General features: G+C 34.4%; 60 protein-coding genes (1 of these 60 only partly in view). 45 read left to right on the top strand and 15 right to left on the bottom strand.

The features are described from left to right. The 12 genes from HAW63_04045 to HAW63_04100 form a co-directional block, all read left to right on the top strand. Positions 1-273: hypothetical protein (locus tag HAW63_04045; GenBank protein MBE8163138.1), on the top strand; the 273-nt coding region annotated here is incomplete at its 5' end. 305 nt (positions 274-578) lie between these two features. Next, positions 579-3437: a hypothetical protein gene (locus HAW63_04050; GenBank protein ID MBE8163139.1), complete on the top strand. Its 2859-nt coding sequence runs from the start codon at positions 579-581 to the stop codon at positions 3435-3437. Positions 3438-3452: 15 nt separating this feature from the next. Next, complete coding sequence (locus HAW63_04055; protein MBE8163140.1) at positions 3453-7082, top strand: hypothetical protein; 3630 nt, start codon at positions 3453-3455, stop codon at positions 7080-7082. A 145-nt stretch (positions 7083-7227) separates the two neighbouring features. Further along, the gene (locus HAW63_04060; GenBank protein MBE8163141.1) at positions 7228-8265 is read left to right on the top strand and encodes a hypothetical protein; all 1038 of its coding nucleotides are present in this window, start codon (positions 7228-7230) and stop codon (positions 8263-8265) included. Positions 8266-8322: 57 nt separating this feature from the next. Continuing rightward, positions 8323-9396 (top strand): phospho-N-acetylmuramoyl-pentapeptide-transferase, encoded by a 1074-nt coding sequence (locus HAW63_04065; protein ID MBE8163142.1) that lies wholly within the window; start codon positions 8323-8325, stop codon positions 9394-9396. 69 nt (positions 9397-9465) lie between these two features. Further along, on the top strand, positions 9466-10848 hold the full coding sequence (gene murD, locus HAW63_04070) for a UDP-N-acetylmuramoyl-L-alanine--D-glutamate ligase (GenBank protein MBE8163143.1): 1383 nt from the start codon (positions 9466-9468) through the stop codon (positions 10846-10848). Positions 10849-10862: 14 nt separating this feature from the next. After that, on the top strand, positions 10863-11984 hold the full coding sequence (ftsW, locus tag HAW63_04075) for a putative lipid II flippase FtsW (GenBank protein ID MBE8163144.1): 1122 nt from the start codon (positions 10863-10865) through the stop codon (positions 11982-11984). Positions 11985-11987: 3 nt separating this feature from the next. Continuing rightward, the gene (locus HAW63_04080; GenBank protein MBE8163145.1) at positions 11988-13109 is read left to right on the top strand and encodes a UDP-N-acetylglucosamine--N-acetylmuramyl-(pentapeptide) pyrophosphoryl-undecaprenol N-acetylglucosamine transferase; all 1122 of its coding nucleotides are present in this window, start codon (positions 11988-11990) and stop codon (positions 13107-13109) included. A 174-nt stretch (positions 13110-13283) separates the two neighbouring features. Then, on the top strand, positions 13284-14744 hold the full coding sequence (locus HAW63_04085; protein ID MBE8163146.1) for a UDP-N-acetylmuramate--L-alanine ligase: 1461 nt from the start codon (positions 13284-13286) through the stop codon (positions 14742-14744). Further along, complete coding sequence (murB, locus tag HAW63_04090) at positions 14705-15682, top strand: UDP-N-acetylmuramate dehydrogenase (GenBank protein ID MBE8163147.1); 978 nt, start codon at positions 14705-14707, stop codon at positions 15680-15682. Before HAW63_04085 ends, murB begins: the two co-directional genes overlap by 40 nt. 33 nt (positions 15683-15715) lie before the next feature. Continuing rightward, entirely contained in the window at positions 15716-16681 is a 966-nt protein-coding gene (locus HAW63_04095; protein MBE8163148.1) for a D-alanine--D-alanine ligase, read from the top strand. A gap of 173 nt (positions 16682-16854) precedes the next feature. Then, positions 16855-17208 (top strand): hypothetical protein, encoded by a 354-nt coding sequence (locus HAW63_04100; GenBank protein ID MBE8163149.1) that lies wholly within the window; start codon positions 16855-16857, stop codon positions 17206-17208. A 93-nt stretch (positions 17209-17301) separates the two neighbouring features. Here HAW63_04100 and HAW63_04105 read toward each other — a convergent pair whose 3' ends face one another. From HAW63_04105 to HAW63_04125, 5 genes are all read right to left on the bottom strand, one after another. Continuing rightward, positions 17302-18798, bottom strand: a complete 1497-nt coding sequence (locus HAW63_04105) for an energy transducer TonB (GenBank protein ID MBE8163150.1) — start codon at positions 18796-18798, stop codon at positions 17302-17304. A 251-nt stretch (positions 18799-19049) separates the two neighbouring features. Further along, positions 19050-20123 (bottom strand): beta-N-acetylhexosaminidase, encoded by a 1074-nt coding sequence (gene nagZ / locus HAW63_04110; GenBank protein ID MBE8163151.1) that lies wholly within the window; start codon positions 20121-20123, stop codon positions 19050-19052. A gap of 27 nt (positions 20124-20150) precedes the next feature. Further along, positions 20151-20972 (bottom strand): ABC transporter permease, encoded by an 822-nt coding sequence (locus HAW63_04115; GenBank protein ID MBE8163152.1) that lies wholly within the window; start codon positions 20970-20972, stop codon positions 20151-20153. Next, positions 20969-21883 carry an ABC transporter permease gene (locus HAW63_04120; GenBank protein ID MBE8163153.1) on the bottom strand — a complete coding sequence of 305 codons (915 nt, stop codon included), beginning with the start codon at positions 21881-21883 and terminating at the stop codon, positions 20969-20971. Before HAW63_04120 ends, HAW63_04115 begins: the two co-directional genes overlap by 4 nt. Positions 21884-21945: 62 nt before the next feature. Beyond that, complete coding sequence (locus HAW63_04125; protein ID MBE8163154.1) at positions 21946-22818, bottom strand: hypothetical protein; 873 nt, start codon at positions 22816-22818, stop codon at positions 21946-21948. Between the two features lie 170 nt (positions 22819-22988). On the opposite strand from HAW63_04125, the gene HAW63_04130 reads away from it, so the two are divergent. Beyond that, a complete protein-coding gene (locus HAW63_04130; GenBank protein ID MBE8163155.1) occupies positions 22989-25127 on the top strand; it encodes a hypothetical protein in 2139 nt (712 codons plus the stop codon). A 56-nt stretch (positions 25128-25183) separates the two neighbouring features. On the opposite strand, the gene mgtE is transcribed toward HAW63_04130, so the two are convergent. Further along, on the bottom strand, positions 25184-26539 hold the full coding sequence (gene mgtE, locus HAW63_04135) for a magnesium transporter (protein ID MBE8163156.1): 1356 nt from the start codon (positions 26537-26539) through the stop codon (positions 25184-25186). A gap of 95 nt (positions 26540-26634) precedes the next feature. Here mgtE and greA point away from each other — a divergent pair, with 95 nt between their 5' ends. Both greA and HAW63_04145 read left to right on the top strand, forming a co-directional pair. Continuing rightward, positions 26635-27114 carry a transcription elongation factor GreA gene (gene greA, locus HAW63_04140; GenBank protein ID MBE8163157.1) on the top strand — a complete coding sequence of 160 codons (480 nt, stop codon included), beginning with the start codon at positions 26635-26637 and terminating at the stop codon, positions 27112-27114. Between the two features lie 52 nt (positions 27115-27166). Further along, on the top strand, positions 27167-28687 hold the full coding sequence (locus tag HAW63_04145; GenBank protein MBE8163158.1) for a hypothetical protein: 1521 nt from the start codon (positions 27167-27169) through the stop codon (positions 28685-28687). Position 28688: 1 nt separating this feature from the next. Here the strand turns inward: HAW63_04145 and HAW63_04150 are convergent, their stop codons facing one another. Beyond that, positions 28689-29414, bottom strand: a complete 726-nt coding sequence (locus tag HAW63_04150; GenBank protein MBE8163159.1) for a hypothetical protein — start codon at positions 29412-29414, stop codon at positions 28689-28691. Between the two features lie 45 nt (positions 29415-29459). Further along, a complete protein-coding gene (locus HAW63_04155) occupies positions 29460-30524 on the bottom strand; it encodes a hypothetical protein (GenBank protein ID MBE8163160.1) in 1065 nt (354 codons plus the stop codon). Positions 30525-30773: 249 nt separating this feature from the next. On the opposite strand from HAW63_04155, the gene HAW63_04160 reads away from it, so the two are divergent. Together HAW63_04160 and HAW63_04165 are read left to right on the top strand one after the other, a co-directional pair. Continuing rightward, the gene (locus HAW63_04160) at positions 30774-31664 is read left to right on the top strand and encodes a hypothetical protein (protein ID MBE8163161.1); all 891 of its coding nucleotides are present in this window, start codon (positions 30774-30776) and stop codon (positions 31662-31664) included. A gap of 39 nt (positions 31665-31703) precedes the next feature. Beyond that, on the top strand, positions 31704-32726 hold the full coding sequence (locus HAW63_04165) for a hypothetical protein (protein ID MBE8163162.1): 1023 nt from the start codon (positions 31704-31706) through the stop codon (positions 32724-32726). Here the strand turns inward: HAW63_04165 and HAW63_04170 are convergent. Continuing rightward, positions 32719-33882, bottom strand: coding sequence for an acyl-CoA dehydrogenase (locus tag HAW63_04170; protein ID MBE8163163.1), 1164 nt, complete (start codon positions 33880-33882; stop codon positions 32719-32721). The genes HAW63_04165 and HAW63_04170 overlap by 8 nt on opposite strands. An 84-nt stretch (positions 33883-33966) precedes the next feature. Between HAW63_04170 and cmk the strand changes: the two genes are divergently transcribed. The 4 genes from cmk to HAW63_04190 all read left to right on the top strand — a co-directional run bounded on the left by cmk (position 33967) and on the right by HAW63_04190 (position 37586). Continuing rightward, complete coding sequence (cmk, locus tag HAW63_04175) at positions 33967-34638, top strand: (d)CMP kinase (protein ID MBE8163164.1); 672 nt, start codon at positions 33967-33969, stop codon at positions 34636-34638. 76 nt (positions 34639-34714) lie between these two features. Then, positions 34715-36529, top strand: coding sequence for a 30S ribosomal protein S1 (locus HAW63_04180; protein ID MBE8163165.1), 1815 nt, complete (start codon positions 34715-34717; stop codon positions 36527-36529). A 44-nt stretch (positions 36530-36573) separates the two neighbouring features. Continuing rightward, positions 36574-37260, top strand: a complete 687-nt coding sequence (locus HAW63_04185) for a rhomboid family intramembrane serine protease (protein ID MBE8163166.1) — start codon at positions 36574-36576, stop codon at positions 37258-37260. A gap of 107 nt (positions 37261-37367) precedes the next feature. Continuing rightward, complete coding sequence (locus HAW63_04190; protein ID MBE8163167.1) at positions 37368-37586, top strand: hypothetical protein; 219 nt, start codon at positions 37368-37370, stop codon at positions 37584-37586. Here the strand turns inward: HAW63_04190 and HAW63_04195 are convergent. The 6 genes from HAW63_04195 to HAW63_04220 are packed head-to-tail and all read right to left on the bottom strand — an operon-like array spanning position 37583 to position 43975. Then, entirely contained in the window at positions 37583-38257 is a 675-nt protein-coding gene (locus HAW63_04195) for a hypothetical protein (protein ID MBE8163168.1), read from the bottom strand. The genes HAW63_04190 and HAW63_04195 overlap by 4 nt on opposite strands. Before the next feature lie 11 nt (positions 38258-38268). Next, positions 38269-40182 carry an FHA domain-containing protein gene (locus HAW63_04200; protein MBE8163169.1) on the bottom strand — a complete coding sequence of 638 codons (1914 nt, stop codon included), beginning with the start codon at positions 40180-40182 and terminating at the stop codon, positions 38269-38271. Positions 40183-40185: 3 nt separating this feature from the next. Continuing rightward, a complete protein-coding gene (locus HAW63_04205; GenBank protein MBE8163170.1) occupies positions 40186-41112 on the bottom strand; it encodes an FHA domain-containing protein in 927 nt (308 codons plus the stop codon). A gap of 52 nt (positions 41113-41164) precedes the next feature. Continuing rightward, positions 41165-42667: an FHA domain-containing protein gene (locus HAW63_04210; protein MBE8163171.1), complete on the bottom strand. Its 1503-nt coding sequence runs from the start codon at positions 42665-42667 to the stop codon at positions 41165-41167. Positions 42668-42676: 9 nt separating this feature from the next. Continuing rightward, entirely contained in the window at positions 42677-43015 is a 339-nt protein-coding gene (locus tag HAW63_04215) for a DUF192 domain-containing protein (GenBank protein ID MBE8163172.1), read from the bottom strand. 57 nt (positions 43016-43072) lie between these two features. Beyond that, positions 43073-43975: a type II secretion system F family protein gene (locus HAW63_04220; protein MBE8163173.1), complete on the bottom strand. Its 903-nt coding sequence runs from the start codon at positions 43973-43975 to the stop codon at positions 43073-43075. A gap of 1 nt (position 43976) precedes the next feature. Here HAW63_04220 and maf point away from each other — a divergent pair, with 1 nt between their 5' ends. The 24 genes from maf to HAW63_04340 form a co-directional block, all read left to right on the top strand. Further along, on the top strand, positions 43977-44567 hold the full coding sequence (gene maf / locus HAW63_04225) for a septum formation protein Maf (protein ID MBE8163174.1): 591 nt from the start codon (positions 43977-43979) through the stop codon (positions 44565-44567). After that, on the top strand, positions 44561-45310 hold the full coding sequence (locus HAW63_04230; GenBank protein MBE8163175.1) for a YggS family pyridoxal phosphate-dependent enzyme: 750 nt from the start codon (positions 44561-44563) through the stop codon (positions 45308-45310). The genes maf and HAW63_04230 overlap by 7 nt, the downstream gene beginning before the upstream one ends. A gap of 21 nt (positions 45311-45331) precedes the next feature. Then, positions 45332-46195, top strand: a complete 864-nt coding sequence (locus tag HAW63_04235) for an NAD(P)-binding domain-containing protein (protein MBE8163176.1) — start codon at positions 45332-45334, stop codon at positions 46193-46195. Positions 46196-46502: 307 nt separating this feature from the next. After that, positions 46503-46823 carry a 30S ribosomal protein S10 gene (rpsJ, locus tag HAW63_04240; protein ID MBE8163177.1) on the top strand — a complete coding sequence of 107 codons (321 nt, stop codon included), beginning with the start codon at positions 46503-46505 and terminating at the stop codon, positions 46821-46823. A 335-nt stretch (positions 46824-47158) separates the two neighbouring features. Beyond that, on the top strand, positions 47159-47746 hold the full coding sequence (rplC, locus tag HAW63_04245) for a 50S ribosomal protein L3 (protein ID MBE8163178.1): 588 nt from the start codon (positions 47159-47161) through the stop codon (positions 47744-47746). A 3-nt stretch (positions 47747-47749) separates the two neighbouring features. Continuing rightward, positions 47750-48379, top strand: a complete 630-nt coding sequence (rplD, locus tag HAW63_04250) for a 50S ribosomal protein L4 (protein ID MBE8163179.1) — start codon at positions 47750-47752, stop codon at positions 48377-48379. Further along, a complete protein-coding gene (rplW, locus tag HAW63_04255) occupies positions 48376-48660 on the top strand; it encodes a 50S ribosomal protein L23 (GenBank protein ID MBE8163180.1) in 285 nt (94 codons plus the stop codon). Before rplD ends, rplW begins: the two co-directional genes overlap by 4 nt. Positions 48661-48662: 2 nt before the next feature. Next, positions 48663-49496, top strand: coding sequence for a 50S ribosomal protein L2 (rplB, locus tag HAW63_04260; GenBank protein ID MBE8163181.1), 834 nt, complete (start codon positions 48663-48665; stop codon positions 49494-49496). Positions 49497-49504: 8 nt separating this feature from the next. Continuing rightward, complete coding sequence (gene rpsS / locus HAW63_04265; GenBank protein MBE8163182.1) at positions 49505-49768, top strand: 30S ribosomal protein S19; 264 nt, start codon at positions 49505-49507, stop codon at positions 49766-49768. A 9-nt stretch (positions 49769-49777) separates the two neighbouring features. Then, on the top strand, positions 49778-50110 hold the full coding sequence (gene rplV / locus HAW63_04270) for a 50S ribosomal protein L22 (protein ID MBE8163183.1): 333 nt from the start codon (positions 49778-49780) through the stop codon (positions 50108-50110). 2 nt (positions 50111-50112) lie between these two features. Beyond that, the gene (gene rpsC, locus HAW63_04275; protein MBE8163184.1) at positions 50113-50772 is read left to right on the top strand and encodes a 30S ribosomal protein S3; all 660 of its coding nucleotides are present in this window, start codon (positions 50113-50115) and stop codon (positions 50770-50772) included. Next, a complete protein-coding gene (rplP, locus tag HAW63_04280; protein ID MBE8163185.1) occupies positions 50765-51172 on the top strand; it encodes a 50S ribosomal protein L16 in 408 nt (135 codons plus the stop codon). Before rpsC ends, rplP begins: the two co-directional genes overlap by 8 nt. 15 nt (positions 51173-51187) lie before the next feature. Further along, positions 51188-51373, top strand: coding sequence for a 50S ribosomal protein L29 (gene rpmC / locus HAW63_04285; GenBank protein MBE8163186.1), 186 nt, complete (start codon positions 51188-51190; stop codon positions 51371-51373). Positions 51374-51447: 74 nt separating this feature from the next. Further along, positions 51448-51678, top strand: a complete 231-nt coding sequence (gene rpsQ / locus HAW63_04290) for a 30S ribosomal protein S17 (GenBank protein MBE8163187.1) — start codon at positions 51448-51450, stop codon at positions 51676-51678. A 21-nt stretch (positions 51679-51699) separates the two neighbouring features. After that, a complete protein-coding gene (rplN, locus tag HAW63_04295; GenBank protein ID MBE8163188.1) occupies positions 51700-52068 on the top strand; it encodes a 50S ribosomal protein L14 in 369 nt (122 codons plus the stop codon). 18 nt (positions 52069-52086) lie between these two features. Further along, on the top strand, positions 52087-52629 hold the full coding sequence (gene rplE, locus HAW63_04300; protein ID MBE8163189.1) for a 50S ribosomal protein L5: 543 nt from the start codon (positions 52087-52089) through the stop codon (positions 52627-52629). A 32-nt stretch (positions 52630-52661) separates the two neighbouring features. Continuing rightward, a complete protein-coding gene (gene rpsH / locus HAW63_04305; GenBank protein ID MBE8163190.1) occupies positions 52662-53051 on the top strand; it encodes a 30S ribosomal protein S8 in 390 nt (129 codons plus the stop codon). A 42-nt stretch (positions 53052-53093) separates the two neighbouring features. Further along, positions 53094-53639 (top strand): 50S ribosomal protein L6, encoded by a 546-nt coding sequence (rplF, locus tag HAW63_04310; GenBank protein ID MBE8163191.1) that lies wholly within the window; start codon positions 53094-53096, stop codon positions 53637-53639. A gap of 31 nt (positions 53640-53670) precedes the next feature. After that, on the top strand, positions 53671-54045 hold the full coding sequence (locus tag HAW63_04315) for a 50S ribosomal protein L18 (protein MBE8163192.1): 375 nt from the start codon (positions 53671-53673) through the stop codon (positions 54043-54045). 18 nt (positions 54046-54063) lie between these two features. Beyond that, on the top strand, positions 54064-54525 hold the full coding sequence (gene rpsE, locus HAW63_04320; protein ID MBE8163193.1) for a 30S ribosomal protein S5: 462 nt from the start codon (positions 54064-54066) through the stop codon (positions 54523-54525). A 12-nt stretch (positions 54526-54537) separates the two neighbouring features. Then, entirely contained in the window at positions 54538-54729 is a 192-nt protein-coding gene (rpmD, locus tag HAW63_04325) for a 50S ribosomal protein L30 (GenBank protein ID MBE8163194.1), read from the top strand. A gap of 1 nt (position 54730) precedes the next feature. After that, on the top strand, positions 54731-55168 hold the full coding sequence (gene rplO, locus HAW63_04330; GenBank protein MBE8163195.1) for a 50S ribosomal protein L15: 438 nt from the start codon (positions 54731-54733) through the stop codon (positions 55166-55168). A gap of 79 nt (positions 55169-55247) precedes the next feature. Then, positions 55248-56555, top strand: coding sequence for a preprotein translocase subunit SecY (gene secY / locus HAW63_04335; protein MBE8163196.1), 1308 nt, complete (start codon positions 55248-55250; stop codon positions 56553-56555). After that, on the top strand, positions 56503-56970 hold the 5' portion of the coding sequence (locus HAW63_04340) for a nucleoside monophosphate kinase (GenBank protein MBE8163197.1). The gene runs 234 nt beyond the window's last position; only the first 468 of its 702 coding nucleotides appear in the window; the start codon lies at positions 56503-56505; its stop codon lies off the right edge, out of view. Before secY ends, HAW63_04340 begins: the two co-directional genes overlap by 53 nt.

Genomic DNA, 56970 nt, shown 5'->3' on the forward strand with positions numbered 1-56970 from the left:
CGAGAACTAAACTTACTGCGCTACAAAGAAGAGGCTTTAAAACAGGTGGGTGTTATTAAAAAGGTTTTGCCTTTGCACAAAGGGGAGCGGTTTATTGCCACCGACTATTGGCACATTCAATTAGAAAACACCAACACCACAGGTTTGCAGCAGCAGCAACAAAAGCAAAAGCAGCAGCAGCAGCAGCGAAAGCCCTTAGAGTTAATAGAAGTTACAGGCGTAAATACAGGCGATAATTTTTTTTCGACCCCCTTGTTAGGCCGTCTCGTATAAAGGGGTAAAAACCGCTTTAAAAAGCGAAAAACCCTTAGTTTAAAAAGTGCAAAACAGCACAAATTTTTTTACATCATTAAAAAAAGTTATTGTTAACAGCTTGTGTTTCGAAATGAAACAGTATTGTTTTATAAAAAACAAAATTTGTTAAGGCTGTATAAAATATAGTGCTTTTACTAACTAGATTTAAGTAGAGAGCAATAAATACCACTTATATATTAAGCCTATAAGCTAAAAATGGCCCAGCATTTGCATTAAAAAAACAATATAAGAATTAAGTAATTAACTTAAAAAAGGAAGACCTTATGAAGTTTTTGTTATTAAATGTGTTTTTTATTTTTAGTGTTATTTTTTCAAGCACTTCTTATGCGGGTTTTGAAACAGGAATATCTGTTTTTAAAAATATTCCTCTTAAAGAAAAATTGCTAAATATTTATACAGCAGTACAGAAAAAAACAGCAGAAGTAGAAAAAACAATGATACCAAAAACAGGGGATAATTATAAAAATATTGAACAGGCCGAACAGGCCGAATTCAACGAATTAAAAATAAAAAGGATTAAAGAGGCCTGTAAGTTAATAGGCGTTCCTTTCGATGTTTTTTTAGCAGCCGAAATGTTGCTTGCCCAAGGGGATAAAATTTTTATTTCTGATCAATTTCAAAAAAACAAAACATTTAGTAATTTTTTATTAAAGAGCCAAAAAAGCACAGCAGAAGAATTATCAAAAGCAATATCAACTTTGCCAGCTAAGTACATTGTGTTAAAAGGCGAAAACTTAGAAAGTAAGTTGTACTCTTTATTAGCAGCCAGTGCGTATTTAGAAAAAAACAGTGCACAAAGATACCATGTTGTAAGTCTTCCTTCTTCGTTAATAACTAACGGTATGGATATTGCTAAAATAGAGGCCGTGATTTTTTCTTTAGAAAGTTATTTAAAAGAAAAAATGGTAGTGCATCTTGATACCTTAGGGGGCATTGAAGCAGGAAAGCCACTTCCTCCATCGTTATTATTTTTAGATGCTCTTGAAAAAACACAAAAAGATTTTAGAGTTCCTTTTGTTTTAAATTTTACACAAAACGAAGTAAATGTTTTTTCACAGACAACATTATATAAAGTTGCAAAAGACAAGATAAAAGAAATAGAGACAAAATCACTAAGTGTCGAACAATTAAATGATTTAGCTAAGGTGCTTTTGCCAGAAATACAAAAAAAATACTCGACTGTAATTAGCGAAAGAGTTATTACCAGCTTATTAAAAGTTGCGCCAATACTGTTTCCTGGCGAAAATATAGTATCGTCGCTTAACCAATTGGTAAAAGAAGTGGTAGAGTCGTTTACCTCTAACAAAGAAATAGAATTAGAGCAGGTAAAAGAACTTGTAGAAAAAAAATATGGTAAAACCAATTTATTTAAAACGGGTTTAGCAGGAGTAGATTTATCTAACAAACAAGAAGTGCTAAAAGTGGTTTTGCAAGTGCAAGATAAAGTTACCAAAGAGTTAATTGGTCAAAACGATGCGGTTACTAAAGTGTCGCAAGCCATAGAAGCGCATTATATGAAAAAAGAAAGAAAAACCCCTTTATCTATTTTTGCAGTGGGTTTAACAGGGGTTGGTAAAACCGAATTGGGAAATTTAATTTCTAAACACTTATATGGTTCAAATAGCCTTGCTAACTTTTCTTTAGGTAACTTTTCTCATGTGGGAGATTTAAATAACTTATTTGGTTCGGCTAAAGGTTATATTGGTTCTGATGAGATTAGTGAGTTTGAAAAGTTTTTATCAAAAAATCCATCTGGAGGAGTAATTATTTTTGACGAAGCCTCTAACATGGGTGGAGACAAGCAAGAATCCAAAAACGCTATGTTTAAACGGTTTTATGAGCTTTTAGAAGAAGGTAAGTGGACAGCCTCAAAAAGTGGAGTCACCTACAACCTAGGTAATTATGTTTTTCTATTTACAGGAAATGATGGCGAAAAAATATTTAAAGGGGTTAATAACGAATCTTACAAAGAACTGCTATGGAAGGAAAACAACTCTAGAGAGAAAATTTTTAAAATGTTAACCGAAGTAGGTGTTCCAGAAGCTTTTTTAGGTCGATTAAATGAAGTATTTTTATTTAAGCCAGTAACTAAAGAAACCGCTATTCAAATTGCTAAAAAATTTATTAAAGATTTTGAAAAAAACTACGAAATTTCTATTAAGTACATTGATAAGGAAAAGTTTTTTAATAATTTAGTACAAGCTACCTTTTTTGCTTCAGAGGGGGCAAGAAGTGTAAGAAACTTTATCGAAAACCGATTGGGTTCGTACATTGTACGCGCATCAGAAGAGGCTTTAAGAAGCGGCGAAGCCTTAAAAAGCATAAAGTTAGCTTGGCAAGATAATTTAAACGCTAGAGTTTACGCGGCAAGATCTTTTAAAAGACAATCGTTTTTAAAGATAAGTATTAGTACAGACAAACACCCTAAATATAGTGCTTTTAAGTCTATAGATGTATCTTCCGATATCATACAAGTAGACTTACCAACACGGGCACAGGTTAAAGAAACCGCTTATCACGAAGCGGGGCATGGCTTTTTGTCTTTTGCTAAGCAAACGGGTCAAAAGTTACAATTTATTTCTGTAATTCCAGGAAGAACATCTGCGGGAATAAATTATTTAGGTGTTGCAGCTTATGATAAAGATATTTTTACAAGTCTTACTTATAAAAACTTAATTAAAAGAGTGGCTGGATTATTAGCAGGAGGAATGGCTGAAAAAATGGCAGGTTACAATTTATCTTCTGGTTGGAGTAATGACCTTTTACAGGTTAGAACTATAATTCAACATGCTTTTTTAAAGGGGACAGTTCTTGAAGGAAAAGGTTTTGAATTTATTAGAATTCAAGGAAAAGAAAATAATGTTAAACTAAGCAAAGAGCAAGAGAAGCGTTTTCAAGAAGAAGTAGAAAAAGTGATTATTTTAGCTAAAAAAGAAGTGGTTAAAACTTTAACCAAAAAATGGAGCAATGTAGAAAAAGTAGTAGACCTTTTAATGAAAAAAGGAACTATTAACGCTAAAGAGTTTAGCACTATTGAAAATGATAAAAGCATTAGAGAGGCTTGGGAAGTAGACAGCAATTTAAAAGTTTATCAAGCAGCTAGTTGTAAAAGCTTATTTTAGGCGGAGAGCATTTTAATGAAGCATTTGTTAAAACAAAGTACTTATTTTATTTTAATTGTACAGCTACTACTTTCACCAGTAGTAGCTGTAGCAGAATCTGACAGTGTTAGTCGCTTTTATGATAGCAAAACAGACAGCCACCTGCAAAATCAAGACGCTGTTAATAAGTCAAAACCCCTAACAGAAACAGGAGACTTATTTTTACCAGAATTAAAAGAAACCGACATACGCTTGTTAACCACTTTAGCTTCGGGAGATTTTTTAGGTTTAAAAAATCAAACTTTTAAAACTACAGAAGAAAGTTTTTTTAGATCCGACCCCGAATTTGGAAAAAACTTACTGGTAATGCCTCCCTCCCAAGAACAATTTTTAAAAAACACAAAAATTTACATTCAAGATGGTGTTGTTCATATTAAAGAGCAATTAGACAGTAAAAAACAAGCTTTTGGAAGAGAGCATTCTTTTTTTGGGTGGCACTTTAAAGGCGTTCATGTAGCAGGAGATTATTTATTTTTAGAAGTAGACAAAACACAGTCTAAAAACTTACCAGGAGAATTATTTAATAATTTTGAATTAAATAAAAACAGCAACAATAGTGTTTTTTTAATTAGGTTAACCGACTTACTAGAACATATGGGTACAAAACGAATTATTATGTCGGTAATGCCTTTGCCCATGCCTTTGCAAAAAATTACAAATGTAAAGTATCAGGCTTACGACCCTGTGTCTGATAAAAATGCTCCCTATCAAGACAAAGCTTTAACGGGCTTGTTATCTAGAGATTTTAAAACTTCGGGTTATAAATTTACCGATGCCACAGGAGGGTCGGTAGTAGTGCCAAGCCATGTTCCCGACATTTACAGTGATATGTCGCGGTTATTTGTAAAGGCTTTATCTGCAAGTATTGCCCCTTTGCAGCCGTTAAACTCGGAAGGCTTAACTCCTGTTCAAAAAAATTACCTTAAAGCTTTAACTAGCTTTGCAAAAAAGCAAAACACTAAACACAATCAAGTTTTTGACACTATCCTTACAGGAATATTAAAAAAACTAAACCCTTCGCATTTAACAGAGGTTCCCTTTTCTAGTGTTCTTGATTTTGTTCGAGCCAGTTATGCAGACACTATAACCACTCCTAAAAAGGGGTCTTGGGTGGGGCAAGCGTATTCGCAATTAAAAATTAATCCAAAAGATTTAACTCAAGCCCAAGTTGATTTTGAACAACAGGCTAAAGAGCAAGTAAAAGATTACTTACAAGCACAAAAAAACACGGGCGGCAAAGAGTTAAAACAAGCAGGGCGAATGATGCGAACATTAAAAAACCCTCACCCCAACAGTCGTGATATTACATTGGCTTTACAGGCAAAAGAGCAAATAAAAAAAGCCAGATACTTTTCTAAAGAAAAATTAACACAATTTATGAAGGGCCCTTTGGGAAATGTTGTAGGGGTTATGGGCATAACGGCTTTAACTTTGTCATTATACCATTACACAGGTTTTGGAGGTTGGGCCGACGGTGTAGGAGAAGGTTTTAAGGCACAGTTTAGCTCTGGTACCGAGGCAATAAAAGCTTTAAAAGTTAATGCAGTGGTGGTGATTGGTTACTTGGGTGGCTTAGGAGCTTTGTTATATTTAGGAACAAAATTAAAAAACAAATTACACAAAACTAAGCAGTCTTTAGTAGTTAGTTTGGCAAATATTGCTAAATATAAATCGTTATTTTTTAGGCATTTGTTTTCGGTTAGAGGAATGGTAAATGCTATTTTTCCTAATTACTCGCAAAGTGTTTACCGCTATGTAGTCCCTCAAAAAAAATTAGGGGCTTATGATGTGCGGTTTTCTAAATCTTTAAAGCAAGTGGGAAAGTTTTTAAATTTTAAAAGCTTTTTTGTTAAATTATTAAGGTTTAATAATGTAAAGGATAGCGGCGAGTCGGTTGTTTTTAAAACGCTTTCTAAGCAAGATAAAGATAGTAGCAAAAAAATAGCTCTTAACAAAGAGGCCTTGGTTAACAAACGCTCCGAGGAGTTAATTTTATTTGAAATGCTACCTCACTTAGCCAAAACATTAAAAGTTAGCGAATTAGATTTATTAAGTGCCATGGCCCTTAAAAATGTATCTTTGGGTTCTTCCGAATTTTTAGATTGGGATTTTAAAACCTTATCTAATTGGGCTAAAAATAGTGAAGATCAAAAAATTAAAAAGGCGTTAATTCAATTTAAAAGTAAAAAGCACAAAATAGAAACTCAGTACAGTGGTTTACTTTCTAAATATTTTTTATATAAAAATGAAAAGCGAATAATGAAAAAAATTAAAAAGACAAAAGATTTTCAAGGCCAAAGGGCTTTTTTAAAATCTTTATACTACTTGTCTCTTAAAGACTTAAGGCTTCAGGGGTTTGAAGACCCAAAACGCTTAACTATAGAGCAGGCAAAAAGTATTTTTTCTGATAATTTAGAAAAGCTAAAAGCCTTTGTAAGCCAAGAAAGCAATTTTGATAAAGTGGCTATGGAGCAAAACATTATAAAAGCCACGCGCAGCTTTCAATCGGTTTACCAATTGTTGCATAAAGAAAAAACCAGTGGATTAAAGCAAAGGCAGTTTGTTGCAATGGCTAAAATAAACACCGATCATGTTACCCATACATTAAGGGCTACTTCTTTAGATTATGGTATGGAAAGGGTTCAATCTTATGCAGAATTTTTTAAAACTTTACAAGCTAGGGGCATTAGTTTTTATGACCCCACTAGCTGGTTTACCGAAAACCACACCATGGGGCTTTATAATCAAGATGCTCGTCATGCTTTGTGGAACCCTGTTGCTCATATTATTTCAGGGCCTTTAGGTACGGCAAATATTATTAGTCGATCGGGCCCCGATGCAGTGGATTATGGTGTAGAAAACACCTCTTTTTTTTACCGAAATATAAGACAGTTTGTAAACCCGCAAAGGTACAGACAAATGGGGATTTTTAATAAATCGATGTGGTACGAGTATAAAAGAAATTTTTTAAGAGGACTAATCCCTGCATTTAGTTTTTCTGTGGTTTTACAAATGACTTTTTACCACGAATTTCGCCCCGATATTTTTGTGGGCTATATGTTTTTGTATGGACCCATTGGTTTTGTTTGGCATTATATTCAAAGTAAGTTGTTAATGACTACGCAAGCCATTAAGTACGAAAGCATAAAGCCAAAATTATTAAAAAATTTAGAACAAGAACAAAAAATGGCAAATACCGTTACAAAAAAGTGGGCTTTGGCCATGAAAAAGTATGCCATAAAAGTAAACCCACAATGGTTTTATATTGTGCCTGATTTAATTTTATTTAATGCCTTAACTTTTTTTATGGAGCGATGGAGTTACGATAAAGGGCCTGTGCAAATGTTAAGTTCGTGGTTGGGAAAAACATTTAATCAGCCCAATTGGGAATTTAGCTTGTACGAATTACAATCTAAGTTTGTTACCCCTTACTTACCTAAGTGGGCAATGGGTATTGCAGCTAGTTACTTAGCTTACCAGCTATATATAAAGTTAAGAGATAAAAAAGCAGGAAAAAACTTAGTAAATAAGATAGTAAAAACCAGCAAAAAAAGCATAAAAGTAAACTCCGTTTTTGCAGGTAGTTGTAAATCGTTATTTCGTTAATCAAGCCTTGTGGATAATAAAACTTTTCGGCTATAAAACTTTGCAAGCAATCAAGCCTTGCAGGATAATAAAACCTGCAAGCAATCAAGCCTTGCGGATAATAAAACCTCTAGACTTAGCTATAATATACTAATACTCTTAACCTATGAGTAACTTTATTAAAAGTATTTCTGAAGATGTGGTTTTTTTTTCTTACAGAGATTTAAAGCTGTTGCCTTCGGCAAAGTCACTTTATGTTTGGGATTTAGATAAAACTTACCTAGACACTCGTTTTGAAAACATAAGGTCATTACTAAAAACGGCTTTCGAAAACTCGAAAGATAAGGCCAATGTTCCGGGAACAAAAACCTTACTACAATCTTTAGATACAAAAGATGACGATAGTACTGCGATTTTTTTTATTACTGCATCTCCTCCACAAATGGAAGAAAAAATTTTTAGAAAGTTGCGCTTAGATGGTATTCGCCCTTGGGGAATATTTTTTAAAAACAATTTAAAAAATATTTTTCCACCTAGCCGATGGCGGCGATTAACCCAGCATGTGGGGTATAAATTACAGGCTTTATTGCATTTGCATTTATTAGGCGATTCGAAAATATTATCCCAATTTTTATGGGGCGATGATAGCGAAATGGATGCGGTAATTTACAGTTTGTATTCAGACATTTGCTCGCACCGGTTAAAGGGCGAAATGTTAGAAGCCGTGTTAAAGCACTTTCATATTTCGGCGCAATGTAAAGCTATTATGGATTTGCAAGAAAAAATTATTGCCGCCGATCCAGTTAAGCGCATTTACATTAATTTAGAAGAAGGCACAGATGTAGAATATTATCAAAAATTTGGCTCGCGGGTTTTACCCACTTACACCAGCTTTCAAAGTGCCATTGATTGTTTTAAAAAAGACAAAATTACTTTGCGCGACTTAGTTAAAGTGGGCCAAGACCTTCGCGACAATTATTTATTTTCTAAAGAGGCTGCCGAAAAAAGCCTTTTAGATTTAGCCACCAGACAAGTGCTAGACCAAAACACTTACAAAGCCGTAGTGCCTAGTTTTAAAAAAGCAGAGCTTATTAGCGAATTGTTTGAAATAGAATATTCTGCAGACCCTGTATTTGTAGAAGAAAACCAAAGGGAAGAAGATAAAGAGGTTTTTGAAATTGATTATTTTAATGACTATCGTTAAGTAAGCATAGTCAAAAAACTTCTCTTAAGTTATAATTTTTAAAAAGGATGTAAAAATATGTTTAAGTTTTTGTCTGCATTTGTACCGGATTGGCCTTTTTTAAATGTTTTTCACTATATTACGGTGCGCAGTTTTTTATCGTTTTTTACTACTTTTTTTATAGTGCTTTATTTGGGGCCGGTGGTTATTAAACTTTTAAGACAATTTAAAATGAAGCAAAGTATCCGAACCGACGGGCCCGAAACGCATTTAAAAAAAGAGGGCACTCCCACTATGGGAGGGTGGATAATTATATTAGGAACAGCCATTTCGTCTTTTTTTTGGTTAGATTTTTCTAACCCCTTGGTGCAATTTTTATTATTTATTTTAGCCAGCTTTGCCTGCGTGGGAGGGGCCGATGATTACTTAAAGGTTCGCTCTAGTAGTGCTAAAGGTTTATCTGGTAAATTGCGATTATGCTTAGAGTTTTTACTATCTGCGGGCTTTTTGCTGTATTTAATTACACAGGGTTATGTAAGCACAGAAGTGTATTTTCCGTTTTTTAAAAATGCCGTAGTCGACCTATCTTGGTTTTATGCTTTGTTTGGTGGCTTGGTTATTGTGTCTTCTGCCAATGCGGTAAATTTAACCGACGGTTTAGATGGGTTGGCCATTGTGCCTTTAATTATTGCCATTAGCACTTTAATGATTTTTAGTTATGTGGCAGGGCATAGTGTTATAGCCGAATATTTAAATATTCCCTTTATTGCTAAATCCAGCGAATTAAGTGTTTTAGGTTCTAGCGTGATTGCCGCCAGTTTGGGTTTTTTATGGTTTAATGCTTATCCGGCTCAAGTATTTATGGGAGATGTAGGTAGTTTAAGCTTAGGTGGCTTTTTAGGAGCCTTAGCCGTAGTTACCAAAAATGAGTTAATTTTAATTGTGATTGCAGGAGTTTTTGTAGTCGAAGCCTTGTCGGTAATGATACAGGTGTTTTTTTATAAATTAAAAGGCAAGCGAGTCTTTAAAATGGCCCCCTTACATCATCACTTTGAGCTAAGCGGTATTGCAGAAAATAAAGTCATTATTCGCTTTTGGATTGTTTCTATTTTATTAGCGGTATTAAGTTTACTGAGTTTAAAGTTGCGTTAATACTATTGTTTGTTTATAACTTTTTAATGAAGCTGTGAATTGTTTTGAGAGGTTTTAAGGAGTAGCACTATGAATGATGTAAAGGGTAAAAATGTAATGATTGTGGGCTTGGGCAAAGTGGGCGTGTCTTTGTCTAGATTTTTATTATCTTTAGGAGCTAATGTTACCATTAGTGATCATAAATCTCCTCCAGAATTAGCCTACTATTTAGAACAAATTGACGACTTAGACATTAATTATGACTTAGGAGAACACTCTTTAAAGCTATTTTTAAAGCAAGATTTATTAATATTAAGCCCAGGGGTTTCGCCCGATTTAAAAGTTATTCAATACGCAAAAAATAATGAAGTACCTATTATTGGCGAAATGGAGTTTGTTTCGGCTTTTATTCAAGAACCTATTATTGCAGTAACAGGAACTAATGGAAAAACCACAACGGTAAAATTAATTCGTGATTTTTTACATGAATCTAATGTTAAAGTGTGGGCGGGTGGTAATTACGGCGAACCAGCATCGGCGTATTTATTAAGTGGAAAAAAAGCCGATGTAGTTATTTTAGAAGTTTCTAGTTTTCAATTAGACATGTGTAAAACCTTTGCTCCTAAAACAATTGTTTTTACTAATTTATCAGAAAATCACTTAGACCGACATAAAAGTTTTGAAGCTTATGTTCAAGCCAAAAAACAAATTTTTGTAAATAATAATGTTAACACCACTTGTATTTTAAACGCCGATGACGCCAATATTGTAGCCTTAGCGCGAGACCCAATTGTTTATCAAAAAAGTATTATTTTTTATTTTTCTACTAACCCTTATTTTAAACAACAAATTATGACTATTGGTGGAGTAGTTAAAGTGGGCAACGAGTTACAAATTAAAGCCACTCCTCAATTAGATTTTTTATCTTTAGAAGATATAAAGTTAAAGGGATTGCATTCAGTCGAAAATATTATGGCAGCCTTACTGGCAGCGATGGAGCATGGAGCAACTATGCAGGCTATTAAAAAGGTAGTTTCTAGTTTTAAAGGATTGCCTCACCGTTTAGAATATGTTCGTCGAGTGGGAGGGGTTTTATTTTACAACGACTCTAAAGCCACTAATGTGCAAGCCGTAAAAAAAGCTTTAAATTCTTTTGATGAAAATGTTATTTTAGTTATGGGAGGAAAAGACACAGGGTTAAGTTACGAATCTTTAGCCGACGATATTAAAGCGAAAGTAAAAACTTTAATTTTAGTAGGCGAAGCTAAAGAAAAAATTAATCGCGATTTGGGTGGAATTTCAGAAACTTTAATTATTGGTACTTTCGACGAAGCGGTATATACGGCTTATCAAAAAAGCAGAGTGGGCGACACGGTTTTATTATCACCAGGTTGCGCTAGCTTTGATGTGTTTAATAGCTATGCCGAACGAGGTAACCACTTTAAACGCATGGTAAATGAGTTTAATGCTTAAAAAAAAGGCTTTGCGTGCGTAAGTCGAAATCTTTTTCTTTAGACAAAGGTTTGTTTTTGTCTTTTATTTTTTTTATATTTTTCGGCTTAGTACATATTTATTCTTCAAGTTATATTTTTGCATTAGAAAAATATGGAAATCCATTATATTTTTTTAATAAACAAGTAGTATTTACGCTGGTTTCTTTAGTGGTATTTTACATTACCATTAAATTGCCATGGCAGGTTGTTGTGCGTTTTTCTTCTTTGGCATTTTTTATCATTTTGTTTTTATTGGCTTTAACTTTAGTTCCATCAATAGGTGTAAAGGTGGGTGGGGCTAGGCGCTGGCTAAGTTTACCTTTATTTAATATTGAGCCAGTGGAGTTTTTTAAAATCATTATGGTGTTTTACTTTGCCAGGTTATTAAGTTTTAAAGATTGGATGGAAAATAAAAAAACTATTGCAATACAGGTGGGTTTATTTTTTACTCCACTAATTATTTTATTGCTGCAGCCCGATTTTGGTAGTGTGGTTATTTATTTAGTGGTTTTTTTTGCACTATTATTTGTATCGCCCATTAAACTTAGATGGATTTTACTAAGCGTAGTTACGGCCTTGGTGAGTTTATTTACTTTAATTATAATAGAACCCTATCGATTAAAACGCTTGCAAGCCGTGTTAGACCCATGGTCTGACCCCTACGGAAAAGGCTTTCAGTTAATTCAAAGTTTATTGGCTTTTTACTCGGGTTCTTGGTTGGGAAAGGGTTTGGGCGAGGGGCAAAGCAAACTCTTTTTTTTACCAGAAGCCCATACCGATTTTACTTTAGCGGTTTTAGGTGAAGAAATTGGCTTTGTTGGAGTTAGTTTTTTTATTAGTTTATATACCTATATAATTTATAAAGGCTTTGTAATTGCTTATCAAAGCAAAGACATTTATCAGTCTTATGTGGCCACAGGTTTAACCGTGGTATTTGGGCTAGGGGTGTATTTAAATATTGCCATCGAATTAGGCCTGTTGCCTCCCAAAGGTTTATCTTTAGCTTTTTTAAGTTATGGAGGTAGTCATCTGTTAGCCAATAGTATTATTATTGCTATATTATTAAATATTGATAAAGCCACAAAAAAAGCCAGATACAAAAAAGCTTGGGGTTAAGACATGAATAATAACACAAAAAACAAAGTAATATTTGCAGGTGGAGGAACAGGGGGGCATATTTACCCTGGCTTAGCCTTGGCACAATATTTAGAAGGCACACAAGCTAATCAAGAAAGTATTTTTATTGGAGGCAATCAGGGGCTAGAAAAATCTATTTTATCTACTACAAAATATTTATTAAAAACCACCTTGGTAAAACCCTTTAACCAAGCAGGAGCATTAAAAAAAATACTATCCTTGTTTTGGTTTTTACCCATAGCCACTATACAAGCTATAATTTTATTAATAAAAATAAAACCAAAGTGGGTGCTAAGTTTAGGCAGTTATGCGGCTGTTCCCGTAGGTATTGCTGCTTTTTTATTAAGAATACCTTTATTTACTTGGGAGCCCAATGCTAAAGCGGGTTTAGCCAATCGTTTGTTGTCGTATTTTTCTCGCATTAATTTTATTATTTTTAAAGAAGTAAAAAACCAATTAAAAGGGCAATGTTTAATTTCGGGCCTTCCTTTGCGAAAAGAACTAATTAAAAAAATACCTTTGTCTGGCCCAGTGCCCTTTACAAACACCACTGCGTTTTCTTCTAAACAGCCCTTTAAAATTTTAATTGTAGGAGGCAGTTTAGGTTCTAATTTTTTAAACACTAATTTTTGTAAACTGTGGCCTTATTTAAAGCAACATCCTATTTCGATTATTCATCAAACAGGAAAAAAGCATTTTGAAACCACTAAGCAAGCTTACAAAATTTATAACCAAAATGCGCTAAAGTATAAAGTAGTAAAATATTTACCCAACATTTACGAAGAATACGGGTGGGCCAATTTAGTAATTTCTCGAGCAGGAATAAATACTTTATTCGAGCTAGCCGCTTGTGCAAAGGCTAGTGTGTTAATCCCTTACAGTTTGTCGGCAGATAACCATCAATACAAAAATGCAAAAGTCTTAGAAAAAAACAAACAAGCTATTTTGGTAGAAGAAAAAGCCTTTTCTACAATAAAGTTAAAAAGCATAATCGAAAACTTTATTCAATACCCCGAAACGCTAGCCCATTTAGAAAAAAACATAACTAGCTTTTACAGTAAAAATGCAGAAGGCTTTATCATAGACAAAATAACTAAAACTTAGTCAGTATTCTCGCAAAGGCGTTTTAAGAGATTATTTTATTTAAACCCTTTTGCTCTGGCATCCCTTCGGGCTGAGTCGCCAAAGGGCTTAAATAAAATAATCTCTTAAAACCCATTTACTCGCCTCTTAAAACTCAACCATTGTGAGCCAGTTTTTTTTATGCTATTTATAAGCATGGCCAAAAACCCAAAAAATTCGCATTTAAAATTAGCTAACAAAGACCACTTATTAAAGTTGCCTCAATTATCTCATTTACATATTCATTTTATTGGAGTGGGTGGAATTGGTGTTAGCGGGTTAGCAGAAATTTTTTTTAACATGGGGGCTACGATTTCGGGTAGTGATTTAAAAGAAAATCAGCAAACTTTATGGTTAAAAGATTTAGGAATTTCGGTTTCCATTGGTCACAAGGCAGAAAATGTTTGCCAAGCCAATGTGGTTATTTATTCTAGTGCTATTGCTAAAAACAATGTGGAATTTTTAGAGGCAAAAAAATTAGGACTAAGTGTAATTTCTCGTGGAGAAGCTTTGGCCGAACTTATGTTTTTAAAAAGAGGTGTAGCTGTGGCAGGGGCTCATGGCAAAACCACAACCACAGCTATGTTAACTTCTGTATTTATGCCCTTTTCTCCTACCACAGTGGTTGGGGGTAGAGTTAACTCCATTGGCTCTAACAGTTGTTTGGGTGCGGGGGAGTGGTGCTTGGTAGAGTCTGACGAAAGTGATGGTAGTTTTATTAAATTACGACCCGAAATTGCTATTATTACTAATTTAGACAAAGAACATTTAGATTATTATAAAAGTTTTTCTAATTTAAAAAAATATTTTTTAGAGTTTGGGTCTAACATTCCCTTTTATGGAGCTTTAATTGTTTGCGGCGACGACCCTGAGCTTTCCGAAATGTTTAAAGATTTTTATAAAAATATTATTTATTATGGCTGGAATAAAAGTAATGATTTTTATTTACAAAAAGTCCATCTTAAAAAGGTAGAAATTGTAGAGAAAAAAACAGGCACAGTGGTGGGGTCGTTTGCTCCTCCCCTTCCAGGTAGACATAATGCTTTAAATGCTTTGGCAGCAGTGATTGCAGGTTATCAATCGGGCTTGTCGTGGCAACAGTCTTGTGAAAATTTATCACTGTTTACGGGTTTATCTAGACGCTTTGAGCTAAAAAACGAAACCAATGCGGTATTATTTTATGATGATTATGCTCATCACCCCACAGAAATTACAGCCGTTATCGAAGCCTTTAAAGAAACTTATCCTAATAAAAAATTAAAAATTTTATTTCAACCCCATCGTTATAGCAGAACGCAACATTTGTGGGTGGATTTTTTAACCTGTTTTAAAGGCGCCGATCAAGTATTTTTAATGGATGTTTACGAGGCTGGCGAAGCTCCAGTAAAGGGAGTAAATGCTTTTGAGTTAGCAAAACAAATTAAGCAAGTAAAGGCTGAGTACTTAAAAGAATCGGATATTTTAAATTATTTTTCTAAAAATTTGTTACCAGAAGATATTTTTTTAACTCTAGGTGCTGGTGATATTTCTTTATGGAATGAAAAAGTTTATACCGCTTTAAAAGGAAACAGTAGTGTATGCAGCAACCAAAAAACCTTAAAGAAAACTACAGTTTAAAACGATTAAACTCTTGGAGAGTGGGCGGCGAGGCTAGGTACTTTGCCACGCCTAGTTCTGTGGACGAGCTAAAGGCCCTTTTGCTGTGGGCCTCTTTTTATAAAATTGTGGTATTTATATTAGCCGACGGAACTAATTTATTAATTAGTGATAAGCCTTTGGAAGGTTTAGTAATTGGTTTAAAAAAATTACGAACTAGCACCGAAGAAATAAAAGAAATAGAAAACAAAAAAGACATATCTAGCTTATCTTTTTCTTTGTTATCGGGCACTCCAAAAAATGATTTATTTAGTATTTGTTTAAAACAACATTTGTCGGCAAGTATTTTTTTAGCAGGCCTTCCCGGAAGTGTTGGAGGAGGGGTAGTTATGAATGCAGGGGTGGGTTTTGATGTTTGCCCTAAAGAGTTTAAAGATATTGTAGATTGGGTAGAGGTTTTATCTTTTAACCCCGAAGATAAAAGTTTTAAAAAAACTCAATATAAAAAATCCGAGCTACTATGGGGATACAGGTCTTGTAAAAATTGGCAATCTAATAAAAATAACGCCAACAAAGATATCATTACTAAAGTGGGCTTTTGTTTTTCGTCAAAAGAATTTGATAAACCTTTAAAGCAAAAACAAGTTATTGAAAACAAGGTGCAAGAGGCACAGGTTTTTAGAAAAACCAAACAACCCGTTAATACTTTTAATTGCGGGTCGGTGTTTAAAAACCCCAAAGGATATTCGGCAGGAGCATTAATTGACGAGTGTGGGTTAAAATTAGCTTCTGTGGGAGGGGCGTCGGTTTCGCAGTTACATGCCAATTTTATTGTTGCAGAAAAGGGAACTAAATCGACAGATATTTTTTTGTTGATTAAAAAAATACAAAATACAGTTTTAGAAAAAAAAAATATTGCTTTAAATTTAGAAGTAAAATTAATGGGAAGCTTTAATTAGGTTTCTTAAAAAAAAGGATTTTAAAAATATACAATGCCTAAAGATTTAATACAAAACATTGCCATAATTCAAGGTGGAGCTAGCTCGGAAAAAGCCATTAGTTATCAAACCTCTTTAAGTTTACAAAAAGCTATGAAAAATTTGGGCTATTCGTATTGCCTTTTAGAGGCCGACGATAATTTAAGCCAAAATTTAATAAAACAAAAAATTACAAAAGCCATTTTAGCCGTTCATGGCCAGTATGCAGAAGATGGAACTTTACAAGGGCTTTTAGAGTACTTAAAAATTCCCTATACGGGTTCGGGAGTGTTAGCCTCTGCGGTGTGTATGGATAAAGTTATTTTTAAAAAAATTATTACTTCTTTAAATATTACTACTCCTAAATACTGTTGCATAACTAAAAAAAGTTTAGATAAAGCGCAAGATTTTTTAAAACAACAAGGTTTGCCCTTAGTAGTAAAGCCATCTAGAGGGGGGTCTAGCTTGGGCACTTTTATTATTAAAAAAGAGTCCGAATATTTAACAGCAATTACAGAAGCTTTAAAAGAAGATTCGCAAGTTTTAATAGAAGAGTGTATTGAAGGGGCAGAAATTACTATTCCTTTTTTTGATAATAATTTTTTAACTCCCATTGAAATTAGTACTAAAACGGGCTTTTATGATTATAAAAATAAATACACCAAGGGTTGCACCCATTATAAACTATTAAAAAAACCCAATCAAGATACCATAAATAGTCCGTTGTCTAAAAAAGAGCCTTCTTCGCCTTTAGCCAAGGGGCAAGAAAGTGTAAAACAGATTATTCAATTTTTAGATATTCGCCATTACGGAAGAGCAGATTTTATTTTAGATAAAAACCAGCAGATGCATTTATTAGAAATTAACACTTTGCCAGGATTTACCGAGTCTTCTTTAATTACTAAATCGGGAAAGCATGATAAATTAAGTTTAAAAGCTATGATGCAGTTTTTAATAGATAACGCGACTTTAGATTACTAGCTGGTTATAATAATACTTATAAAAAACCGTTTTAAATTAATAACTTATTTAGTTTTTAATAACCTGTTGCATTTTTAATAACTTGTTGCATTTTTACACTTTAAACTTGTACTGTTTTTGTAACAAGCTACACTTGTTGTACTAAATAACTATTTTAAGTAAAGGAGATTGCTATGAAAAAAAGTGTAATTATTGGTTTTTTTGTATTTGTATTTTCTGGTTTTGTTTTCGCATGTGCTGACGGCGTGGCTTGTCACCACAAAGGCAAAAAAGGCGAAGGCTACTCTTGTAATCATAAAGAAAAAGGCCATCACAAAGGCGAAGGCCATCAAAAAGGCAAAAAATATTCTTGTAATCACAAAGGTGAAGGCCATCACGGCGAAGGCCATCACAAAGGCGAAGGCCATCACAAAGGCAAAAAATATTCTTGCAATCACAAAGAAAAAGGCCATCACAAAGGCGAAGGCCATCACGGTAAAAAAGACAAAAAGCATTCTTGCAATCACGATAAATCGCACCGAGGCTAGTAGCTAGGCTAGTAGCTAGGCTAGTAGCTCGGCTCGGCGAGGGCGTTTATATTTTTAGCAATTTTTTATGACTATTATTTCGGGCCAGTTTGTTTAGATACTGCTGGTTCCGTTAGTAGTTACTTTTACCGTACCTTTTAAAGTAAATTCCACAGGGTGAATAACATAACCCGATTGTCCTTTGTAATATCTATAGCGAGCAATAGATTTTTTTGCAGAGTTATCTAATTTAGTAAAACCAGAACTTCTATGCACTCTTACTTGGCTTACTCTTCCATGCTTATTTACATAATACACTAAGTACACAACCCCTTGCTGTTTTTGCAATCGAGAAGGGTAAGGGTAAAAAGGAACAGGATTGCCAGACAATTGTTTTAAACTGCGCGCATCGCGAATACCATTTGGTAGGCCAAAGGTTTTTTGAGAACCAGCTCCACCTCTTCCAAAAGCACTTCCACGAGGTCGGTTACCTCGAGATCGATTACCCAAAGCACTTGCTGTTCTCGTTTTTTTTGCTGTACCTTTGTTGCCTTTTCCAAATATAGAACCCGTGCGAGTTCCTGATTGGTTTCTTTTTCCTAAAGCTCCAGAGGGACGAGTGTGGTTGGCAGAGGCATTTTTTGCAAACATACTAGAGGCTCGGGCTTTGGAACTGCGTTTTGCAAAAGCACTTTTTTGTTTAGAAGTTTTTCTGTTTTGTGCTAAAGCACTTTTTCTATTAGCATTGCTATTTCGTTTTGCAAAAGCATTGGGTTTATTAACGGCCGTGCGCTTTTTCCCTAAAATATTTTTTCTTTGGGTATTGCTGTTTCGTTTTGCAAAAGCACTTTTTCGTTTAGAAAGCTTACGCGCTTTCCCTAAAGTGCTGTCTTTTTTGCGAGAGTTTCGTTTTTTCCCCAAAGTACTAACTCGACTAGATTTAAAAGATCGCTTTCCTAAAACCTGTTGTCTAGGTACAGACACAGAAGATTTTTTTACTAAATTTCTTAAACCAGACTCTTCGGGCTCGGGTGTATTATCGGCCACAGGAGTGTCGTTACTTTCTAAGGATTTTTCGTTTAAATTATCCTCTGCTAAATTATCTTCTACTAAATTATCTTCCATTTCTACTTCTGCTTCGGCTATGGCCGCAGCTTCGGCATTAACCACTTCTTGTGGTTGTGTTACAGGGGTTTTTGCAACCTCTTGTACGGCAGTTTCGACAGGGGCTTGTTCGGCTTGGTCTAGCTCTGGCTCTAAACTAGAAGTTTCTGCAGAGGCAGCTTCTGTATTGGTGGCTTTGGCGGCCGCCAATTTTGCTTTTTGGTATTTAGAGGCACTCTTGCTAACTTTTTCTTCTAAGTTACTTAGTAAAGAATCATTTAATGCATTTTTGGTAGGGGCAGATTTAGCCTTAAGGGAACTTGTGGAATCGCCTTTTCTGCTTCCTAGGTTTACCCCATCGCCAGCCACATGAAAGGTGATTTCCACCAATGTTTCTTTGTCGGGCTCGGTTATAGGGCTTAAAATCATAAGAGCCACGGCTGCAATATGAAGAATGCAAGACCATGCTAAGTAGGATAGTTTAGTTGTTCGGTTGTATTTCCACATACTTGCTCCTGGGTATCATTACCAGTTATTTAAATAATGCTTTGGTTACTTATTATTTTTTTACGCACTATTATTATGTCTAAATAAGCAAGGTTCGTGCCTGCGAAGTGGGTTTTTTTTGCAGTTAAAAGGGGCTTTTACCCCTCAAAAAGCCTACTTACACACACAAAACTGTATAAAAAATAGACAGTTAGTCGTTTTATTAAAATAAAAGCTTTAAGCCCGTTAATAACGATTATTATAAAAGCCAATTAAAGCTTAGACCTAAGGGTATTTACTTTTTTAAGACTAGCTAAAAGCGCTGTATAGCTTTCTGTATAGCCTTCTGTGTTCCCTACATTTTGGTTTAAAAACTCTAAGGCCTCTTTAGCAGACAAAGGACAGTTGCAGTATAGCAACATATCGCAACCGGCTTTTAAAGCCATTTGAGCTTTTTGGGAGTGGGAGTAAGCCTGCAATGCTTTCATGTCTAAATCGTCAGAAATAACAACGCCTTTGTAGCCCAACTTTTTTTTTAAAAGCTGTTGAATAAAAAAAGGAGATAAACTAACAGGTAAGTGTTTGTCTATATTTTTAAATAAAATATGACCGGTCATAATAAAAGGAACATTTTGTTTTATGGACATAATAAAACTTTGTAACTCGCGATTTTCTAGTAAGGCTAAACTTCTATTTTCCACAGGTAAGTTTTCATGGCTATCCACTGTGGTGTTGCCGTGACCAGGAAAGTGTTTGGCGCAAGATAATATAGAGGCTTTTTTAAAACCTTTTAAAAGTTCAACCCCTAAAGCATTTACTATTTGGTAGTCTTTTAAAGGCTTTGTGCTATTTTTTTCAAGGGATTGTTGAAGGTTAAAGTGATTATAATTTAAAGCTCTGTCTTCAATAAGTGCATTATCTTTATTGGTAAAAATATCTAAACAGGGCGACCAGTTTACATTGATGCCCAAAGATTTTAAATACAGTCCCATGCTGTGGGCGTGTTTAAAGGCATTTTTTTTAGAGGTATTTAAGTCTTCTTTAATGTATAAACTGCCCACCGCAGGCCAAGTTAAAAAGTGTTCTTTGGGAAGGCGATGAACTCTTCCCCCCTCCATATCAATGGCGATAAAAAGGGGAAGCTGACTTTGGGTATGTTGTGATAGGGATTGAATGCTTTGGCACAAGGCCTTAAGTTGTGCAGGGTTGGCAAGGTTTCTTTTAAATAGTGTAATGCCTGCAATATCGTTTTGTATAATCCATTGTTTTTCTTCGCTGGTTAAAGTGTAGCCTTTAATACCAATGTAAAATAAATTTCCAAAAGGGAAGGGTTTTTTTGTTTTCATAATTGTTTGGTCATCGATTTTTATAGTTTAAATACTGTATTTTTTTTTGGGGTCTAAATATTCTCGTAAACCTTCACCTAATAAATTAAAGGCTAATACTAAAGTTAAAATGGCTAGGCCAGGAAATAAACTAATGTAAGGGGCTGTGCTTAACGAAGCCCTTCCTTGATTTAGCAAAGCTCCCCAAGATGGTGTGTCTAGCGAAACGCCTAAGCCTAAAAAATTTAATCCCGCTTCGGCAATGCTTATTCCTGCAACAGAGCAAGTCATATAAACGAGTATGGGGTTAATTAGCGAAGGCCAAATATGAAAAAATAAAATACGAGCCCAATTAGACCCTAAAGCTTTGGCGTTATGAATAAAATCTTTTTCTTTAAGGGATAAAATTTCTAAGCGCACTAAGCGAGCATAACTAGCCCACGAGCTAAAGCATAAAGCAAAAAGTAAATTTTTAAAGGAGGGGCCTAAAAAAGCAATTAAAGAAAGAGCAAATAAAAAATTAGGAAAAGCATACACCATGTCTGTAATACGCATGATAATATAATCGGTTTTTCCACCTAGCAAACCAGCAAGGCTTCCTAGCAAAAGCCCGATGATGGCGCTAATGAAAACTACGGTAACAGAAATCCCTAAGCTTAAGCGAGTTCCCCAAACCACTTTGCTAAAAATATCACTACCGTTGCTGTCGGTTCCAAACCAGTGAAGTTGGCTGGGTGGGGAGTATTGCAAATGCAAGTAAATAGCATTGGGGTCTTGCTGTGCTATCCAAGGGGCAAAGAGGGCTACCACACTAAGTAGTAATAAAAGAAAAGTAGAAAGCGATAAAAAAACTTTAATTTTTATAGTCATTGTCGGTTAGCCTGCGAATATTGATGAGCAAAGTCGGTTAGTAAATTAATAAATACATAAATGAGTGCTATTACTAGCACACAAGCTTGAACAATGGGGTAGTCTCTTTGGTTAATGGCATCTAATAATAATTTTCCGATACCAGGCCAGTCAAAAATGGTTTCTGTAATTACTGTTCCTGTTAAAAGGGCTGCAAATTGCAAACCGATGGTGGTGATCACAGGCCCTATGGCGTTTTTTAAAGCGTGTTTAAAATAAATTTTAAAATTCGAAAGGCCTTTGGCTTTTGCGGTGCGAATATAATCTTCGGCTAGCGTGTCTAATAGCGAGCTTCTACAAACGCGTGTTAAAATCGCACCCAAGGGTAGGGCTAAACTTAATGCGGGTAAAAATAAATGCATTAGTGTGCCCCTTTCTCCTGCAGGAAATATAGGAAACCGCAAAGCTAGTAGCCAAATTAAAAAAGGCCCTAACAAAAAGCCAGGAGTAGATAAGGTAAATAAAGAAAAGATAGAAAAACTATTATCAAAAATAGAGTGTTTTTTTAAAGCCGAAAACACTCCCAAGGGAATAGAAAAAGCAATAGCCATAAACATGGCAGCTAAACTAAGTTCGATGGTAGCGGGCAAGCTTTCTTTTAAATAACTAGCTACAGAAACTTTATTGTATAACGAGTAGCCAAAATTTCCATGAAGCAAGTCTTTAAAAAAATGTAAGTATTGTTGAAACAGACTTTGATCTAAGCCCAATGCGTAGTAAAGCTTTTGTTTTTCCATCGCCGAGGCCATGTCACCTAAAATCTGATCCACAGGGTTTCCTGGTATAAGGTGAATTAATAAAAAAGAAAAACTAGCTACTCCCCATATAACTAAGGCAATCCCTAACAGAGAAAAAATTTTTTTAATAAACATATTTAAAGTTTAAGCTAGTATTTATACTTAAACCTTACTAAGGCCACTGTTAGAATGCAATATTATAGAGAAATAATTTGGCTATGTAGTTGTCTTAAGGGCATGTTGGTTTTAATTAACTTTCCCTTGCGGTCCATAGTGGTGTTAAAACTATAGTCTTTATATTGAGACTTCCATGTAAAGGCATTATCTTGGGTTTGTGTTAATGTGGCAGTGCCTTTTTCTATTTGTAAATTTTCTTCCGAAAAGCTGGTAAAGGCGAGGGCTTTTTGTAAGCCAATTTTAGTGGTTAAATGCTTAGTGGTTAAGTGTTTATTAGTTAGGGGGTGTGTGGGTTGATTATTTGCTATTTTTTGGCTTAATACCAAGCTTAAAAAAGCACTTAAAAATACGGGGGCGGGCAAGGCTTTATTAAACACTTGCTTATAAATTTTACCGCCTTTGTATTGAGTAATTTGTGCGCTAACCCATAGTTGGTTTGTATTTTTAAATCGTCCTACCTTTCGTTTTTTTATAAAGGCTTTTGATTTAGAAAGTAATACTTTGGTTTGCCATTTTTTATAAAACCTAGCCTTTATGGTTTTTAAAATTTCCCTATTTTTTTTAAAAACATAATAATAAGACACAGGCTCTAAACGGATATTACTTTTGGCAGTTAAAAATTCTTCAATTTGTTGTGCCCCTAAGTTTTCTTTACGAAGCGAGTAGTTATCTATAGTAAAGACTTTCGTTTTTGTATCAAAACTTAGTTTTTGTCGCCAGTTACCCACTTTTTCTTTTTGCGAAAATATATTGTGTTTAATATCCCAAAGTTGCGACAATTTTGTTTGATTATTTTGTAGTGGTAAAGGAACGGGCGCGGCCATGCTAGTTACAGAAAGTATCATTAACAAAAAAGGACAGGCTCGCAACAAGGTTTGTAATAAATAACACATGATTAAAGTCTAGTAGAATTGCCTCTAAAGGCAAGAAGATTTACTCTATAAATAGAAGGCTTAAACCCTTCTAATTTTTATATGAGGGTCAAACCCTTTTGTGGATAACATAATTAATGAAAAGCTTAAAACCTATCTGTATAAACTTATTGTTAAATAAAAACGGCCAAATGGCGGTTTTTATTGTGCTTATCTTTCAAGTGCTATTTGTTTTATTTGCCATGGTTATTAACATTGGCCTTATAGTGCACGATAAAATAAATTTACAAAACTCGGTGGATTTAGCCGCCTATTACGCCGCCCAAAGACAAGCCGAATCTTTAAATACTATTGCTCACCAAAATTACCAAATTCGCCAAGCTTGGAAATTATTATCTTGGAGGTATTTAGTATTAGGAACTAGTCCGATGACCAACAATACAAAGCCGCCGACATTTCCGGGAAAATCCCCCAATAAACTTATTCACCCTGCCGCAAGAGAACTTGGACCTACAAATAATTGCTTTAAGGGATTTGTAAACTATTCAGCAAACCCTGGTCCTGCAGGGAAGTGTAAACTAGTGCCTGTTATTTGTATGGCCGATATTCATCCATGGGAGATCAAGACAAAAGGCAATAGTGGGAATACCAAAAACCAAGATCAATTTTGTAGAAGTTTAAATTTTCAAGTAAATGCGTTAGACCTGCCTAGAAGTATTGCAGGGTCTGCGGTTAGTGTTGCTGGTGTGAGAAGTAGTATTGCCCAGTTTAACGCACAATTTGCCGAAAGTTGTAAGGGAGCAGATTCTTTGCAAATTGTGTATGCAAGTAGCCTTTTAACGGCCTTTGATCATGAACAAAGTAACCGGTTAAAAATTTTATATACAGTGGCTAAAGATTTATCTAAAAGCTTTGACATTGATGGTCGCTCTATAAAAGAAGGAGCTTTTAAAGTTTTAACAAAAAATTTATCCTATGCTAATGCTCAGTCCATTAACTTTTCTAATTTTAAGTTATATAATTCGGTAAGTAGTAATAATAAGGTTAAGCTTTCTAAATGGCTAGTTCCTATTGTTGTTAACCCCGCCATTATTTTCGCTAGGCTAAAGGCTCCGCCAGGTCAAGGCTGTTTCAGTGGCGAGCCAACTATTTTAGCTCCTAAGCTATTTTTACCTAAGAATAATAATGTGGGTTTGGCGGCTTTTCAACTCCATTTCCCTGGCCAATCTTCAGCCATGGTTGCCCAAGTGCAACGATCTATATATAAATCCACGGGAAGAAAACTAGAAAATATTACAAAGTTTTTAAATAACCCTGCGGTTAATGACCCTGAGTTTTTAACCGTGGGTGTGGAAAAAAATCCTTGGTACAGGGTGTACGCGGGGGTTAGCGCCACAACTAAACCCAGAGAATTATTTTGGTTAGGTAAGCCAGTAACCTTAAAGGCGGTAGCCTTTGCTACACCTTTTGGTGGCAGAGTGGGCCCGTGGTATGGTAAAACTTGGCGACATAGCGAGCCTTGGTCTGTTACTGATTTAAGTAAGCGCGTGGACCTTTTATTGCCTCCGCGAGACACCTTTAGAGGTAAACAAAGCGAAACAAAAAGCACGGTTCAAGAATTTGTTCCTAACTTTTCTCTTTTTCCGGGAGATAAAATGGGTTTGCTTTCCTCCAAGGCTTTGGCAGCTGTTTCTGTAAAAAATGGGGTAAGGTTTAACCTAAGTCATTTATTGCAATCCGCTTTTAATGGTAATATAAAAAACGGATCGTTCGCTTTAAAAGACGAAACTACATTATCTAAACTACCAAAAGAGGGTGGAGATAACCAATCGCCTAGAAGTAGAGAGATAGCTGTGCTTAACCCTAATTATTTTGATATTACCTATTATTCGGTTTTTCCTGATGCTAAAAATTCTTTTATGCAAAGGGTGGTCAAGGCACAAGCTAGTAAGAAGGCTGTTGTTATTAGAGAGGACATGGGAAATTATTTGCCTTCAAAAAATACCAGTTTAAAAAAAAGAATAGAAGCATTAACTACAAATAATAAGGTAGATACTGAATACGGAAAATTTATCACCAATCCCGAACTCTTATTAACGGGCTGGATTCCTAACGGGCCTTATACATACACATTTAATAAAAACGCTTTTCAAAAGTGTACCAAGTGGGGAAAAGCCGAAAAAGCTCCCGTTATGGGTGCTTGTGCATCGGGAGGACGAGTGGGTTATTCTGTAAAAATTATTTCTAAAGACGCTTTAAATAGTAATAAATTATCACTGGGTGGTCACAGTGGGGCAGGCTCTTTAAAAAACCCCCCCCTTAATTTTTAAAGCAAAGCTTTTTGTAGTTTTAAGTAAAATATTTTAAAGCAAAGCTTTTTGTAGTTTTAAGTAAAATATTTTAAAGCAAAGCTTGCAATCCCTAAAAAAGAAGCAAAGCTAAAAATATCTACTAAAGTGGTAACCACCACACCGCTGCTAACTGCGGGGTCTTTTCCTAAAGATTTTAGTGCAATGGGGATGCTAGTTCCTAACAAAGAAGCAACAATAGAGTTTAACACCATCGAAATGGCAATAATTACCCCCACCAATGCATTTTGCTTCCAAAGGTAAGTTAAAATTCCTGCGCCAAGGCCTGTAACAACCCCTATGGATAAGCCAACCATTACTTCTTTATAAAGAACTCTCCATTTAGAGATAAAATGAAAATCTCCCGTGGCAAGCCCTCGAGTCACCACCGTTAAACTTTGTATGGCGGTGTTGCCTCCAAGCCCGGCTACAATATTTTTTAAACTGGCTAATAAAATTAATTCGCTCATCGTGTTTTCAAACAAAGACACGACAAAGCTGGCAATACCAGCTAAAAATAAATTTAAACTCATCCAAGGTAGGCGGTGCTTTAAACTTCTTTTTATAGGAGTAAAAATACGATCATCTGATTGCAAGCCGGCTTGCACATAAATATTTTTGGTCAATTGCTCTTGTAACAAATCTACCACCTCGTCGATAGTGATAATGCCTGCAAACTTTTGTTCTTCGTCTAATACAGGCAAGGCTACAAAATTATATTGGGTAAAAAGTTCGGCAATATCCAGCTCGCTGCTAGCAACACTTATGCTAATAATATTTTTTGTACTGATAATATTTTTAATAAGTTCTTCGTCGGGAGCTATAATTAATTGTCTTAAAGAAATTACCCCTGTAATTTTACTTAATTGGTTTACACAATAAATATAATACACCGAGTTTTTAGTGGCCCAATTTTTTAGTTTATTAGTAGCTTCTTTAACATTTAAATTTTCATCAATTTGAAAAATATCGGCAGACATTAGTCGACCTGCCGATTGTTCGGGGTACTTTAATAATTTTTGTATAGTTTGTTGCTTACGAGGCGGTAACTCACTGGTCAGCATGGAGTACAAGCTTTCTGGCTTAACAATTTTAGAGATTTGAATAATTTCAGAAGGGCTGCTGTTTTGAAAAATTTTAATTTGCTGGTCTATTTTTAATTGCCCAAACACTTGTTCGGCTTTTTTAGTAGGGGTGGCTAGTAAAACCAAAGTGGACTTGTTGGTGGCCAACAGGGCAGAGAACAAAATTTTTAATTGGCTTTCGGTAATGCTGTCAAAAAGTCGAGCAATCTCCACAGAAGAGGTTTTTTCAATAAGCGCTTCTAAAGGCCTGCTGTTACGGCCCGACAGCAGTCTTTTTAAAAGGATTATGTGTGTTTTTTTTGTGCTCATTTTTTTAAATTTTATACCAATTTAGTTAAAAAAGTAGTTTTCAAAATTACAAAAACCAGTTTATAATACCATAGAACTTTATAAAAGGAAAAAATATGTCTAGTCAAACTTACCCTTTAACGATTCAGGGAAAAGAAAAATTAGATGCAGAGCTTTATCATTTACTACATGTCGAAAAGCCGCGCATTATTAAAGCTATCGAAGTGGCTAGGGCCCATGGTGATTTAAGTGAAAATGCCGACTATGATGCAGCCAAACAACAACAAGGGCTTAATGAAGCTCGTATTGCCGACATACAATCTAAATTGGCAAGGGCAGAAACCATTGACCCTTCGCAAGTACAATCTGACTGCATTGTTTTTGGTGCCATTTGTACTTTAAAAGATTTAAATTCTGATAAAGTAGTGACTTATCAAATTGTTGGCGAGGACGAAGCCGATATTAAGTTAGGCACTATTTCTATTTTTTCTCCTCTTGCAAAAGCACTTATTGGAAAGAATAAATCAGATGTTGTAGAAATAAAAACACCCAAAGGGGAAAAAGATTACGAAATCATCAAGTTTAAATTTAAATAGCGGATTAGAAATATCAGAAGAGCCCAGCATTTCTGTTCACTGGAAAATATGGATGTTTTCTAGCTTATTGTTAGTGGGTATTTTTTCTGGAATCTTTTTTTTATCTTTATCTTCAAAGCATTTAAAATTTTGGGTAGAATCGTATTTAAACACACCCAGCTCTAAGCTACATTTTCAGTTTAAAGATATTAAATTGTCTTTATCTCAGTGGGGAGTTTTGCCTATCATTGGTTTAAAATCCTCTTTGGTTGAGGTTTCTGTAAAGCCTTTTGAAAACACTTGTTTTGATGTAGATACGCTTCGGTTAAATACCGTATTTATAAAGGTTAACCCCATAAACTTATTATTGGGAAAACTTTATTTTAGTTCTATCGAGGTAGATAATATTAACTTGGATGTAAATACTTTTTGTGAAAATTTGTCTTCCAAAAGCTTTGGTTATAAAATGTCTTATTTTATGCATCATAAAGCAGAGCAAGAAATAGATAGCTTTATTAAATGGATTGACCAAATAGAGGTTAATAAGTTTATTTTAAGCAATCAATTTAATAAACTAATGTTAATTAAAAATTTAAAACTAAAATCTTATCAAAAGCCAAAATTTATTTTACTTTCTGGCGAGACACTTCCGTATTTAAATAACTCGTTTAAAACCATAGAGTCTATTCAACCTAAAATTTTTATTTACCCTCACAGTATAAAAACAAAATGGTGGTGGCATTTACAAGAGGGAGTAGTTAAACTAAATACACAGTTATTGTTTTCGGCAAGCAAACATAAAAAACCCAAATACCAATCGCAATTGCGATGGGCAGGTAGCGTTTCTTACTTACCTGTTTCTTCGGCTTTAAATTTATTATACAAAAACAAGCTTATAGATATAAAGTTTTCCGAATTAAATACATGGCTTTCTTGTAGCTTTAATGGGCAATTACAGTTTTTTAATTCTTCTTCTTTTTTTTCTAAATCAAGCATGAGTGTAAAAAACTGTAAACTTAAGGGTTTAGAATTGGTAGCCCATTTAAAAAATAGCGATTGGAAAATAAAACCTTTTCGAGCCAAACAAGATACCCATTTGTATTTTTCTAAATTGTATGCAAAAAAATTTGTTAACCCTTTTTTAGCAAAGTGGATTAAAAAATCTGATTATTTTATGCCCTTTAGCCCAGCTTTTGGAAAAGGAAGCCTTTCGGGGACAGTAGATATTTTCAAAACTGGTTCTTGGAAATTTAATGCTAAAATAAAAGACAGTGTTTTAAATTTTAAAAAAGACAAAAAGCTAGAGTGGTTTTCTGTTTCTAGTGCGGATATTGATATATCAGCTAATGCTAACTTATCTAGTGTCTCTGTGGAGTTAAACAACATTTCTACTTCTGATAATGATAACACAGATAGCATAAAAAAATTATCGAATAAAAAAAACACCAAGCTACTACTTAAATATAAAAAAACGAATTTAAAAAAGGATTACACTTTAAATAAGATAAGTTTTGATAAAAAAAGTTTGTCTTCTTTAAAAGGCTTTCCTTTTTTAGAGTATTTAGAAAAAAGATCGAAAGAATTAAAGCCCTAAATTATTTTTCTGTTTTATAATTTTCTATATTTAATAATTCTTGAAAGCCTACTCCAGAAAAACTTTTTAGCCTTTTAAAAAAATCCATAAAAATATAAAAAGAAAAAGGCATAAGCGGTAGTGCAATGACTACAAAACCCATCCATGTCATTTGTGAAACTTGGCTATTTAAAACAGCTTGTATTTTATGAGAGTCTACCTCGGTTATGGGGATAAAGATGTTATAAGCTAATATAAAGTTTAACAAAGCGCTTAAGAAAAAAGAAACAGCAAATAATTTATTAGACCGAACAAACAGCTTTTTCATTTTTTCGCCAGCTTGTGTTTCTGTTACTTTTTTATTTAACAAAGCCGTATTTATAAACTGTGGGTTCATTATAATTAATTGAAAAAAATTTTTCTTTTTTGTAGCAGATAGCCAAACAAAAACTCCGATTAAAAAAGGAAAGGCTGCTTCTTTTATGCTAAACCAGGGGCCTGACAGTTGTAACACGGCAAAGCCACCACTAAGACCAATGTTAATTCCACCTAAAAGTGCCATCCAACTTTTATTTTTTTTACTAACATAATCCCACAACCCGTAACTTAAGGGGAAAGATAGAGCTATTATTAAACTAATAAGTGCTGCGTTTTCGTAAGGAATCCACCCAGCTAGTTTTTCTAATAATATACTAGGGATTATTATAGTTAGCAGTAAGCTAATTAAAGGATTTTCTTTGTTTTTCATGGTTTAAATAAAAATTAATAAAATAGCTTTGTATTATTACGATTTTTATTTTTTGGGAAGGGTTTGTTTGTTAAGTTGAATTTGTAAGTATATAGGAAAGTGATCGCTGGTTCCATACCCAGTTTTTGCATTAAATCGTGCGGGGTTTGAATAGGGGTTAAGCTGTACTCTGGTTCTGTTGGGAATGCCCACAGATTTTTTATCAATATGCCATGGGTGTAATGCTCTTCTAAGTAATAAGGCATCTAAAAAAGACCAAGAGCCTTTATAAGGATAAGTGCCTTGGCAGGAATCACAGCCCATAAGGTGAGAAACTTTCCATACTTTTCCCAAGATTTTTTCATAAAAATATTTTCTATTATTTTCTTTGCGGGTAATATTAAAATCTCCGCCAGCAAGGGCTAATCTATTTTTTGGTAATCTATTCACTAAACGGTTAAGCGTTTCAATAGCTTGAGCTCTCCAATAGGTAGGGTTTCTAGGCGAGGGAAAATGCACTCCAAATATATTGGCTAGCTCGCCTGAGGGAAGAATCATTGTAGCCTCTAGTATCCCACGACTGCGCATCATCCATTTTTTATCTCTTGCATTTTTGGCCTTAAAGGCAATGCGGTGCAAGGTTGGTTTCCCTTTTCTTTTTAACCTAGACAGAAAGGCAATATCAATACCTCTTTTATCAAAACCTTCAATATGAGTAATATTATAGTGTGCGCGTTTTAACTTTTTATTAAGTTGCTTTAAAACATTTAAATTTTCCACTTCGGTTACAATTAAAATATCTGGTCCTCGCCCCTTATTAACCTGTAAAATAGCTGTGGCTAAATTATCTAATTTTTTATCTAAAACACTTTGTGTCCAATCTAAGGTTAAACAAATTTTTTGATAATAAGTATTACGAATTTTTTTACACTCTTTAATGTAAGGCCCTTTTTGGTTTTTAGGCAAATAGGCAAAATCTTCGCGGTCTTTGTCGTGTAGTGTATCAAATAGGTTTTCTAAATTATAGGTCATAACACTAACAGTGTTAGGCTTTTGCTTTTTGCTCCATTGGGGAGAGTGCGAACAAGCTATTAACATTAAGCAAGAAAATACTATTTTTAAAATATTCATAAAATAGGCCTATTTAGGGAAAAGTGATTGAAATCTGAAAATAAGGTAAAAGACTCTTGCGCTAATGTCAAAACTTGTTAGCAATTATTTTTTCTTTTTATGTCAAGTGTTTACTTATATTTGTGTTTCACAGCCATTTTAAATCCTTACCTTTCGCAAGGTGTTAAAGTCTTTAAAAAGTTATAACTTTTGCCTTTAGGCTATGGTATTAACTTTTCAAGCTAGAAAGCAGCCAGAAAAGGAGCAAGTATGAAAGAGTTGAGTAAAAAAGTGGTAAGCAAAAAGTGGTTATTGCTAAGTATAATATTTTTGTGGTCTACCAGCAGTTTTGCCGCCAACCTTGTTTCTGAGGAAAAATTATCTCCCCATTATAGCAAGGGTTCTTATTCTAAAAAAATATGGCATTGGAGCTTTTATAGCTTGGCTTCTCAATCTAGTGTTTCTTTAAAAGATGGTTATGGAGGCTTATTTTCGTATAACTATTTTAAAGCCAGACACTATTTAGGAAACACCGCTTCTATTTCTCTTGTTCCTACTTTTTATATTTCTACAGCAGGCCGCCGAGACGAAACATCTCGGGTAAAAGATGGCTCTATTCAAATTGGAGACTTTTATTCGGAGTATCAATACTCCGCTTACTCCAATGCGTTTTTAAAAACAAAAATGGGAGCAAGGCTTTACTTGCCTTTAAGTGGCTCTTCAAAGCGTAGTTTATTAAGAACCAGAAGCCAATTATATGCTTCGGTTAGTGCTTACCCGTTTTATAAAGTACAAACCTATTACAAAGTAGAAGCAGATGGTTACCTTTACAAGCAAAACTCTTATAAAAATAAAGACAAACAAGAAGTGGGTAAAAAAACTTCTAAGTGGTCTCATTTTTTATCGGTAAGTTATTTGGCAACTAGCAAATTTCATTTTTCTGGCCGTGTAGGGCAAGAACTATCTTTGTATAAAAAAACACCAATGACAGAACCTAACCAGCTAAGTTATTCGGCAGATATGAGCGTACAGTGGAACATGGCTTATAAAATGAATATGAATATAGGTTTACAAAATACTATTAATCGTGGGCAAAGCTGGAAAGATTTACTTGCCTTAAAAACTTCTGAAATTGTTGTCAGAACTAGTATTTTATTTTAGTTTAACCTTTTGTAAATACAATAAAGTTATTTAATTTTTATGTTATTTAAAAAACAGCACCGCTTTGTTTTGTCCAGTATTTTTGTGTTACTTGTTGTTAGCCACTTTTTATATTGGCGTCAGTATAGTTTTAAAGCGATTGTTTTAGAAAGCGCTTTGGTGTTAACGACAAACAAACAAAACACTTATGATTTGGTAGGTATTTGTAATAAATTAAAATATTTTTCTTGCTCTAATTATTTATTAAAACAGTTATTACAAAAACACCCAGGGGATTCTTTAGCCTTATTTAATTTAGCCTATGTTGCGTACAAAAAAAACAATTGGAAGTTATCAGCTGCGTATTTTCAAAATTATTTTTCGTTAAAAGAAGATAATATACAAGCCTATTTATTATATTCTAAAGTTTTGCAAAAATTAAATAAAAACCAAGAAGCGATAAATATTTTATATTGGGGGCTTTCTAACAAAAGAGACGCTAGTTTAGTTCAAGAGCTAGTGATATTGTTAAATGCTACCAATCATTCCACAGAGGCCTTGTCTTTGTTATTTAATATTAACAATTCTAAACTACAAGAAAGGGTTGTGTTTAAAAAGAAAAACCATGCAAACTTTAACCGTTACGGCAGCCTTTCTAAGCTATTAGCTTTTAGTAAAAAGCGTTTTGCAGAAAATTTATTTAAACACAGCGCTCCTTTAAAAAATTTACGATTATTTTCTATTAGAGGAGAAAATTTTTTTATACCTGTGCGCTTAAACAAAGTGTCTAGCCCACAGGCTGTGCAGTTAGTTGCTGAGAAAAAAAGTATTACACAAAAAAAAGTATTAAATAAAATAAGCTTGTCGTTTTTAGAAGAAAATTATTTTTTTTTACAAGAAGAATTAAAGGTAGGTAATGTTATTAATATACCTAATCTTTTTATTGGCCCGTGGAAGATGAATAATGTGGCTTTTAAAATTTGTGAAAATTGCCAATCTAAGCTTTATATACAAAGCTTGCCCTTGGTTACTTATAAATTTACTAAACAATATATTTTAAATTTTTTAAATTTATTTATCTAAAGGCTTGTATGCCGGTAATTTCGGCACCCATCACTAGTTTGTGAATGTCTTCTGTGCCTTCGTAAGTATTTACGGATTCTAAGTTCATCATGTGTCGTACTATAGGGTACTCATCAATAATTCCATTAGCTCCTAGCATATCGCGCGCTTCGCGGGCAATGTTTAAGGCCATTTTGCAATTATTCATTTTACCTAAAGACACTTGCCAATGTTTTAGTTGGTTTTTTTCTTTTAATCGCCCTAACTGTAAAGCTAAGAGTTGTGCCTTACTTAATTCTTGAACCATATGTGCTAATTTGGCTTGAACCAGTTGGTAGCTCGCTTGTGGTTTGTCAAAAATCTCACGCGCTTTGCTGTACTCTAGGGCGGTTTGGTAGCAGGTGTTTGCCGCCCCTAAAACTCCCCAAGCAATTCCGTATCGGGCTTGAGTTAAACAGCTTAAAGGGCTTTTTAAACCTTGGCTATTAGGAAGTAGGTGGCTATCGGGTACAAAACAATCTTGAAAATGCAACTCGGAGGTAACGCTAACTCTTAGCGAAAATTTTCCTTTCATGGTACTTGTCGAAAAACCTTCAAAATCTTTTTCTACAATAAAACCTTTAATTACTCCATCTACATAAGCCCAAACAATAGCAATATCGGCAATGCAACCATTGGTAATCCACATTTTATTGCCATTTAAAATATAACCACCGTCTACTTTTTTTGCTGTGGTTTTTAAACCTCCAGGGTTTGATCCTGCGTCGGGTTCTGTAAGGCCAAAGCAGCCAATGGCATTTCCTTGTGCAAGCATTGGTAAAAATTTTTGTTTTTGTTCTTCAGAACCAAAAGTGTGTATAGGGTACATTACTAAAGCCCCTTGAACCGAACAAAAAGAGCGAATACCAGAGTCGCCCCGTTCTAATTCTTGCATGGTTAGTCCATAGGCCACAGAGCCTAGCTCGGCACAACCGTAGCCTTTTAAATTAGACCCTAATAGGCCCAGTTTTCCAAATTCGGGGATAAGATGGTTCGGAAATTTTTCTCCTCGATGACAGTCTTGTAATAAGGGTTCTATGCTGTTGCTTACAAAGTCTCTAACACTTTGTCGAACCATTATTTCTTCTTCGGTAAGCAGGCTATCAATATCTATAAAGTTTAACGAAGTGTAGCTCATAAGAGTTAGTCTGCTAAGATATAAAGAAAAAGGCAATAAAAAAATTACTTGCAAGGTTTCTTCATTCTCCTTATACATAAATTCATGTCAGAAGTATTTGTGGTTAGCATTGATGGTCCAGCAGCTTCTGGTAAAAGTACGGTTAGCCGATTACTTGCCAAAAAGTTACAAGGCTCGTGGTTGTCTACGGGAATATTTTACCGAGGTCTTGCTTTTTTAGTAAGTCAGTTAAAAATCGAAACCTCAGACACCTCCAAAATCTTATCCGTCTTAAACAATGTTCAGTGGGAGGTGCAAATACACCCTCAAGAAACACAATTTTATTATAAGGGAAAAAACTATACTCAAGATTTAAAGGGAGAAGAAGTGGGAGCCTTGGCCAGTTTATTAGCCGCAAACCCAAGTGTTCGATTAGCTTTATTAGAGAAGCAAAGGCAAATGAAGTCATTGGCAAAAAATGTTTTTATTGCAGAGGGGCGAGATTGTGCAAGTGTGGTTTTTCCCGAGTCAGATTTAAAAGTATTTATTAGTGCTAGCTTAGAAGATAGAGCGAAAAGAAGAAGTTTAGAAACGGGCCGGTTAGAAAGTCTAGTAAAAGATCAGCAAAAGCACAGAGACCAGCAAGACCGCTCTAGAAAGGCCGCTCCTTTAAAAATTCATGCAGACGCTTTGTGTGTAAATAGCAGTTTATACTCGGCTGAAGAAATTGTAGACCAATTATATGCGAGTATTAAAAAACTCTTAAAGCCCTCTTAAAAATTCTTTACCTTGACTTTTCTTGTATAGATTTTTATAAAGTTTGTATTATCTTAAAAGGGGGATACAATTTTTTATGATTAAACCATCACAAACAGGCATTTATGCCGACCTAGCAAATATGCTAGATAAAGAAGACGCAAATATCGCAAAAAATCCACAAGCCATTAAACAGGCAGAATTTACCAAAACAAAAACTACAGAGTCTTTTGAATCTTTATTTAAAGAAGATTCCATTAATAGCATTGTAGATTCTGTTGTAATGGGAAAGGTAATTAATATCACCGACAAATATGTTGTTTTAGATATTGGTTATAAAAGCGAAGGTTTAGTACCTAATAGTGAATTTAGTTTTATTGATGGTGTTCCTGATATTAAAGTGGGCGACCCTGTGGAAGTTTATGTTTCTAAATCGGAAGATAAAAACGGCATGGTTGTATTATCTAAAGATAGAGCGGATATGATGAAGGCATGGGACAGTTTAATTAAGGCTGCAGAAAACGAAGAAGTGGTTGAGGGAGTAGTACTTTCCACAGTAAAAGGTGGTTTAAATGTAGATATTGGGGTTAAGGCATTTTTGCCAGGGTCTCAAATTGAACTTTACCCAGTTAAAGATTTAGCTCCTTATGTTGGGCAAACTTACAAATTAAAAATTATTAAATTTAATCAGAAGCGTGGAAATATTGTTTTGTCTCGTCGTGCTTTATTAGAGGCTAGCCGAGAAACTTTAAGCAAACAATCTTTAGAGCATATGGAAGAAGGGCAAGTTCTTCCTGGTATTGTAAAAAATATTACCAACTATGGTGCGTTTATTGATTTAGGTGGTATTGATGGCTTAATTCATGTAACCGATATGAGTTGGAGTCACATTAAACACCCTTCAGATGTTTTAACTTTTGGAGAAAAAATTCAGGTTAAAATTTTAAAATTAGATAAAAGCAAAGGTCGAGTGAACTTAGGATTAAAACAATTACAAGAAGATCCATGGGCAAAAATTATTTCTTCTATGTCTGTAGGCGATAAAGTTAAAGGAAAAGTTTTATCCATTACCGATTATGGTTGCTTTGTAAATTTAGAAGAGGGTGTTGAAGGTTTAATTCATACCAGCGAAGTGAGTTGGGATAAAAAGAAAAACATTAATTCTTTAGTCACTGTGGGCCAAGAAGTAGAAGTAATGATAGTAGATATTGATAAAGATAGTCATAGAATTAGTTTAAGCTTAAAGCGATTACAAGAAAATCCTTGGAAATCTTTAGAGGGGCTTTTCCCTGTGGGAACAATCATAGAAGGAAAGGTAACTTCTATTACAGACTTTGGAGTATTTATTAGCTTATCTGAAGAAATGGATGGCTTAGTGCATATTTCTGAATTTTCTTGGACAAAAAGAGTGGATAATGCCACCGACATTTACTCTGTTGGTGACCTTGTAAAAGCTGTAGTTTTAGGCATTGATACAGACAATGGTCGAGTAAGACTAGGTATTAAACAGCTAGAAGAAGACCCATGGAATGTAATCGATACTCAATTTCCTATTGGTTCTCAACACGAATTAGAAATTAGTCGTATTGTAGACTTTGGTGCTTTTGCTAAGTTAACAGAAACTATTGAAGGTATGATTCATATTAGCGAGCTATCTGCTAAACGCATTGAAAGCCCGTCCGAAGTGGTTTCTGTGGGAGATAAAGTTAAAGTAGAAGTGGTTTCCATCGATAAAGAGGCTCGTCGTATTAGTTTAAGTATTAAATTAGCACAGCGTTCACAAATGAGAGAAGAAACTTCTATGGCTACAGAGGAGCTAAATAAAGGAGCGGCCTTTACTAGTGACTTTGGCTCTACTTTACAAAATCTTACCGACCAAGATAGTGAAAAGGATGATAAAAAGTCCGTTTAAAGACATCGGGATATCAAATTCATTTTACTATTTCTTCTAGTCCCATGGTAAAAAAAATCATTTTTTTTAATGTATTGCTGTGGTTTGTTTTAGTAATTGTTGTTCAAGGTCTTATTTTAGATAATAATTTTATTTTTCAATATTTAGGTTTTGCACCAAAAACTATGTTTGAAGATTTTCTTTTTTGGCAACCAGTAACCTACATGTTTTTACACTCTAAGTCTTTATTCCATATTTTGTTTAATATGTTTATGTTGTGGATGTTGGGTTCAGAATTAGAAAAAAAATGGGGACCCTCTTTTTTTCTCAAATATTATTTACTTTGTGGCATAGGCAGTGCTTTTATTTACAGCGGAGTTTTTTTTGTAGCACAATTTTTTTCTAAATCACTTTTTGTTTTTAGTATTCCCGTTGTTGGGGCTTCTGCTGCTATATTTGGGTTGCTAGCTGCCTATGGGCTGCTTTTTAAAAATCGTATTATTTTTTTTATGATGATATTTCCCATAAAAGCAAAAAATTTGGTTTTATTATTAGCAGGTATTGAAGTTTTTAACTTATTAGATCATGGGTTAGGAGGGCCAACGGCCAATTTGTCTCATTTGGGAGGTTTATTGGTGGGTTTTTTATATTTGCAGTTTATTTACTTAAAGCCTAAAAAGGTGGCCAAATTTGGAAATCGGCACCTAAAATTAGTAATAGATAACTCTGAAGAATCAGAAACTTGGCACTAAAACTTACTATTTTTACAAAATAAGTTCTATATTTTGAAAGAGTAGCTAAGAGTTGACTTTTTTAAGAGAAATCAGTAAGTTATTTTTTATTGCAAGGGGTGTATAGTATGTTATTAGACCAAATTAATAAAATGAAATTTGATATTCGTATGGTAGAAAAAAACTTAAAAGACAAAGTAATTACTCCAAAAGAATATACTCAACATTTAAACGATTTAGCAGAAGAGCAGGGGCAGGACATTCAGTTTTCTAAGTTAACAGAAGACGCCAACGTTTCTAATGACGCTACCGTTTCTAATGACGCTACCACAGAACAGCTAGACTAACTTAGCTCTCCAACCCAAAAAGACAGTTGGTTATTATCTTGGCTTAAGCTTTTGGCCACCTTTTCTAAGGTGGTATCTTCTAAGTCGAGCTTAAAAATATTAGAACTAACATAAGGCCTACTAATTAAATATAATTTATCAGCATCTTGTAGCTGTACTTTATTTACAATAATATTAGCGGTGTTATATAAACCTAAAACCGCTTTGGGCAAAGGGTCTTGAGAAGAATTAGAGTAATCAAAACTTAAATCATTTTGACTATGTAATTGTATTAAGCCTATGGAAGCTCTGTGCAACAGTAAATGGGGCTGCCCCAAACTGGCCCAAAATAAATAGTTATTTTTTAAGCAAAGGCTAGTAACCTCTATACCAAATTGAATTTCCTTTTGATTGTAATCAGAAAATATTTTTGCATTTAAAATTTTTAAACTACTTTTTAATGCATTTTCCTCTAAGGATAAGTTATTTTCATAAGCAAAAGGGGTGGTGGCCTCTGTATCTTCTTGTAAGAGCTGAAATTCATTAAAAATGTCTTCTGATAAAGAGGTAGGGTCAATGGGTAAGCCCCAGCATCTTATAAAAGTGTAAAACACTAGGTCAGATTCGTATTTATTTACAAAGGTTTTGGGGGTTTTAATATTCTTGTTAAAATATAGTTCATTTAAGTGCATAAAATTACCAATTATAAACCTTCATACTTTTGTAGCTTTCTTTTTGCTTTTTCATAGTACTCTTTATTAGGTATACCTTTTTTTATCATTTTTCGCCACATTTTTTTGGCTAATTCTACCGAGCCCACACTTTCTTCAAAAACAGAGTCTTTGTAAATGTCTTTTAATTGTTGCCGTGATTTTTGTATTACTGTTTCTATCAAGGCAGAAGTTTTTATATTTTCAGGATCTTGCTGTAATACTTTTTTACAAAAAGAAAATGCTTTTTTGTATTGTTTATCATCAAAAGCCGTTTTGCACTTAAAAAAAGATGAGTTGATAATCATATTAAATCGTTTTTTTGCTGCTTGTAGATTTTTTTTTGCCTTTGCTTTTAAGTGGCTAACTCCATAATAAGAATTATTTAAAAAACTTTTAAAGGCTTTGATAGAAACTCGTAATTGATTTTTTTTATATAATTTTAATGCGCTTCGATATTTTCTTAAACCCCTTTGATAGGATTGCTTATTTTTTTTATTAGTAGCCACTATGTTTGCAGTTTGTATTTTTCTGGTTTCTATTAAGGCGGTTAAGTTTGCAATACCAGGGTGGTTGGGGTTAATTTCAATGGCAGGGTATAGGCAGCGATTAGTTTCTGTGTCGGATGATTTTTTAGAAGTAAAATTTTGTTCACATTTTTCTATAATAGATAAAATTTTATTGTTAATTCTTTCTTTTTCTTCCACCTGTCGCCTTTTTTCTTTTTGATCTTGGCTAAGCTGATAGGCTTGTTGGCAATAGTGTTCTAATTCTTTAGAGTTTTTATAAGAGGGCATAGAGGCATGAATTTTTTTTAAAATAGCACTGCACAATTGGTATTTTCCACTAGTATAATGAGTTTGTGCCAAGCGTAAATTATCTTCTAGCAGTTGAATTTGCCCGGGCTTTAGTTGGTTGGTTTTGTTTGTGTGCTTTGCAATAGTGGGTTTATCCTCTAAAGAAAATAAAAAAGCCATTACTAGTATAGCGAAAACTCCAATATACAAGTATTGCTTTTCTTTGATTGCATATACAACGGCAGATAAGCCAGTGAGATTGTTTTCAAGGGGTAACTCTGCTTCTGTTTTCGTAGAGGCTATTTGAAAGTTTTGATAATTTTCATTAATAATTTCAAAGCTAATTTTTAATTTCTTAACTTCAATAGTATCACCATGAGCTAGTTCTTGCGATTCATTTTTCTTTAATTTATCCCCATTAAGTTTAGTTCCGTTTACACTGCCTAAGTCGGTTACCCAATAACCACTACTGTCTTTATTTATTTCTAAATGATAGCGGCTTAACTTTCCATAGTTAATGTTAGTATTACAGTCGGTTGCTCGGCCAATAATCCATGAATTTTCGGTTAATTTAACACTTTCAGAAAGTTTTTTACCAGGTTTGTAAATATTTAACTGTGCGGATAAGTTAGATTTAATAATTGCCGTATATTCGGAAGTAACCTCTTCATTGTCTAACTCTAGGGGGCTTTCTTTGTCTTCGGAAGGGGTTTGTGCATCTTCGGGTTCGTGGCTTTCTTCGCCTTCTTCGCTTTTGTATTCGTCTTCTGACTCTTCGGCCTTTTGTTCTTGATTGGTATCAAAATCTTTCTCTAAGGTAGTGGTTTGAAATAAAAAAACAAAATCACCAATAGTAAATGCACTTTGGTTTTCTAAAACTTGTTCTTCTATCAATTCATTTTTATAAAGTAGTTCTCCCGAGCGTGATAATTTTTTTATAACCCACGAGCCGCCTTGATAGTAAAGGCTACTGTGTTTTCTAGATAAAGACTGCCCTCCCTCTAAAGGAATATCGGCCTCTTGGCTTCTGCCAATAATATACTCTTGTTGCTCGTCGAGTTCTAGCTCGGCATAGTCTTGCGATTTGTATGTAATCAGTAATTGAGCCATATATTAATATTGTCCTTTTAAGCGCAAGGCACAAAGCTGAAAGTTTACTTTTGCTTCTTTATAGGTGTTGTTATTTTTATTATTTAGCATAATCATTACATTTCTAAAAGCTGTTTTGCAGGATTTGTTTTGGTGTTGCTTTAAATATTTTTGTCCTAATAGTATATGATATTGCACTAATTCTAAAAATTTACGACGAGCTAAAATAATATAACGATTGCAAAGCTTATGGTCGGGAATTAAAGACAGGCAGGCTTGAAAAGAGGAAGAGGCGTTTTGGTATTTACCTTGTCTGTATTCTCTAAAGCCAGAAAGATAAAAAATTTGTGCTTTTTTGTAAAGTTGATCTCTTACACGATCTTGTTGCTGCTGTTTGTACAGCGTAGTAGTTTGCTCTTGAATACTTGCAATTTCTTTTTCTATATTTTGAAAACTAGTAAATGCCTTTTTTTTCTTTTCTTTTTTAGCAGGAAGAAGAATAAAAAGCATAAGCATAAGCACGCCAGCAATAACAAGAGGTTTTTTATAAGAATTTTTTTTAGCACTAGCACTAGCACTAGCGCTAGCGCTAAAATGATTGTCATTAAATCCTTGCTCTGATGAGTTTGGCTGGGCTTGTAATAAGTTAGGAATTTCTATTTTAAAAGTGGTTTTTCCTATAATAAAGTTATCCAAATGTTTTAAAGCAGTTTTAGAGTCAATGTTTTTATTGTTTACCGTAATTTTATTGTTGTTACTGATGTTATAAATAATAATAGAGCCATTAGCATGAGCTTCGATTACGGCGTGTTTTCGGCTACAGCTAGGGTCGAAATCTAAAGTAACATCACTATCATTGTTGCGGCCCAAACTTAATTTTTGCGTTTTTATATTAAAAAAACTACCTTTTTTTGGTCCGGATATAATGTGTAATGTGTATTTTAAATTCATAGCTGTATAATTGGTATATTTTTACTTATGCCCATCCTCCCTTTAGTATAAGTTATTCTTTTGGAGTAAACACCAATAAAGCATAATCTATTGACTTAAGGCCAAAGAGTAATTGCAGTTCAATATTGTAAGTGTAATCTTGCAGCTCTATAAATCCAGAAACATTGCTTTCGTGTTTAGATCTTTCTAGTAAATCTTGCAAATTTAATTTTAAGCTTTGGTCGACTAAATTTTCTACTTCTTGATGCAATATACTTTCTTCAAAAAGCTGATCAGCCTGAAGATTTGTACTAATTACTTTGTGGCTTTTATAATCTAAAATCAAACTAGGGTAGCCAATCAATTGAGTGACCTTGTTAACTTCTTCAAACTTATCATAATGAGTAGCGGGGGCAGAACTTTCTGCATTTTCTTGCTCTTTAAGCAATACAATGCGATTTAAAATATTATTAATCTGTTCAATACATTTTTGCAAAGCAGAAAATTGATAAGGGATATTAACAGTACCTTGATTTTTTTCTAAAGAACTTTGTATCTGCACATTTAATTGATTAAAAATGTAACTAATTATTTTAAATAAAAAGAAAAACAAAATCGAGCCAATTAGCAAACCAATAAATAAAGTTTGGATAAATAAACTTAAAGCTCGTCCGTCACTAAAGCTAAGGCTTCCCATATTATAAATAATAACCGCATAAGCTAGTGTTTTTAACTCTGCAGATCGACTTAAAAATTGAATGGGTTTGATAGCTATAATAGTGCTAGAATCTAGCTGTTTAAAATACTCATTATTTTTATCTATTCCAATAAATAAATTATTAATATTTTCGGGTGGATATTGTCCTTGTTCACTAAGAGGGGCAATAATGCGATTATTTTCTGCAGAAATAATAAAGGCTTGATCCACCCCAGGTTCTTGCAGGGCTACCGAAGTGCTAATAGCTGCTTTGGGGCCTTTTTGTAAGTACACTTTATTTAAAGTAGCCAAATGTTTTGCAATCCCTAAGGCTCTATTTTGACTTTCTTTTTGTATGCTCGATTGCAACAAAGTTCCTAAGGGAATATAGGATAAGCTAGTCATAATTAAAACAAAACTAATTAATAAAAGGCCAAGTACATAGCGAAAATCTAAAAGCTCGGGTAGTTTGTAAATGCCGGGCAATAAAGCTGTTTCTATTTTGTTGTTTAAAAACTCTTTAACAGAAGAAAACTTTGTGTTGTTTTCTATTTTTGTTTCTATATTAGAGGGGCTTTGAAAATTAACTATTTTTTCGCCACTAGTGATAATGGCTTGTAGATCGTGCAAGTTAAGTTGTGCGCCATTTTCTATTGGCGAGTTAGTAATTTTTTTTCCATTAATAAAACTACCATTGCTAGAGTTTAAATCTTCAATGTAAAGCTGGTTATCTTGTAAGTAAAAACGACAATGCTTTTTAGAAACACTATTGTGGGGGATGTGAATATTACACTGCTTAGAGCGACCAACAATGTCTTGATCGTTAATTTGTATATGCTTTCCTTTTAAAGGACCATTTAAAAATTGAATAGACCACATAATGTTACTTTATTTTTGTAATAAAAGTTGATCTCCAACTTTTATGTTGTTTAGTTCTCCTGCATTAAACTCCATTACAGAATCAGCCTTAATATAGAAGAAAGTTATCCTCCAAGGTTTTAAGGCTTTAATAATTTTTATTACTCTTAGTTTTTTATCTACAAACAAAATATCTAAAGTAAACTTCATAAAACAACTATGAACACTTTTGCATTGTGAAATCCAAAGGCAGTGCCCATGGGCAAGGGGATTGCTAAACATAAGGCCTTTTAATCGTGATTTAAAACTACGGGCCATATGCACTTTTGTGCTTAATACTTTAGAGTTTTTTTGGTTAATTAGTTTCATATTTATTAAGCCCTTTTAAAATAAAAAATCATTAATTAATATAATTATAAAATCGGTTTATTTTCCATACATAAATTGTAAAATAACAGGAGCAAAAACCACTAAAAAAATTGCAGGAACAATAAATAAAACCATAGGTAGTAAAATGGCTTGCGAAGCTGTTGCCCCGGCCTTTTCTGCCCGAGATAGTCGGTTGCCTCTCATTTGTTTAGATTGCTCATTTAAAACTTTGGATATGCTGGCACCAGTTTTGTCTGCATCGATAATCATAGAGCAAAAGCTGGTAACCTCGGGGATATCTAGTCTATGCATTAAACTTTTTAAGGCTTTTTCTCTAGAGCTACCTAATTTAATATCTTTTAATACAATTTTTAACTCTTTACATAGTATACGATCGTCTCCTAATTTTTCACTAATTCGTTGTATGGCTCCAATAAAATCTAAGCCCGCTTCGATAGATAAAGATAGTAGATCAATAAAAAAGGGAAGGTCTTCTATAATAGAAAGGTGGCGTTTTTTTTTACTGTTTTGACAATGAAAGTTTGGAAACAAAGTTCCCAAAAAGCCAATACCTATTACTAACGGGGTAGGTATTCCCATTTGCAATGCAAAATTTAATACTAATAAAAATAAAGGAAAGCCCACTCCCCATAAAAATTGTAAGCCAATAAATTCATCAACAGTAAGTTCGTTTTCTAAACCAGCTGTAATAATTTGTTTTTCTATTTTTTCTCTATATTTTTTTGCTTTTATTTGTATAGCGTATTTTAAAGTAAAGTTTTTTACCAAAGGTCTGGAAAAATTAATAATAGGAGACGCAGAGCTTTGTCTTTCATCGCCTAAAGCAAAGCTTAAAGCTTGCATATCTTGATCGGTATGAAGTAAAGTGTATACAAACAAGTACACGCTAAAAGCAAATAAAATTAGTCCGCTAATTAAAATAAAATAGTGATTTAACATAATGTTTTTAACCTATCAGTTAGTTTTGTGTTCTAGCTCTCCTCGTCGCCAAGATATTTTACAAAAATCTGGTTATCATTTTTTATTAGATTCACCTAAAATATCGGAAATATTAGATAAAAACATAAATATTGATGTAGCTTTGCAAAAAGTAGCTGGACAAAAAGCCAGGGCTTCTGTTTACGCCACAAGGCTAGATCGTCCGTATTTAATTGTTGGCTCAGATACCATTGTGTTTTTTAATAATACAGTGTTTGGTAAGCCAAAAAACGAGCAGGAAGCTTACGAAACCTTAAAACTTTTGTCTGGCAACACTCATGAAGTAAAAACGGCATTTAGTATATTAAATGTGTCTTTAAATGAAACAGTTTTTCATACAGAAACTACCAAAGTAACCTTTAAGACATTAAGCGATTCTGTAATTACTAATTACATTAAAACCAAAGAGCCAATAGATAAGGCAGGGGCCTATGGCTTTCAAGATAAAGGCCGTAGTTTAGTGGCCAGTATTTTGGGGGAGGAAAACAACATTATAGGCTTTCCTTTAAAAGCTTTTCAAAAAATACTAAAAGAAAAAAATTGGCAATGTTAAAACAAATAACGCCAAAACTTTCTTTTAAAAACTGTGTGCAATTACAAGAAAAGTACCAATGTAAAGTGGTTGCTATTAGTAAAAAACAAAGTGTAGAAAGCATTCGGCAAGCCTACCAACAAGGTTTTAGGCATTTTGGCGAAAGTTATGTACAAGAGGCTTTGTTAAAACAAGAGGCTTTACAAACATTGTGTCCAGATATTATTTGGCATTTTGTGGGCAACATTCAAACTAATAAATTAAAAGGAATAGTTTCTAATTTTTCTTACCTACATTCGGTAGGTAGCCTTAAGGCAGTGCAAAAAATTATTGCGTATCAAGACCAACTGGCGTCTTTAAATCAAAAACCTTTAAAGATATTTTTGCAAATTAATATTAGTAAAGATGTTAAAAAATCAGGATTTATTTTAACAGAGTCTATGGTTAACTCGCAACAGACTAAGGCTAGTTTTTTTTCTTCCCCCGATTTTTTAAAAAGTTTAGAGGCTATTAAAAACACTTTGCATGTTCACTGCCAAGGCTTAATGACCATGCCTTTTTTGTATTCTGATTTAAAACAACTAGAGCGAGATTTTCAAAAACTTCAGGCTATTTCGCAGCACTACTCTAAACAAATAAACGACAAGCTAGACACTTCTATGGGAACTAGTCGTGATTATAAACTGGCCTTAAACGCAGGGGCTGACTGGGTTCGGTTAGGAGAAAGTATTTTTGGGCCAAGAGAGCTTGTTGCCAGAAGATAACTAAAGCTTTAGCATTTAGTTATGTTTAACTCTGAAGCTATATTTTTAAAAAACAAAAAATTAGGTTTTATAGGTGCGGGTAATATGACTCAGCATATTTTAACCCCTTTGTTAGCCGATAATATTTTAAAACCAGAGCAAGTGTTGGTTAGCAATCGCTCGGCGCAAAAGTTGCAAAAGTTGCAAGACAAACTGCATATTACTCCCTGTCAGTCTAACGAAGAGTTGCTAGAAAAAGCAGATATTATAATTTTGGCTATCAAGCCTCAAGACTTGTACGAGGCCTTGGAACCAGTGCTAGCTTACTTTGAACCTCGCCATGAGGTAATCAGTTTAGCTGCAGGGGTTTCTTTAAAATCCTTAAGTAAATTATTTCCCAAAGTTAATCTGTTATCTAGGGTCATGCTTAGTACCGCGGTTAAAATTAAACAAGCCGTTATAGCTTATGATTTTATGAAAAATGGAAATTTTGCACAAAGTGCTGACGAAGGCGCTTTTAGCGTGAAGGCTTTGTTTTCTCCCTTAGGAAAATTACTATTTTTAAAAGGAGACCAATCTTTTCGAGCATTTACTGTGGGAGCGGGCGGAGGTATAGCTTTAATTTATGAGCTAATGATTTATTGGCAAGGCTGGCTAAAAGATTATGAAATTACAGGGCCTATGGCAGAGCAAATTACGCAATACACTTTTTTGGCGGCCTCACAGATGGTCATTGGTGACAACAAACCCATGGAAGAGTTGCAACAAGCGGTGACTTCTGCAAAGGGGGTTACCATAGAGGCCTTAGAGGCAATGCGAGCTTCTAATTTAGAGGGGCAGTTGCATCACGCTTTTGAACAAGCTCGCCTTAAAGATGTGCAATTATCCAGTGAATTTAAAAAATAAGCAAAGCCAAGCAAAAAATATTTCGCCATAAAAAGAAAAAGCTTTTTTGCAAAAAGCGCTAACTAAAAACTATTGACAATACCTAGTAAAAGTCGCATATTCGGACGCTGTAGAGATAAGTTAGATGGTATTTACTAAAAGTCCTTCGGGAAACTAAAGATAAATAACTCTCTAATGTTGGTATTTTTTTGTCTAAACACTGGAAAATACTAAAGTAATTAGAAGAATAAAAGCCACTATTTCTTTTTAACTTATAATTAAGTGATAAAAAAAATAGTAAAAATATATAAAAAAGAGGAAGTTTATAATGGCCACTCAAAAAATTCGTATGAAGCTATGCGCCTTTGATCATAAATTATTAGATCAAGCCACTCAAGAAATTGTAGAAACCACTCGAAGAACGGGAGCTCGCATGGCTGGGCCTATTCCGTTACCTACAAAAATTAATCGCTACACGGTATTGCGCTCTCCCCATGTGGATAAAAAATCTAGAGAACAGTTTGAAATTAGAACGCATAAGCGATTATTAGATGTTTTAGAACCTACCCCCCAAACTATTGATCAGTTAATGAAGTTAGATTTATCCACTGGAGTAGATGTGGAAATCAAGTTAATGGAAGGGGCTTAATTACAATTTAAAAGGAAAATATGTCCAACGAAAATCCAAAAAATCAAAAAGAAGAAGCATCTAAAGTAGAAAAGCCAGAAGAGGCTAAAGCTAAAGCTAAAACTCCTCAAAAAGAAGCTAAAAAAGTAGAAGCTAAAACAGAAACTCCTCAAAAAGAAGCTTCTAAAAAAGAAACTCCTCAAAAAGAAGCTCCTAAAACAGAAGCTAAAAAAGTAGAGGCTAAAACAGAAACTCCTAAAAAAGAAGAAACTCCTCAAGCAGAAGAAGATGCTAAAGTAGAAGTAAAAGACAAAAACAGCGTGGAGCTTCAAGGCTTGTTTGCTGTAAAAAAAGGAATGTCTTCGGTTTACGATGAACAGGGAAAAAGAATTCCTGTTACGGTTTTAAAGTATGACCCATTAGTGGTTTCTCAAGTTAAGTCTAAAGACAAAGAGGGTTACGCTGCGGTTCAGGTGGCTAGCAAGGAGCGCACTTTGGCTTCTACCAATAAAGCTTGCGAGGGGCATTTTAAAAAATCGGGTTTTCAAAGAGGCGCTAAGTGGTCTAGAGAAATTCGTCAAAGCTTGCCCGACGGAGTTACTGTGGGACAAAAAGTGTCTATTAGTAGCTTGTCAAAAGGGGACACAGTAAAAATGACAGGCCGTTCAAAGGGTCGTGGTTTTTCTGGTGTGGTAAAACGATGGGGTTTTGCTGGTGGACCGGCTTCTCATGGTTCTCGTTTTCAAAGAGGCACAGGATCTATTGGTCAGTGTACCTTTCCTGGTCGAGTAATGAAGGGAAGAAAAATGCCAGGCCGTTATGGTTTTGAAACTATAACTCGAAATACTCAAGTGGTGGATGTGCTACCTGAACAAAATGCAATATTACTTAAAGGCGCAGTGCCTGGATCGGTAAATAGTTTAATTCAATTGATGAAGGTATAAGTTATGGCAAAATTGAAAGTATTAAAATGGGATAAAACAGAAGCAGGAAGCGTAAGCCTTTCTGAAGATATATTTACTTCTCCTATTCGAGAAGATTTAATGCATCAGGTGGTGCGTTGGCAATTAGCTTGTCGTAGACAAGGTACTCACCAAGCCAAAACGCGATCAGAAGTACGAGGTGGTGGAGCCAAACCTTTTAAACAAAAAGGAACTGGTCGTGCAAGACAAGGTTCTTCTCGTTCTCCTATTTTAAGGGGAGGGGCAGTGGTTCATGGCCCAAGACCAAGAGACTATTCTTATGCTTTACCAAAAAAAGTTAAGCAATTGGCTTTAAAATCTGCATTATCTTATTTGTTTGCTAGTAAGAAAGTAATAGTAATAGATTCTTTATCCTCTGATGGAGGAAAAACTAAAGAATTAGCAAAACGATTTGCCGATTTTGGTTTAAAAAAAGCGGTTTTAGTTGATAGCAAAGAAACGCCTTTATTTAAACAAGCAGTAAATAATTTATACCACTTTTGTTATTACTCTACTCAAGGGGTGAATGTGTATGATTTATTAAAATACGACACTTTAGTTTTAACTAAAAATGCTGTGGAAGGAATTTACACAAGATGTGGGGTGGCTCAATGAATTTAACAAAAATAATAAAAAAACCACTTTTAACAGAAAAAACAACAGCTTTATCGTCTAAGTCCATTCACGCTTTTAAAGTCGATAAAGACGCGACTAAGTTAGAAATTAAAGACGCTATTGAATATTATTTTAAAGTAAAAGTGGCTTCGGTAAACACTTTAACGGGTCGAAACAAACCTAAGCGCACAGCAAAGGGAATTGTTCCTGCAAAGTATTACAAAAAAGCAATGGTTAAATTAAAACCGGGTGAAAAAATAGCCCTTTTTGAGGGAGTTTAAGCATGGGTTTTAAGATATATAAACCAACATCTCCTGGTCGTCGTAATCAAACGGGTTTTGATTTTTCAGAAATTACAAAATCCGTTCCCGAAAAAGGTTTGACCACGGCTTTATCTAAAAAAGCAGGCCGTAGTAACACGGGCCGTATTTCTATGCGCCATCATGGTGGTGGACACAAAAGACGCTATCGTATTATTGATTTTAAGCGTAATAAAATTAATATTCCTGCTCGCGTGGCCTCTATTGAATATGATCCTAACAGAAGTGCTCACATTGCTTTACTTCATTATAAAGATGGAGAAAAAGCCTATATTTTATCTCCAGTGGGTTTGACAGTGGGAGAAGATATTATTTCTGCAGACTCTGTAGTTAGTGCAGATATTAAACCAGGCAACAGTTTACCTTTAAAAGAAATTCCCACAGGAACTTTAATTCATGGTGTGGAATTAAAACCAGGAAAGGGTGCGCAAATAGCCAGAGGAGCTGGGGTTACTGCAGTGTTAGTGGCTAAATCAGAAGACTATTGTCAGGTTCAACTACCTTCTCAGGAAGTAAGAAAAGTTTTGTCTGTTTGTAGAGCAACTATTGGACAAGTGGGTAATGCCGAGTACAGCAATATTAAATGGGGAAAAGCAGGCCGTAGTCGTTGGAGGGGTATTCGTCCTTCTGTTCGAGGAATGGCAATGAACCCTATTGATCACCCATTAGGTGGTGGTGAGGGAGTGGGTAAAGGAAATCATCCTGTGACTCCTTGGGGTAAGCCTTGTAAAGGTTTTAAAACAAGAAATAACAAACGAACAGATTCTATGATTATTCGTAGACGCAAAAAGAAATAGGGGAATAAATGGCTCGTTCAGTAAAAAAAGGTCCTTTTGTTGACCATCATTTAGAGAAAAAAATTCAAATAGCTATTGAAACTGGCGATAAAAAAGTTATTAAAACTTGGTCTCGTCGCTCTACTATTACTCCCGATGCAGTGAACTTAACCTTTGCTGTTCATAATGGAAAAAAGTTTATTCCTGTTTTTGTAACAGAAGGAATGATTGGTCAAAAATTTGGTGAATTCTCTTTAACAAGAACCTACAAAGGTCACAATAAGAAAAAGTAGAGGTTAAAAATGGAAGTAAAAGCGTCTTTACAGTTTATTAGGGTTGGTGCTCAAAAAGCGCGCTTAATTGCAGATTTAGTAAGAAGTAAGGGAATAAACGAAGCTTTAAAAATTGTTTCGTTTATGCCTCAAAAGTCTGCAGGCTTAATTAAAAATTTATTAGAATCTGCTGTGGCCAACGCAGAAGATAAAAAAACGATTGATGTAGATAATTTATATGTAAAAAGCATTACTGTGGATCAAGCGGCTTTCTCTAAACGATTTCGCCCAGGTTCTCAAGGAAGAAGTACAATGGTAAAGAAAAAATCTAGTCATATTAAAGTTATTTTAGAGGAGAGGTAATAATGGGTCAAAAAGTCAATCCAATAGGATTAAGAGTCGGCATTATCAGAACTTGGGAATCTTTATGGTTTTTTAAAGGTTCTAAGTATACAGAAAATTTACACGAAGATCTTCGTTTAAGAAAATATCTTTTAGATAAATTAAAAAATGCAGCCGTTTCTAAAATAGAAATTTCTAGAGCCGCACAAAAAGTAAAATTAACCATTCATTCTGCTCGCCCCGGTGTAGTTATCGGAAAAAAAGGAGCGGGTATTGATCTTTTAAAAGCCGAAATTCAAAAGAAAACAAAAAATGAAGTTTATCTTAGTATTCAAGAAATTCGTAAGCCCGATATTGATGCTCAATTAGTGGCACAAAGCATAGCTGATCAACTAGAGAAAAGAGTTTTTTGGCGTCGTTGCTTAAAAAAATCTTTATCTTCTGCTCTTAGAGGGGGAGTTAAAGGAATTAAAATTATGATTAGTGGTCGTTTAGACGGAGCAGAAATTGCTCGTTCCGAATGGTATAGTGAAAAAAGTGTTCCTCTTCATACTTTGCGTGCAGATATTGACTATGGCACAGCAGAAGCTTTAACCACTTATGGAATTATTGGAATTAAAGTATGGATTTATAAAGGGGATATTTTAAGTAATAAACAAGCTGGGGAGGCTAGTAATGCTTAGTCCAAAGCGAGTAAAATGGCGCCGTCAGCACCGCGGACATTATAGAGGCTTTGCTTATAAAGGCAGCAGTTTAACTTTTGGTGATTACGGTTTGGCAGTTATGGAATCAGGAAGATTAACTAGTCGACAAATCGAAGCGGCTCGTATTGCTATTAACCGTCACATGAAAAGAATAGGTAAATTATGGATTTGTGTTTTTCCAGATCGACCAGTAACTAAAAAGCCTGCAGAAGTTCGTATGGGTTCTGGTAAAGGGGCTCCTGATTATTGGGCAGCTAAAGTAAAACCTGGTCGTATTATTTATGAAATTAGCGGAGTGAATGAAGAAGTGGCTAAAGAAGCTTTACGCTTAGCTGCTCATAAACTTCCTTTAAAAACAAAAATGGTTGTTAAGCATTAAGCGACGAGGGTATTTATGAAATTTAAAGACATTAAAAATTTAGACATTGTAGAGTTAGTACAAAAAATTAAAAAAGAAAAAGAAGATTTATTTAACAATAAAATGAAGCATAGTTTAGGACAGTTAGAAAACCCTTTAGTAATAAGAAAAATTCGTAAAAGTATTGCTAAATTAAAAACAGCTATTACTGCTAAAAAATAGGCGTATTAAGAAAACCAGGAGAAGTTATGGCAGAAGACAAACAAGTTACCGACGCAAAACCATACAGAAAAAAAATGAGTGTTGTGGGAGAAGTGGTTAGTGACAAAATGGATAAAAGTATTTCTGTAAAAGTTTACCGAACGGTAAAACATAAAAAATACCATAAATACACTCGCCTTAGTTCTGTGTTTAAAGCCCATGATGAAAAAAATATGGCTAAAGCTGGAGACCAAGTAAAAATTATAGAAAGTCGCCCTATAAGTAAAACAAAAAAATGGCGTTTAGTAGAAATATTAGAAAAGTAGTAGTTTTTAGGAGATAATGAAATGATACAAGTTCAATCAAGATTAGTAGTTGCAGATAATTCTGGTGCCAAAGAAGTTATGTGTATCAAAGTTTTAGGCGGTACGCGAAGACGAGTAGCCAGTGTTGGCGATATTATTGTTGTGTCTATTAAATCGGCAGCTCCAAAAACAAAAGTAAAAAAAGGAGATGTGGCAAAAGCGGTGGTGGTTAGAACCATACATAAAGTGCGCAGAGTAGATGGCAGTTATGTACGCTTTGATGAAAATGCCGCTGTATTAATTAATGCTAACAAAGAGCCTGTGGGAACACGTATTTTTGGTCCAGTAGCCAGAGAATTAAGAGCGAAAAACTTTTTAAAAATAGCTTCGCTAGCTCCAGAGGTTTTATAAATAAATAAAAAGGTTGTTATGAGTTTATTACAAGAAAAATATAAAAAAGAAATGATCCCTTCCTTAATGAAAGGTTTGGGTTTTAAAAATATTATGCAGGTGCCACAATTAAAAAGCATCACATTAAATATGTGTTTAAGCGAGGCAGTTCGTAACCCTAAAGTTTTAGATTTAGCTGCAGAACAGTTAACCGCTATTGCAGGGCAAAAAGCAATAATAACACGAGCAAAAAAAGCCATTGCCAATTTTAAATTAAGAGAAGGCATGCCATTAGGAGTAAAGGTTACTTTAAGAAAAGAAAATATGTGGAATTTTTTAGAAAAGCTAATTCATTTTTCTATTCCTAAATCCAAAGATTTTCGTGGTTTATCTAGAAAAGGTTTTGATGGAAGAGGTAATTATAATATGGGAATAATCGAACATATTATTTTTTCCGAAATTGATTATGATAAAGTGGATAAGGTAAGAGGATTTAACATTAGCATGGTTACTACAGCAGAAAACGATCAAGAAGGTTTGGCGTTATTAGAAGCTTTAGGGTTACCGTTTAAGAAAAAATAAGTAAAAGAGATAAATAAAAGAGGGGATTCTCTATGGACACAGTTGGTGATTTTTTAACAAGAATAAGAAATGCTGGAATGGCAAAACATGAAAGCTTAGATATAGTAAGTTCTAAGTTAAGAGAAGGTATTGCGCAAGTTTTGCATCAGTCTGGTTATATTCGCGGCTTTAAAGTAGCTAAAGATAAAACGCGTCAATTAATGCGAGTGTACTTACGCTATAACGAAAGTGGCGATCACATGATATGTAAAGTGAAAAGAGTGAGCAAGCCAGGTTGTCGTGTTTATGTAAAGCAAGATAATATTCCAGAGGTTCGATCGGGGTATGGAATAGTGGTAATGAGCACTAATAAAGGAGTTATGAACGGTAAGATAGCTAAAGAGAAAGCCGTTGGTGGCGAAGTGTTATGCCAAGTATGGTAAAATAGTAAATAAGATAAAAAATATAATCAAGAGAGAAACATTATGTCACGAATAGGAAAAGTACCTATAAAATTAGATAAAGCCAAAGTACAAGTTAGTGTATTAGAAGATAATACCGTTACAATAAAAGGTGCTAAATCCACCTTAAATGTTTGGGTAAACCCTCTTATAAAGGTAGATGTTTCTGATACCGAGGTAATTTTACAACGCAGTAACGAAGAAGCAAAAACTAGAGCTTTTCATGGTTTGTATCGAACATTAGTTAGTAATGCAATTGCAGGAGTTAGTGACGGATTTTCAAAAACATTAATTTTAAATGGTGTTGGTTATAAATCGGCGGTAAAAGGGCAAAATTTAGAACTTCATTTAGGTTACAGTCATCCTATTGTTTTTGCTATTCCCAAAGGTATTGAAATTGCCGTAAAAAAACAAACTACTATTGAAGTTAAGGGTGCAGATAAACAATTAGTAGGACAAGTGGCAGCAAATATTAGAGGCTACAGAAAGCCAGAGCCATTTTTGGGTAAGGGGATTCGTTATAGTGACGAAGTTATTCGTCGTAAAGCCGGTAAGGCTGCTGGTAAGTAAACCGTTTTAAGAAAAAGAGAAGGGAAAAGTTATGAGAGTTACATTTATAAAAAGCACTGCAAAGAAAGTAATTAAGCGTTTAAAAGCTCGTGTGCGTATTCGTAAAAAAATTTCAGGCACTGCCGAAGTTCCTCGTTTAGCAGTGTTTAAAAGCAATAAATTTATTACCGCTCAACTAATTGACGACCAAAAAGGTATTACCTTAGTCTCTTATAGTTCTAAGTTAATTGATAAAAAAGCCATTGCTAAATCCATAGAAATGAGTAAAAAAGTGGGGTTAACTTTGGGGCAAAAAGCCTTAAATCAAAATATTAAAAATGTAGTATTTGATCGTAGTGGTTATAGGTTTCACGGCAGAGTAAAGTCTTTAGCCGAAGGTGCAAGAGAATCGGGTTTAAAATTTTAAATCATTAAAAGAGGTAATATGAGTCAAACAGTAGAATTTAGAGAAAGAGTAGTTACCATTAATCGCGTGGCTAAAGTGGTAAAGGGAGGCCGTAGGTTTTCTTTTTTAGCTTTAGTTGTAGTGGGTGACGGTGAGGGCAGTGTTGGTTTCGGAACAGGAAAGGCAAAAGAAGTTCCCGAAGCTATTAAAAAAGCATCAGCAGCTGCAAAAAAATCTTTCCAAAAAATTGAATTAAAAGATAATCGTACTATTCCACACGAAGTAGTAGGTACTTTTGGAGCAGCCAAAGTGATTTTAATTCCAGCATCAGAAGGAACAGGAGTTATTGCTGGTGGAGCAGTTCGTGCTATTTTAGAAACTTTAGGCATTAAAGATATTTTAACAAAATGTATTGGTAGAACTGCACCGGGCAATGCAGTGCGGGCAACATTAGATGGGTTGTCTCAATTAGTACAATCTAGTCCAGAAATGATTCAATAAACGAGGAATAAAATGGCAAAACGATTTTTTAAAGTAAAACAAAAAAGAAGCTCCATCGGGTCTACACTAAAGCAAAAAGAAGCTTTAAGGTGTTTGGGTTTGCGACGACCTCACCATGAAGTTCAAGTTATAGATAACCCCGCTATGCGTGGACAAATTTTAAAAGTACAACATTTAGTAGAAGTGTCTGTGGAGGGAAAATAGTATGAGTTTATTAAAAGATTTAAAACCAGCACCAGGGTCGAACCCAACAAAAGTGCGTTCTGGTCGTGGTCGTGGCTCTCGTTTGGGTCGCCGTTGCGGTAAGGGAAATAAGGGACAAAAAGCTCGTGCAGGGGGAGGTATTCCTGCAGGATTTGAGGGTGGACAAATGCCTATGGCTCGTCGCCTTCCTAAATTTGGTTTTACTAACCAAATGTTTAAAGTGACTTATGAAATAGTTAACCTTGATCAGTTAGAAAAATTAGAAGGAGAAGTAACTCCAGAAGTTTTAAAAGCTGCAGGTATTGTAAACCAAAGGAAAAAGGTAAAAATTTTAGCCCGCGGAACTTTAACCAAAGCTTTAAATATTAAAGCGCATAAGTGGAGTGCAAAGGCAGAAGAATTAGTAAAAAAATCTGGCGGAACAATTACCGCCTGTTAGTTTATAATTCAATTTTTCAAAGTTTTTTTATTAAGCAACAAGACATACAAAATTAAGGTGATGGGGAGAAATAATATTTATGAGTGTAGCAAAATTTAGCATTCCAGAAGAGTTAACTCGCCGTATTTTATTTACTATACTTGGTTTAGTAATTTATCGCTTGGGCGTAGCCATTCCCACACCAGGCATTGATGCTGCGGCTGTGTTAGGGTTTTTTCAGTCACAAAGCGGTGGTATTTTTGGTATGTTTAACACCTTTACTGGTGGAGCTTTATCGCGTTTTAGTATTTTTGCACTAGGGATTATGCCTTACATTTCGGCATCGATTATTTTTCAACTATTACAATCTTCGGTTCCCGCATTAGAGGCTTTGTCTAAAGAAGGTGATGCAGGAAGAAAAAAAATTAATCAATACACTCGCTATGCTACTTTATTATTGGCTGTAGTTCAGGGTTATGCCATTTCTACATGGTTATTAAATTCTAATAATCAAGGGCAAGCCTTGGTAAAGTATGCCATGTTTGGCCCCTTACCCTTTCAAGTAGTAGCTGTAATTACTTTAGCTGCGGGAACTTGTTTTTTAATGTGGTTGGGTGATCAAATGACAGAAAAAGGCATTGGTAATGGTATTAGTATGATCATTTTTGCCAGCATCGCTGCAGGAATTCCGAGTGGTGCTATAAGTTTATGGCAAATGTTATCCAATGGCGATTTAAATACAGTTACTGGCTTAGTCTTACTTGTAGGTATGGTGGCAATTATTGCTTTTATTATTTTTATTGAAACAGGGCAAAGACGAATTACCATTCAATATTCTCAAAGAACTCAAGGCAATCAACAGCAAGCTAGTTATTTGCCATTAAAATTAAATTTTGCAGGGGTAATTCCTCCCATTTTTGCGTCTAGTTTATTATTGTTTCCTGCAACCATTACGCAATTTTCTGATGCTCCATGGTTAAAAACATTGCAACAAACCTTATCTCCATCGGGGTCGTTATATAATATTTTATTTATTGGTTTGGTGGTTTTTTTCTGTTTCTTTTATACAGAAATGGCCTTTAAACCCAATGATGTAGCCGATAATTTAAAGAAAAGTGGTGGGTTTGTGCCTGGTATTCGGGCAGGAAAAAACACGGCCAGTTATATTCAAAAAGTTTTAGATCGATTAACTGTTAGTGGTGCTATTTATTTAAGTTTTATTTGCGTACTTCCCACAATGCTAATTAATAAAATTGGATTGCCTTTTTATTTTGGAGGAACCAGTTTGTTGATTTTAGTAGGAGTGGCGATTGATACTTTACAACAAATTCAATCGCATTTAATTTCTGCAAAATATGACGGAATGGGTTCTGCTGTTAAAATTAAAAGTCGGAGAGTTCGTTATTAGTATTATTTTATTTGGTGCTCCTGGTTCAGGAAAAGGCACTCAGGCATCACTACTACACAAAGAATATGGCATACCACATATTAGCACTGGCAATTTATTTAGCTACGAAATCTCTAATAAAACAGACTTGGGTTTACAAGTAAAAAAGTGCATGGTGCAAGGTCAGTTAGTTTCTGATGACATAGTGGTTAGTATGTTAGGCCGAGCATTAGAAAAAAATAAAAATAAAAAGATTATTTTAGACGGGTTTCCTCGCAATCAAGAGCAAGGTAAAATTTTAAAACCTTTACTAGAAAAGCACAATTTGTCCATAAGATATGTGTTCTTTTTAGAGGTGTCAGACGCTATTGTAATTCAAAGAATTACGGGGCGAAGAACTTGCCATTCTTGTAAGGCTTCTTGGCATATTGAGTAT

The sequence above is a fragment of the Pseudobdellovibrionaceae bacterium genome (genome assembly GCA_015163855.1).
GTDB lineage: Bacteria > Bdellovibrionota > Bdellovibrionia > Bdellovibrionales > UBA1609 > JAAOIH01.

Excerpts from the sequence above, each read along its gene's own strand:
- HAW63_04160 (MBE8163161.1), top strand. The coding sequence starts at position 30,774 with ATGAAAGAGTTGAGTAAAAAAGTGGTAAGCAAAAAGTGGTTATTGCTA.
- HAW63_04205 (MBE8163170.1), bottom strand. The coding sequence starts at position 41,112 with ATGAATTTAAAATACACATTACACATTATATCCGGACCAAAAAAAGGT.
- rplN (MBE8163188.1), top strand. The coding sequence starts at position 51,700 with ATGATACAAGTTCAATCAAGATTAGTAGTTGCAGATAATTCTGGTGCC.
- HAW63_04235 (MBE8163176.1), top strand. The coding sequence starts at position 45,332 with ATGTTTAACTCTGAAGCTATATTTTTAAAAAACAAAAAATTAGGTTTT.
- HAW63_04230 (MBE8163175.1), top strand. The coding sequence starts at position 44,561 with ATGTTAAAACAAATAACGCCAAAACTTTCTTTTAAAAACTGTGTGCAA.
- rpsE (MBE8163193.1), top strand. The coding sequence starts at position 54,064 with ATGAGTCAAACAGTAGAATTTAGAGAAAGAGTAGTTACCATTAATCGC.
- rpsH (MBE8163190.1), top strand. The coding sequence starts at position 52,662 with ATGGACACAGTTGGTGATTTTTTAACAAGAATAAGAAATGCTGGAATG.
- rpmC (MBE8163186.1), top strand. The coding sequence starts at position 51,188 with ATGAAATTTAAAGACATTAAAAATTTAGACATTGTAGAGTTAGTACAA.
- murB (MBE8163147.1), top strand. The coding sequence starts at position 14,705 with ATGCAGCAACCAAAAAACCTTAAAGAAAACTACAGTTTAAAACGATTA.
- rplP (MBE8163185.1), top strand. The coding sequence starts at position 50,765 with ATGCTTAGTCCAAAGCGAGTAAAATGGCGCCGTCAGCACCGCGGACAT.
- mgtE (MBE8163156.1), bottom strand. The coding sequence starts at position 26,539 with ATGAGCACAAAAAAAACACACATAATCCTTTTAAAAAGACTGCTGTCG.
- rplB (MBE8163181.1), top strand. The coding sequence starts at position 48,663 with ATGGGTTTTAAGATATATAAACCAACATCTCCTGGTCGTCGTAATCAA.
- rplO (MBE8163195.1), top strand. The coding sequence starts at position 54,731 with ATGAGTTTATTAAAAGATTTAAAACCAGCACCAGGGTCGAACCCAACA.
- HAW63_04100 (MBE8163149.1), top strand. The coding sequence starts at position 16,855 with ATGAAAAAAAGTGTAATTATTGGTTTTTTTGTATTTGTATTTTCTGGT.
- HAW63_04180 (MBE8163165.1), top strand. The coding sequence starts at position 34,715 with ATGATTAAACCATCACAAACAGGCATTTATGCCGACCTAGCAAATATG.
- rpmD (MBE8163194.1), top strand. The coding sequence starts at position 54,538 with ATGGCAAAACGATTTTTTAAAGTAAAACAAAAAAGAAGCTCCATCGGG.
- rplD (MBE8163179.1), top strand. The coding sequence starts at position 47,750 with ATGGCAAAATTGAAAGTATTAAAATGGGATAAAACAGAAGCAGGAAGC.
- HAW63_04125 (MBE8163154.1), bottom strand. The coding sequence starts at position 22,818 with ATGTGTTATTTATTACAAACCTTGTTGCGAGCCTGTCCTTTTTTGTTA.
- HAW63_04080 (MBE8163145.1), top strand. The coding sequence starts at position 11,988 with ATGAATAATAACACAAAAAACAAAGTAATATTTGCAGGTGGAGGAACA.
- HAW63_04115 (MBE8163152.1), bottom strand. The coding sequence starts at position 20,972 with ATGACTATAAAAATTAAAGTTTTTTTATCGCTTTCTACTTTTCTTTTA.
- murD (MBE8163143.1), top strand. The coding sequence starts at position 9,466 with ATGAATGATGTAAAGGGTAAAAATGTAATGATTGTGGGCTTGGGCAAA.
- rplW (MBE8163180.1), top strand. The coding sequence starts at position 48,376 with ATGAATTTAACAAAAATAATAAAAAAACCACTTTTAACAGAAAAAACA.
- HAW63_04185 (MBE8163166.1), top strand. The coding sequence starts at position 36,574 with ATGGTAAAAAAAATCATTTTTTTTAATGTATTGCTGTGGTTTGTTTTA.
- HAW63_04315 (MBE8163192.1), top strand. The coding sequence starts at position 53,671 with ATGAGAGTTACATTTATAAAAAGCACTGCAAAGAAAGTAATTAAGCGT.
- greA (MBE8163157.1), top strand. The coding sequence starts at position 26,635 with ATGTCTAGTCAAACTTACCCTTTAACGATTCAGGGAAAAGAAAAATTA.
- HAW63_04095 (MBE8163148.1), top strand. The coding sequence starts at position 15,716 with ATGCCTAAAGATTTAATACAAAACATTGCCATAATTCAAGGTGGAGCT.
- HAW63_04195 (MBE8163168.1), bottom strand. The coding sequence starts at position 38,257 with ATGCACTTAAATGAACTATATTTTAACAAGAATATTAAAACCCCCAAA.
- HAW63_04055 (MBE8163140.1), top strand. The coding sequence starts at position 3,453 with ATGAAGCATTTGTTAAAACAAAGTACTTATTTTATTTTAATTGTACAG.
- HAW63_04220 (MBE8163173.1), bottom strand. The coding sequence starts at position 43,975 with ATGTTAAATCACTATTTTATTTTAATTAGCGGACTAATTTTATTTGCT.
- HAW63_04065 (MBE8163142.1), top strand. The coding sequence starts at position 8,323 with ATGTTTAAGTTTTTGTCTGCATTTGTACCGGATTGGCCTTTTTTAAAT.
- HAW63_04050 (MBE8163139.1), top strand. The coding sequence starts at position 579 with ATGAAGTTTTTGTTATTAAATGTGTTTTTTATTTTTAGTGTTATTTTT.
- rpsS (MBE8163182.1), top strand. The coding sequence starts at position 49,505 with ATGGCTCGTTCAGTAAAAAAAGGTCCTTTTGTTGACCATCATTTAGAG.
- HAW63_04200 (MBE8163169.1), bottom strand. The coding sequence starts at position 40,182 with ATGGCTCAATTACTGATTACATACAAATCGCAAGACTATGCCGAGCTA.
- HAW63_04165 (MBE8163162.1), top strand. The coding sequence starts at position 31,704 with ATGTTATTTAAAAAACAGCACCGCTTTGTTTTGTCCAGTATTTTTGTG.
- HAW63_04105 (MBE8163150.1), bottom strand. The coding sequence starts at position 18,798 with ATGTGGAAATACAACCGAACAACTAAACTATCCTACTTAGCATGGTCT.
- secY (MBE8163196.1), top strand. The coding sequence starts at position 55,248 with ATGAGTGTAGCAAAATTTAGCATTCCAGAAGAGTTAACTCGCCGTATT.
- HAW63_04060 (MBE8163141.1), top strand. The coding sequence starts at position 7,228 with ATGAGTAACTTTATTAAAAGTATTTCTGAAGATGTGGTTTTTTTTTCT.
- HAW63_04155 (MBE8163160.1), bottom strand. The coding sequence starts at position 30,524 with ATGAATATTTTAAAAATAGTATTTTCTTGCTTAATGTTAATAGCTTGT.
- rpsJ (MBE8163177.1), top strand. The coding sequence starts at position 46,503 with ATGGCCACTCAAAAAATTCGTATGAAGCTATGCGCCTTTGATCATAAA.
- maf (MBE8163174.1), top strand. The coding sequence starts at position 43,977 with ATGTTTTTAACCTATCAGTTAGTTTTGTGTTCTAGCTCTCCTCGTCGC.
- HAW63_04145 (MBE8163158.1), top strand. The coding sequence starts at position 27,167 with ATGTTTTCTAGCTTATTGTTAGTGGGTATTTTTTCTGGAATCTTTTTT.
- HAW63_04190 (MBE8163167.1), top strand. The coding sequence starts at position 37,368 with ATGTTATTAGACCAAATTAATAAAATGAAATTTGATATTCGTATGGTA.
- rplC (MBE8163178.1), top strand. The coding sequence starts at position 47,159 with ATGTCTTCGGTTTACGATGAACAGGGAAAAAGAATTCCTGTTACGGTT.
- HAW63_04170 (MBE8163163.1), bottom strand. The coding sequence starts at position 33,882 with ATGAGCTACACTTCGTTAAACTTTATAGATATTGATAGCCTGCTTACC.
- rpsQ (MBE8163187.1), top strand. The coding sequence starts at position 51,448 with ATGAGTGTTGTGGGAGAAGTGGTTAGTGACAAAATGGATAAAAGTATT.
- rplV (MBE8163183.1), top strand. The coding sequence starts at position 49,778 with ATGGAAGTAAAAGCGTCTTTACAGTTTATTAGGGTTGGTGCTCAAAAA.
- rplF (MBE8163191.1), top strand. The coding sequence starts at position 53,094 with ATGTCACGAATAGGAAAAGTACCTATAAAATTAGATAAAGCCAAAGTA.
- rplE (MBE8163189.1), top strand. The coding sequence starts at position 52,087 with ATGAGTTTATTACAAGAAAAATATAAAAAAGAAATGATCCCTTCCTTA.
- nagZ (MBE8163151.1), bottom strand. The coding sequence starts at position 20,123 with ATGAAAACAAAAAAACCCTTCCCTTTTGGAAATTTATTTTACATTGGT.
- cmk (MBE8163164.1), top strand. The coding sequence starts at position 33,967 with ATGTCAGAAGTATTTGTGGTTAGCATTGATGGTCCAGCAGCTTCTGGT.
- HAW63_04120 (MBE8163153.1), bottom strand. The coding sequence starts at position 21,883 with ATGTTTATTAAAAAAATTTTTTCTCTGTTAGGGATTGCCTTAGTTATA.
- HAW63_04085 (MBE8163146.1), top strand. The coding sequence starts at position 13,284 with ATGGCCAAAAACCCAAAAAATTCGCATTTAAAATTAGCTAACAAAGAC.
- rpsC (MBE8163184.1), top strand. The coding sequence starts at position 50,113 with ATGGGTCAAAAAGTCAATCCAATAGGATTAAGAGTCGGCATTATCAGA.
- HAW63_04210 (MBE8163171.1), bottom strand. The coding sequence starts at position 42,667 with ATGTGGTCTATTCAATTTTTAAATGGTCCTTTAAAAGGAAAGCATATA.
- HAW63_04150 (MBE8163159.1), bottom strand. The coding sequence starts at position 29,414 with ATGAAAAACAAAGAAAATCCTTTAATTAGCTTACTGCTAACTATAATA.
- HAW63_04215 (MBE8163172.1), bottom strand. The coding sequence starts at position 43,015 with ATGAAACTAATTAACCAAAAAAACTCTAAAGTATTAAGCACAAAAGTG.
- HAW63_04130 (MBE8163155.1), top strand. The coding sequence starts at position 22,989 with ATGGCGGTTTTTATTGTGCTTATCTTTCAAGTGCTATTTGTTTTATTT.